Origin of the sequence: Stutzerimonas tarimensis (genome assembly GCF_042648805.1) — a bacterium.
In the GTDB taxonomy this organism is placed as follows: domain Bacteria; phylum Pseudomonadota; class Gammaproteobacteria; order Pseudomonadales; family Pseudomonadaceae; genus Azomonas; species Azomonas tarimensis.
Genome location: NZ_JBHRXZ010000018.1, coordinates 43,059 through 98,540 on the forward strand (window position 1 = coordinate 43,059; position 55,482 = coordinate 98,540).

54 protein-coding genes (1 of these 54 cut by a window edge) are annotated in these 55,482 nt (G+C 64.8%); 26 read left to right on the forward strand and 28 right to left on the reverse strand.

Annotation, left to right across the window (positions count from 1 at the left end; all coding sequences use genetic code 11):
* Window positions 1–141: 141 nt before the first annotated feature.
* The 6 genes from ACFOMF_RS08610 to gatC all read right to left on the reverse strand — a co-directional run bounded on the left by ACFOMF_RS08610 (window position 142) and on the right by gatC (window position 6,126).
* Window positions 142–1,233, reverse strand: a complete 1,092-nt coding sequence (locus ACFOMF_RS08610; RefSeq protein WP_386363723.1) for a calcium/sodium antiporter — start codon at window positions 1,231–1,233, stop codon at window positions 142–144.
* 42 nt (window positions 1,234–1,275) lie between these two features.
* The gene (locus ACFOMF_RS08615) at window positions 1,276–2,358 is read right to left on the reverse strand and encodes a calcium/sodium antiporter (protein WP_386363726.1); all 1,083 of its coding nucleotides are present in this window, start codon (window positions 2,356–2,358) and stop codon (window positions 1,276–1,278) included.
* A 28-nt stretch (window positions 2,359–2,386) separates the two neighbouring features.
* Window positions 2,387–2,776, reverse strand: coding sequence for a septal ring lytic transglycosylase RlpA family protein (locus tag ACFOMF_RS08620; protein WP_386363729.1), 390 nt, complete (start codon window positions 2,774–2,776; stop codon window positions 2,387–2,389).
* Window positions 2,777–2,914: 138 nt separating this feature from the next.
* The gene (gene gatB / locus ACFOMF_RS08625; RefSeq protein WP_386363731.1) at window positions 2,915–4,360 is read right to left on the reverse strand and encodes an Asp-tRNA(Asn)/Glu-tRNA(Gln) amidotransferase subunit GatB; all 1,446 of its coding nucleotides are present in this window, start codon (window positions 4,358–4,360) and stop codon (window positions 2,915–2,917) included.
* 12 nt (window positions 4,361–4,372) lie between these two features.
* Window positions 4,373–5,824 (reverse strand): Asp-tRNA(Asn)/Glu-tRNA(Gln) amidotransferase subunit GatA, encoded by a 1,452-nt coding sequence (gatA, locus tag ACFOMF_RS08630; protein WP_386363980.1) that lies wholly within the window; start codon window positions 5,822–5,824, stop codon window positions 4,373–4,375.
* 14 nt (window positions 5,825–5,838) lie between these two features.
* Window positions 5,839–6,126 carry an Asp-tRNA(Asn)/Glu-tRNA(Gln) amidotransferase subunit GatC gene (gene gatC, locus ACFOMF_RS08635; protein ID WP_386363734.1) on the reverse strand — a complete coding sequence of 96 codons (288 nt, stop codon included), beginning with the start codon at window positions 6,124–6,126 and terminating at the stop codon, window positions 5,839–5,841.
* Between the two features lie 248 nt (window positions 6,127–6,374).
* On the opposite strand from gatC, the gene mreB reads away from it, so the two are divergent.
* From mreB to tldD, 8 genes are all read left to right on the forward strand, one after another.
* On the forward strand, window positions 6,375–7,412 hold the full coding sequence (gene mreB, locus ACFOMF_RS08640) for a rod shape-determining protein MreB (RefSeq protein WP_386363737.1): 1,038 nt from the start codon (window positions 6,375–6,377) through the stop codon (window positions 7,410–7,412).
* Between the two features lie 108 nt (window positions 7,413–7,520).
* Window positions 7,521–8,444: a rod shape-determining protein MreC gene (gene mreC / locus ACFOMF_RS08645; protein WP_386363983.1), complete on the forward strand. Its 924-nt coding sequence runs from the start codon at window positions 7,521–7,523 to the stop codon at window positions 8,442–8,444.
* Window positions 8,444–8,935, forward strand: coding sequence for a rod shape-determining protein MreD (gene mreD / locus ACFOMF_RS08650; RefSeq protein ID WP_386363741.1), 492 nt, complete (start codon window positions 8,444–8,446; stop codon window positions 8,933–8,935). The genes mreC and mreD overlap by 1 nt, the downstream gene beginning before the upstream one ends.
* 23 nt (window positions 8,936–8,958) lie before the next feature.
* Entirely contained in the window at window positions 8,959–9,540 is a 582-nt protein-coding gene (locus tag ACFOMF_RS08655) for a Maf family protein (RefSeq protein ID WP_386363744.1), read from the forward strand.
* A gap of 56 nt (window positions 9,541–9,596) precedes the next feature.
* The gene (gene rng, locus ACFOMF_RS08660) at window positions 9,597–11,054 is read left to right on the forward strand and encodes a ribonuclease G (protein WP_386363746.1); all 1,458 of its coding nucleotides are present in this window, start codon (window positions 9,597–9,599) and stop codon (window positions 11,052–11,054) included.
* 87 nt (window positions 11,055–11,141) lie between these two features.
* On the forward strand, window positions 11,142–14,918 hold the full coding sequence (locus ACFOMF_RS08665; RefSeq protein ID WP_386363749.1) for a YhdP family protein: 3,777 nt from the start codon (window positions 11,142–11,144) through the stop codon (window positions 14,916–14,918).
* 61 nt (window positions 14,919–14,979) lie between these two features.
* Entirely contained in the window at window positions 14,980–15,828 is an 849-nt protein-coding gene (locus ACFOMF_RS08670; RefSeq protein WP_386363752.1) for a carbon-nitrogen hydrolase family protein, read from the forward strand.
* A 2-nt stretch (window positions 15,829–15,830) separates the two neighbouring features.
* Window positions 15,831–17,273 carry a metalloprotease TldD gene (gene tldD, locus ACFOMF_RS08675; RefSeq protein WP_386363755.1) on the forward strand — a complete coding sequence of 481 codons (1,443 nt, stop codon included), beginning with the start codon at window positions 15,831–15,833 and terminating at the stop codon, window positions 17,271–17,273.
* Window positions 17,274–17,369: 96 nt separating this feature from the next.
* On the opposite strand, the gene yjgA is transcribed toward tldD, so the two are convergent.
* Window positions 17,370–17,891, reverse strand: coding sequence for a ribosome biogenesis factor YjgA (gene yjgA / locus ACFOMF_RS08680; RefSeq protein ID WP_386363759.1), 522 nt, complete (start codon window positions 17,889–17,891; stop codon window positions 17,370–17,372).
* A 133-nt stretch (window positions 17,892–18,024) separates the two neighbouring features.
* Between yjgA and pmbA the strand changes: the two genes are divergently transcribed.
* Complete coding sequence (gene pmbA / locus ACFOMF_RS08685) at window positions 18,025–19,371, forward strand: metalloprotease PmbA (RefSeq protein WP_386363762.1); 1,347 nt, start codon at window positions 18,025–18,027, stop codon at window positions 19,369–19,371.
* 54 nt (window positions 19,372–19,425) lie between these two features.
* Here the strand turns inward: pmbA and ACFOMF_RS08690 are convergent, their stop codons facing one another.
* The 10 genes from ACFOMF_RS08690 to ACFOMF_RS08735 form a co-directional block, all read right to left on the reverse strand.
* Complete coding sequence (locus tag ACFOMF_RS08690; protein WP_386363765.1) at window positions 19,426–19,698, reverse strand: HPr family phosphocarrier protein; 273 nt, start codon at window positions 19,696–19,698, stop codon at window positions 19,426–19,428.
* Between the two features lie 54 nt (window positions 19,699–19,752).
* Window positions 19,753–20,613, reverse strand: a complete 861-nt coding sequence (rapZ, locus tag ACFOMF_RS08695; RefSeq protein WP_386363768.1) for an RNase adapter RapZ — start codon at window positions 20,611–20,613, stop codon at window positions 19,753–19,755.
* 5 nt (window positions 20,614–20,618) lie between these two features.
* A complete protein-coding gene (gene ptsN, locus ACFOMF_RS08700) occupies window positions 20,619–21,083 on the reverse strand; it encodes a PTS IIA-like nitrogen regulatory protein PtsN (RefSeq protein ID WP_386363771.1) in 465 nt (154 codons plus the stop codon).
* Window positions 21,084–21,095: 12 nt separating this feature from the next.
* Window positions 21,096–21,404 (reverse strand): ribosome hibernation-promoting factor, HPF/YfiA family, encoded by a 309-nt coding sequence (hpf, locus tag ACFOMF_RS08705; RefSeq protein ID WP_386363774.1) that lies wholly within the window; start codon window positions 21,402–21,404, stop codon window positions 21,096–21,098.
* 61 nt (window positions 21,405–21,465) lie between these two features.
* Window positions 21,466–22,974, reverse strand: a complete 1,509-nt coding sequence (locus ACFOMF_RS08710; RefSeq protein ID WP_386363777.1) for an RNA polymerase factor sigma-54 — start codon at window positions 22,972–22,974, stop codon at window positions 21,466–21,468.
* 125 nt (window positions 22,975–23,099) lie between these two features.
* On the reverse strand, window positions 23,100–23,825 hold the full coding sequence (lptB, locus tag ACFOMF_RS08715; RefSeq protein WP_386363780.1) for an LPS export ABC transporter ATP-binding protein: 726 nt from the start codon (window positions 23,823–23,825) through the stop codon (window positions 23,100–23,102).
* Window positions 23,825–24,358: a lipopolysaccharide transport periplasmic protein LptA gene (gene lptA, locus ACFOMF_RS08720; RefSeq protein ID WP_386363783.1), complete on the reverse strand. Its 534-nt coding sequence runs from the start codon at window positions 24,356–24,358 to the stop codon at window positions 23,825–23,827. Before lptA ends, lptB begins: the two co-directional genes overlap by 1 nt.
* Window positions 24,345–24,914: an LPS export ABC transporter periplasmic protein LptC gene (gene lptC / locus ACFOMF_RS08725; RefSeq protein ID WP_386363986.1), complete on the reverse strand. Its 570-nt coding sequence runs from the start codon at window positions 24,912–24,914 to the stop codon at window positions 24,345–24,347. Before lptC ends, lptA begins: the two co-directional genes overlap by 14 nt.
* Before the next feature lie 7 nt (window positions 24,915–24,921).
* Window positions 24,922–25,443, reverse strand: a complete 522-nt coding sequence (locus ACFOMF_RS08730) for a KdsC family phosphatase (protein WP_386363786.1) — start codon at window positions 25,441–25,443, stop codon at window positions 24,922–24,924.
* Window positions 25,443–26,417, reverse strand: a complete 975-nt coding sequence (locus tag ACFOMF_RS08735) for a KpsF/GutQ family sugar-phosphate isomerase (RefSeq protein WP_386363789.1) — start codon at window positions 26,415–26,417, stop codon at window positions 25,443–25,445. The genes ACFOMF_RS08730 and ACFOMF_RS08735 overlap by 1 nt, the downstream gene beginning before the upstream one ends.
* A 245-nt stretch (window positions 26,418–26,662) precedes the next feature.
* On the opposite strand from ACFOMF_RS08735, the gene ACFOMF_RS08740 reads away from it, so the two are divergent.
* The 10 genes from ACFOMF_RS08740 (at window position 26,663) to hisC (ending at window position 34,691) form a co-directional block, all read left to right on the forward strand.
* Window positions 26,663–27,472 carry an ATP-binding cassette domain-containing protein gene (locus tag ACFOMF_RS08740; protein ID WP_386363793.1) on the forward strand — a complete coding sequence of 270 codons (810 nt, stop codon included), beginning with the start codon at window positions 26,663–26,665 and terminating at the stop codon, window positions 27,470–27,472.
* Window positions 27,472–28,269, forward strand: coding sequence for a lipid asymmetry maintenance ABC transporter permease subunit MlaE (gene mlaE / locus ACFOMF_RS08745; protein WP_386363796.1), 798 nt, complete (start codon window positions 27,472–27,474; stop codon window positions 28,267–28,269). The genes ACFOMF_RS08740 and mlaE overlap by 1 nt, the downstream gene beginning before the upstream one ends.
* On the forward strand, window positions 28,269–28,736 hold the full coding sequence (gene mlaD / locus ACFOMF_RS08750; RefSeq protein WP_386363800.1) for an outer membrane lipid asymmetry maintenance protein MlaD: 468 nt from the start codon (window positions 28,269–28,271) through the stop codon (window positions 28,734–28,736). Before mlaE ends, mlaD begins: the two co-directional genes overlap by 1 nt.
* Window positions 28,737–28,747: 11 nt before the next feature.
* On the forward strand, window positions 28,748–29,395 hold the full coding sequence (locus ACFOMF_RS08755; RefSeq protein ID WP_386363804.1) for an MlaC/ttg2D family ABC transporter substrate-binding protein: 648 nt from the start codon (window positions 28,748–28,750) through the stop codon (window positions 29,393–29,395).
* Window positions 29,388–29,696, forward strand: a complete 309-nt coding sequence (locus ACFOMF_RS08760; RefSeq protein ID WP_386363806.1) for an STAS domain-containing protein — start codon at window positions 29,388–29,390, stop codon at window positions 29,694–29,696. The genes ACFOMF_RS08755 and ACFOMF_RS08760 overlap by 8 nt, the downstream gene beginning before the upstream one ends.
* A gap of 71 nt (window positions 29,697–29,767) precedes the next feature.
* Window positions 29,768–30,007: a BolA family protein gene (locus tag ACFOMF_RS08765; RefSeq protein ID WP_386363809.1), complete on the forward strand. Its 240-nt coding sequence runs from the start codon at window positions 29,768–29,770 to the stop codon at window positions 30,005–30,007.
* An 88-nt stretch (window positions 30,008–30,095) separates the two neighbouring features.
* On the forward strand, window positions 30,096–31,361 hold the full coding sequence (murA, locus tag ACFOMF_RS08770) for a UDP-N-acetylglucosamine 1-carboxyvinyltransferase (RefSeq protein ID WP_386363812.1): 1,266 nt from the start codon (window positions 30,096–30,098) through the stop codon (window positions 31,359–31,361).
* Window positions 31,362–31,411: 50 nt separating this feature from the next.
* Entirely contained in the window at window positions 31,412–32,047 is a 636-nt protein-coding gene (gene hisG, locus ACFOMF_RS08775) for an ATP phosphoribosyltransferase (protein ID WP_386363815.1), read from the forward strand.
* Between the two features lie 120 nt (window positions 32,048–32,167).
* The gene (hisD, locus tag ACFOMF_RS08780; RefSeq protein ID WP_386363818.1) at window positions 32,168–33,478 is read left to right on the forward strand and encodes a histidinol dehydrogenase; all 1,311 of its coding nucleotides are present in this window, start codon (window positions 32,168–32,170) and stop codon (window positions 33,476–33,478) included.
* 157 nt (window positions 33,479–33,635) lie between these two features.
* Window positions 33,636–34,691: a histidinol-phosphate transaminase gene (gene hisC / locus ACFOMF_RS08785; RefSeq protein WP_386363821.1), complete on the forward strand. Its 1,056-nt coding sequence runs from the start codon at window positions 33,636–33,638 to the stop codon at window positions 34,689–34,691.
* Window positions 34,692–34,720: 29 nt separating this feature from the next.
* Here hisC and algW read toward each other — a convergent pair whose 3' ends face one another.
* Window positions 34,721–35,875 carry a Do family serine endopeptidase AlgW gene (gene algW / locus ACFOMF_RS08790; RefSeq protein ID WP_386363989.1) on the reverse strand — a complete coding sequence of 385 codons (1,155 nt, stop codon included), beginning with the start codon at window positions 35,873–35,875 and terminating at the stop codon, window positions 34,721–34,723.
* 122 nt (window positions 35,876–35,997) lie between these two features.
* Here algW and ACFOMF_RS08795 point away from each other — a divergent pair, with 122 nt between their 5' ends.
* The 4 genes from ACFOMF_RS08795 to rutR all read left to right on the forward strand — a co-directional run bounded on the left by ACFOMF_RS08795 (window position 35,998) and on the right by rutR (window position 40,654).
* Window positions 35,998–36,756, forward strand: coding sequence for a Nif3-like dinuclear metal center hexameric protein (locus ACFOMF_RS08795; protein WP_386363824.1), 759 nt, complete (start codon window positions 35,998–36,000; stop codon window positions 36,754–36,756).
* Window positions 36,757–36,981: 225 nt separating this feature from the next.
* Complete coding sequence (gene cysD, locus ACFOMF_RS08800) at window positions 36,982–37,899, forward strand: sulfate adenylyltransferase subunit CysD (protein ID WP_386363827.1); 918 nt, start codon at window positions 36,982–36,984, stop codon at window positions 37,897–37,899.
* Window positions 37,900–37,911: 12 nt separating this feature from the next.
* Window positions 37,912–39,813: a sulfate adenylyltransferase subunit CysN gene (gene cysN / locus ACFOMF_RS08805; protein ID WP_386363830.1), complete on the forward strand. Its 1,902-nt coding sequence runs from the start codon at window positions 37,912–37,914 to the stop codon at window positions 39,811–39,813.
* Between the two features lie 142 nt (window positions 39,814–39,955).
* The gene (rutR, locus tag ACFOMF_RS08810) at window positions 39,956–40,654 is read left to right on the forward strand and encodes an HTH-type transcriptional regulator RutR (RefSeq protein WP_386363833.1); all 699 of its coding nucleotides are present in this window, start codon (window positions 39,956–39,958) and stop codon (window positions 40,652–40,654) included.
* 51 nt (window positions 40,655–40,705) lie between these two features.
* On the opposite strand, the gene ACFOMF_RS08815 is transcribed toward rutR, so the two are convergent.
* From ACFOMF_RS08815 to ACFOMF_RS08825, 3 genes are all read right to left on the reverse strand, one after another.
* A complete protein-coding gene (locus tag ACFOMF_RS08815) occupies window positions 40,706–42,199 on the reverse strand; it encodes an NCS1 family nucleobase:cation symporter-1 (protein WP_386363836.1) in 1,494 nt (497 codons plus the stop codon).
* A 409-nt stretch (window positions 42,200–42,608) separates the two neighbouring features.
* On the reverse strand, window positions 42,609–43,094 hold the full coding sequence (locus ACFOMF_RS08820) for an acyl-CoA thioesterase (RefSeq protein ID WP_386363839.1): 486 nt from the start codon (window positions 43,092–43,094) through the stop codon (window positions 42,609–42,611).
* Between the two features lie 226 nt (window positions 43,095–43,320).
* Complete coding sequence (locus tag ACFOMF_RS08825; protein WP_386363995.1) at window positions 43,321–43,464, reverse strand: hypothetical protein; 144 nt, start codon at window positions 43,462–43,464, stop codon at window positions 43,321–43,323.
* A 208-nt stretch (window positions 43,465–43,672) separates the two neighbouring features.
* Here ACFOMF_RS08825 and ACFOMF_RS08830 point away from each other — a divergent pair, with 208 nt between their 5' ends.
* A complete protein-coding gene (locus ACFOMF_RS08830; protein WP_386363842.1) occupies window positions 43,673–43,918 on the forward strand; it encodes a hypothetical protein in 246 nt (81 codons plus the stop codon).
* Here ACFOMF_RS08830 and ACFOMF_RS08835 read toward each other — a convergent pair.
* On the reverse strand, window positions 43,908–47,543 hold the full coding sequence (locus ACFOMF_RS08835; RefSeq protein ID WP_386363845.1) for an AAA family ATPase: 3,636 nt from the start codon (window positions 47,541–47,543) through the stop codon (window positions 43,908–43,910). The two genes, ACFOMF_RS08830 and ACFOMF_RS08835, sit on opposite strands and share 11 nt — an antisense overlap.
* Entirely contained in the window at window positions 47,540–48,763 is a 1,224-nt protein-coding gene (locus ACFOMF_RS08840) for an exonuclease SbcCD subunit D C-terminal domain-containing protein (RefSeq protein ID WP_386363847.1), read from the reverse strand. The genes ACFOMF_RS08835 and ACFOMF_RS08840 overlap by 4 nt, the downstream gene beginning before the upstream one ends.
* 231 nt (window positions 48,764–48,994) lie before the next feature.
* On the opposite strand from ACFOMF_RS08840, the gene ACFOMF_RS08845 reads away from it, so the two are divergent.
* Window positions 48,995–49,210 (forward strand): hypothetical protein, encoded by a 216-nt coding sequence (locus ACFOMF_RS08845; RefSeq protein ID WP_386363850.1) that lies wholly within the window; start codon window positions 48,995–48,997, stop codon window positions 49,208–49,210.
* A gap of 56 nt (window positions 49,211–49,266) precedes the next feature.
* The gene (locus ACFOMF_RS08850; RefSeq protein ID WP_386363853.1) at window positions 49,267–50,271 is read left to right on the forward strand and encodes an Lnb N-terminal periplasmic domain-containing protein; all 1,005 of its coding nucleotides are present in this window, start codon (window positions 49,267–49,269) and stop codon (window positions 50,269–50,271) included.
* Here ACFOMF_RS08850 and ACFOMF_RS08855 read toward each other — a convergent pair.
* The 5 genes in view from ACFOMF_RS08855 to ACFOMF_RS08875 are tightly spaced (at most 12 nt apart) and all read right to left on the reverse strand, a layout consistent with a single transcriptional unit that may run on beyond the window.
* Entirely contained in the window at window positions 50,268–51,926 is a 1,659-nt protein-coding gene (locus tag ACFOMF_RS08855) for a GMC family oxidoreductase (protein WP_386363856.1), read from the reverse strand. The genes ACFOMF_RS08850 and ACFOMF_RS08855 overlap by 4 nt on opposite strands.
* Window positions 51,916–52,557: a gluconate 2-dehydrogenase subunit 3 family protein gene (locus ACFOMF_RS08860; RefSeq protein WP_386363859.1), complete on the reverse strand. Its 642-nt coding sequence runs from the start codon at window positions 52,555–52,557 to the stop codon at window positions 51,916–51,918. Before ACFOMF_RS08860 ends, ACFOMF_RS08855 begins: the two co-directional genes overlap by 11 nt.
* Entirely contained in the window at window positions 52,554–53,528 is a 975-nt protein-coding gene (locus ACFOMF_RS08865) for a hypothetical protein (RefSeq protein WP_386363862.1), read from the reverse strand. Before ACFOMF_RS08865 ends, ACFOMF_RS08860 begins: the two co-directional genes overlap by 4 nt.
* Before the next feature lie 12 nt (window positions 53,529–53,540).
* On the reverse strand, window positions 53,541–54,647 hold the full coding sequence (locus tag ACFOMF_RS08870; protein ID WP_386363864.1) for an enolase C-terminal domain-like protein: 1,107 nt from the start codon (window positions 54,645–54,647) through the stop codon (window positions 53,541–53,543).
* Window positions 54,647–55,482, reverse strand: the 3' end of a protein-coding gene (locus ACFOMF_RS08875; protein WP_386363867.1) for a thiamine pyrophosphate-requiring protein. The gene runs 961 nt beyond the window's last position; only the last 836 of its 1,797 coding nucleotides appear in the window; its start codon lies beyond the right edge, outside the window — the gene reads right to left on this strand; its stop codon occupies window positions 54,647–54,649. Before ACFOMF_RS08875 ends, ACFOMF_RS08870 begins: the two co-directional genes overlap by 1 nt.

A 55,482-nucleotide genomic window follows, 5' to 3' on the forward strand; every position in this document is an offset into this window, starting at 1 on the left:
TCTCGGTGGTATCGATCAACGTCGGCATGATGATCCTGCAGGCGCTTGGCATCGCCTGAGAGGCGTGTTCAGCGCCGCGATCCCCGGGTGCGACGGCTGACCCTTCAGGCTATCAGCCGCTCGCGCCCGTCCCTGGGGCACTCAGCGCTGGAGGCGCCAGCTGCGCATGGTGATCACCAGCAGGGTAACCACGGTCAACGGCAGGGCATACCAGAGCACCGCATCACCGAAGACCTCGGCGAAGGGGCGGCCGGTGTTCGCCAGCACCAGGTACAGCGTGTAGGCCACGTAATAGGAGACGAACAGCAGGCCTTCCCAGCGATCGATGGCGTAGCCGCTGAAGAAGATCGGCAGGCAGGCCACGGCAACGGCGATCATCACCGGGAAGTCGAATGCCAGCGCCGCCGGCGATACGTTGATCGGCAGTGGCGATACCAGCGAGGCGAGGCCCAGCACGCAGAGCAGGTTGAACAGGTTGCTGCCGACGATGTTGCCCACCGCGATATCGCGTTCGCCACGAAAGGCGGCGAGCATGGAGGTGGCGAGTTCGGGCAGAGAGGTGCCGATGGCGATTACTGTGAGACCGATCACCAGTTCGGAAAGTCCGAGGGCTCGCGCCAGGGTCACCGCACCCTCGACCAGGAAATTCGATCCCAGTACCAGCAGGACCAGACCGCCCAGCAGCAGGCCGGCGTTGATTGATGCTGCGTACCGCTTGGGCGGTGCGTTCAGCCCGAACTCCTTGGCGAACTCGTCATCCGGGTCGCTTGCCCCGGCCTGCTCACGCCGACTCGAGACAATGAGGAAGACGGTGTAGGCCACCACCGCAGCAAACAGCAGGGCTCCATCGAGGCGGGTCAGGCGACCATCCCAGGCCAGCGCGTAGACCACCAGGCTGGCGCCGATCATCAAGGGCACGTCAAGACGGATCAACTGGCGGGACACGACCAGCGGGGCCACCAAGGCGGTCAGGCCGAGAATCAGCAGGACGTTGGCGATGTTGCTGCCGACCACGTTGCCGATCGCCAGATCGCCACTGCCGGCAAAGGCGGACTGGACGCTCACCGCGGTTTCCGGGGCGCTGGTACCAAAGGCGACCACTGTCAGCCCGATGACCAGCGGAGAGATACCAAATTGCGCAGCCAGTCTGGCAGCGCCACGCACCAGCACCTCGGCGCCAGCCACGAGTAACACCAGGCCGGCGATCAAATATACGAATGTCATCAGGGTCACGGATGGTTTCCTAGCGAGCAGGGAGCAGACGGGAGGGGAAGGTCAGGCCTGGTGAGGATGTTTCAGCGAGCGAAAGAAGATTACCGAGAGGGTGATGGCCGTCAAGGGCAGCGCGAACCAGCCCATGGCCTGGCGGAACAGCTCGAAGGCGGGCAGGCCGGTGGCGAACATCACCAAGTACAGGGTGTAGGCGCAATAGTAGGCGAAAAACAGCAGGCCCTCCCAGCGATTGATCCGGTAGCCGGAGACGAAGATCGGTAGGCAGGCGAAGAACACCGCCATCATGACCGGGAAATCGAATGCCAGCGCGTTGGGAGAGACCGATAGCCCGCCGCGGGCCACCAGCGAGGTGCTGCCGAGAACCAGCAACAGGTTGAAGATGCAGCTGCCGATGACGTTACCCACAGCGATGTCCCGCTGGCCCCGCAGGACTGCCAGAATGGAGGTGGCGAGCTCCGGCAGCGATGTGCCCACGGCCACCACGGTCAGGCCGATGACCAGTTCCGACAGTCCCAGCGACAGGGCCAGGGTGCGGGCGCCCTCGACCAGCAGGTTCGAGCCCGCCACCAGTAGAATCAGCCCGACGACGATGAGCATCAGGTCATACAGCCAGGCGAGTCGGTGGCGCTGCTCGCCGGGTTCGTAGGCAAAGTCATCCATTTGCCCGGCGCCGTTTCGCCGGCTGGAAATCACCAGGAAAAGGGTGTACGCGATGAGCGCCGCCATCAGCAGGGCGCCCTCGAGCCGGCTGATCAACTGGTTCCAGGCCAGCGCGTAGACCACGGCTCCGGCCGCGATCATCACCGGAACGTGCAGGCGGATCAGCTCGCGTGACACCACCAGCGGTGCGACAAGGGCCGAAAGCCCGAGAATCAGCAGGATATTGGCGATGTTGCTGCCGAGCACGTTGCCAACGCCGATATCGCCGCTGCCACTGCGCACCGCCTGGATGCCCACAGCGGTTTCCGGGGCACTGGTGCCGAAGGCCACCACGGTGAGGCCGATCACCAGGGGCGAGATGCCGAACAGCGTCGCCAGACGCGCCGCGCCTCGGACCAGGACCTCGGCGCCAATGACCAGGAGAATGAAACCGGCGATCAGGAAGGCGAAGGTCATCAGACCCATTCAACAGCTCCAACGGGCAGGGGTAGCTTCACTCGATCACCTCGATCTGCACCGGAACCACCCCGTCGTCGATGGAGTCGATCTGCCGGGCAGCTTCCTTGGACAGGTCGATGATGCGACCGGGCTTGAAGGGGCCACGATCATTGATGCGGACTTCGACCTTCTCATCGTTGTTGAGGTTCGTCACTTCCACCACGGTGTCGAAAGGCAGCTCCGGATGGGCGGCGACGAGCTCGTTCTGGTCGAAGGTTTCGCCGCTGGCGGTGGTCTTGCCATGAAAGCCAGGCCCGTAATAGGACGCCTTGCCTTCCTGCTGGAAGGCAGGCTCCTTTTCCTCACTGGAGAGCGCCTGGTTGTCACCGCAGCCCGTAAAGAGCAGCAGCAGGAGAGCGGCAATCAGCGGCTTGTGCAACAGCATGATAAGGCCTCCTCGGGGGATAAACGCCGGAAAGGAGGCCGAAGGCTGGAAGCTGAACCAAGCGGCAGGGAACCGAGCCCACCAACGCCGATCCTCCTCCGGCTTTGCAATCTCGAGCGCTTTCCGGGCTTTCGGGCTTTATCCTTCGAGCTTTTTCTTCAGCAGTTCGTTCACCTGGCCGGGGTTGGCCTTGCCCTTGGAAGCCTTCATCGCCTGGCCGACGAAGAAGCCGAACATCTTGCCGCGCTTGGCTTCGTCGCTGGCACGATACTGCTCGACCTGGGCGGCGTTGGCGGTCAGCACCTCGTCGAGCATCGCCTCGATCGCGCCCGAGTCGGTAACCTGCTTGAGGCCCTTGTTCGCGATGATCTCGTCCGCCGAGCCTTCGCCCGCCGCCATCGCCTCGAAGACCATCTTGGCGATCTTGCCGGAGATGGTGTTGTCCTTGATGCGCAGGATCATGCCGCCAAGATGCTCGGCGGAAACCGGCGACTGCTCGATCTCCAGGCCCTCCTTGTTCAGCAGGCTGGACAGCTCGCCCATTACCCAGTTGGCCGCCAGCTTGGCGTCGCCACAGGTGGCATTGACCTGTTCGAAGTAGTCGGCCATCTCGCGGCTGGCCGAAAGCACCGAGGCGTCGTAGGCGGAGAGGCCGAACTCGCGCTCGAAGCGCTCGCGCTTCTGCACCGGCAGCTCGGGAAGCTCGCTGCGCAGCCTTTCGAGGAAACTGGGCGCGATCACCACCGGCAGCAGGTCGGGGCAGGGGAAGTAGCGGTAGTCGTTCGCCTCTTCCTTGCTGCGCATCGAGCGGGTCTCGTCCTTGTTCGGGTCGTACAGGCGGGTTTCCTGTACCACCTTGCCGCCGTCCTCGATCAGCTCGATCTGGCGCTGGATCTCGTGGTTGATCGCCTTCTCGATGAAACGGAACGAGTTGACGTTCTTGATCTCGGCGCGGGTGCCGAACTCGGCCTGGCCCTTCGGGCGCACCGAGACGTTGCAGTCGCAGCGCAGCGAGCCTTCGGCCATATTGCCGTCGCAGATGCCCAGATAGCGCACCAGCGAGTGCATGGCCTTGACGTAGGCGACGGCTTCCTTGGCCGAGCGGATGTCCGGCTCGGAGACGATTTCGAGCAGCGGGGTGCCGGCGCGGTTCAGGTCGATGCCGCTCATGCCGTGGAAGTCTTCGTGCAGGCTCTTGCCGGCATCCTCTTCCAGGTGCGCGCGGGTGATGCCGATACGCTTGGCGGTACCGTCATCCAGGGTGATGTCCAGGTGCCCCTTGCCGACGATGGGGTGGTCCATCTGGCTGGTCTGGTAGCCCTTGGGCAGATCGGGGTAGAAGTAGTTCTTGCGCGCGAAGACGTTGCGCTCGGCAATGTGGGCGTCGATCGCCAGGCCGAACATGCAGGCCATGCGCACGGCGTTTTCATTGAGCACCGGCAGGGTGCCAGGCATCGCCAGGTCGATCAGGCTGGCCTGGGTGTTGGGCGCGGCACCAAAACTGGTGGCGCTGCCGGAAAAGATCTTCGATCGGGTGCTGAGCTGGGCGTGGATTTCCAGCCCGATCACGGTTTCCCATTGCATGTCGTGTCGTCCTCAGAATCCGCTCGGGGCCTGGTTGTGCCAGTCGGTAACCTGCTGGTAGCCATGCGCCACGTTGAGCAGGCGCGCCTCCTGGAAGTCGGGCGCCAGCAGTTGCACACCCACCGGCAGGCCGTCGACGAAGCCGGCGGGCATGGACAGGCCGGGGATACCGGCAAGGTTGGCGGTGATGGTGTAGATGTCTTCCAGATAGGCCGAGACCGGGTCGGCATTCTTCTCGCCGAGCTTCCAGGCCAGATTCGGCGTGGTCGGACCGAGGATCAGGTCGACGTCCTTGAACGCTTCAAGGAAGTCGTTGCGGATCAGCCGGCGGATCTTCTGCGCTTTCAGGTAATAGGCATCGTAGTAGCCGGCGGACAGGGCATAGGTGCCAACCATGATCCGCCGTTTGACCTCGGCGCCGAAGCCTTCGGCACGGGAGCGCTTGTAGAGATCCTGCAGGTCCTTCGGGGCTTCGCAGCGGTAGCCGTAGCGCACCCCGTCGAAACGCGAGAGGTTGGAGCTGGCTTCAGCCGGGGCGATCACGTAATAGGCGGGGATCGCGTGCTGCATGTTTGGCAGGCTGATCTCCATCACCGTGGCGCCGAGCCCCTTCAATTGCTCGACCACTTCCATCACCTTGTCGGCGATCTTCGCGTCCAGCCCGGCAGTGAAGTACTCCTTCGGCAGGCCGATGCGCAAGCCATTGAGCGGCTGGTTCAGGCCGGCGAGGTAGTCATCGAGCGGCTGGTCGACGGAGGTGGAATCCCTCGGGTCGAAGCCGGCCATGGCGCCAAGCAGCAGCGCGCAATCCTCGGCGCTGCGGGCCATGGGGCCGCCCTGGTCGAGGCTCGAGGCGTAGGCGATCATGCCCCAGCGCGAGACCCGGCCATAGGTGGGCTTGAGACCGGTGAGGCCGGTCAGTGCGGCGGGCTGGCGGATCGAACCGCCGGTGTCGGTGCCGGTGGCGGCCGGAATCAGCCGAGCGGCGATGGCGGCCGCCGAGCCGCCGCTTGATCCGCCTGGTACCCGGGTGAGGTCCCAGGGGTTCTTCACCGGGCCGTAGTGGCTGGATTCGTTGGCCGAGCCCATGGCGAACTCGTCCATGTTCAGCTTGCCGAGAGAGACGGCTCCGGCGCTGGCGAGCCTTTCCACCACGCTGGCGTCGTAGGGCGAGACGAAATTGTGCAGGATCCTGGAGGCGCAGGTGGTCAGCACGCCCTGGGTGCAGAACAGATCCTTGTGGGCGATGGGCGCGCCGAGCAGGGCGCCAGTCTCTCCGTTGGCGCGGCGGGTGTCGGCGGCGCGGGCCTGTTCCAGGGCCCGCTCCTCGGTCACGGTGATGAAGCTGTTGAGCTCAGGGTCGAGGGTCTTGATCCGCTCCAGCAGCGTGCGGGTCAGTTCTTCGGAGGAGAACTGCCTGTCGGCCAGAGCGCGGGCGATGTCGGCGAGGGTCAGCTGATGCATGGCGGCGTTCTTGTTCACTCGATCACCTTCGGCACGAGGTACAGCCCTTCCTCCACCGCTGGGGCGATGGTCTGGTAGCTGGCGTGGTGGTCGCTTTCGGTGACCTCGTCGGCGCGCAGGCGCTGAACGGTTTCCAGGGGGTGGGCCAGCGGCTCGACGCCCTCGGTGTCTACCGCCTGCATGCGGTCGATCAGGCCGAGGATGTTGTTCAGGGTTTCGGTGGTGCGGGGCAGGTCGGCTTCATCGAGGCCCAGCCGGGCCAGGTGAGCGATCTTCTCCACTTCGGAGCGTTCAAGCGCCATCGGGGTCTCCAGCGAAAAAAGCGAGTCGGTCGGACGCAGACAGCGCCTGCGCCCGCCAAAAGGACGGAATTTAACATGTACGGGCCAGTGCCCGGTAGCGCGTGAGCCGCCTCGCCAAAGCCGGCAGGGAGATGCGAAGCCGCGCAGATCCGCCAGAGGCGGCCACATGCCCGCCTTGCCCTGAGACAGTGCCGTTGTTAGAGTTTGCCGCAATTTTCCCCCACGCATTCGCCCCAGGCCCCATCCCCATGTTCAAGAAACTGCGTGGCATGTTTTCCAGCGATCTCTCGATCGACCTGGGCACTGCCAATACCCTTATTTACGTGCGTGAGCGTGGCATTGTCCTCGATGAGCCTTCGGTCGTTGCGATTCGCACCCATGGCAACCAGAAAAGCGTGGTCGCGGTCGGCACTGAAGCCAAGCGGATGCTTGGTCGTACCCCCGGTAACATCAATGCCATTCGCCCGATGAAGGATGGCGTGATCGCCGATTTCAGCGTGTGCGAAAAGATGTTGCAGTACTTCATCAATAAGGTTCACGAGAACAGCTTTCTCCAGCCCAGCCCGCGCGTGCTGATCTGCGTGCCCTGCAAGTCGACCCAGGTGGAGCGGCGTGCCATTCGCGAGTCAGCGCTTGGTGCCGGTGCCCGCGAGGTGTTTCTCATCGAAGAACCGATGGCCGCGGCAATAGGCGCGGGGCTGCCGGTGGACGAAGCGCGTGGTTCGATGGTGGTGGATATCGGTGGTGGCACCACGGAAATCGCCCTCATTTCGCTCAACGGCGTGGTTTATGCCGAGTCCGTCAGGGTCGGTGGCGACCGCTTCGATGAGGCCATCGTCACCTATGTACGGCGCAATTACGGTAGCCTGATCGGCGAGTCCACTGCCGAACGCATCAAGCAGGAAATCGGCGCGGCATTCCCCAGCTCGGAGCTGCGCGAGATCGATGTGCGCGGCCGTAACCTCGCCGAGGGTGTGCCGCGCAGCTTCACGCTCAATTCCGGCGAGGTGCTCGAAGCCTTGCAGGAGTCCCTGGCGACCATCGTCCAGGCCGTCAAGAGCGCCCTGGAGCAGTCCCCGCCCGAGCTCGCGTCCGATATCGCCGAGCGCGGTCTGGTGCTGACCGGCGGCGGTGCGCTGCTGCGTGACTTCGACAAACTGCTGGCGCAGGAGACCGGATTGCCGGTGATCGTTGCCGAAGACCCGCTGACCTGCGTCGCCCGCGGTGGCGGCAAGGCACTGGAAATGATGGATCGGCACACGATGGATCTGTTGTCGACCGAGTAAGCTGCAAGCCGCAAGCTACAGCTGCACAAGTCGGACCCCCTTTGCTCCGGCCTGCAGCGAACGGCTTGAAGCTTCTGGCTTTAAGCTTGCCGCTATGAGGTAACGGTCATCAAACTCCTATTCGCCAAAGGCCCCTCGCTTGGCGTTCGCCTGCTGGTGTTCGTCGTGCTGTCGGTTGCGCTCATGGTGGCCGACTCGCGTTTTGACACTCTTCGCCCGCTGCGCGCGCAGCTGGGCATGGTGCTCACGCCCTTCTACTGGGTCGCCGATCTGCCGGGGAGGATGCTGGAAGGCGCCTCCGAGCAGTTTTCCAGCCGCAGCGACCTGCTGGCCGAGAACGAGCGTCTCAAGGCCGAAGCCCTGGTGATGCAGCGGCGCCTGCAGAAGCTTGCCGCGCTCACCGAGCAGAACGTGCGCCTGCGCGAGCTGCTCAATTCCGCAGCGCTGGTGGACGATCAGGTGCTGGTGAGCGAGCTGATCGGTGTCGACCCCAATCCCTTCATTCACCGTATCCTCATCGACAAGGGTGAGAAGGATGGGGTCTTCCTTGGCCAACCGGTGCTCGATGCACGTGGTCTCATGGGGCAGGTGGTCGAGGTGATGCCCTTCACCGCCAGGGTGCTGCTGTTGACCGACTCGTCCCACAGCATTCCGGTGCAGGTCAATCGCAACGGGCTGCGCGCCATCGCCACCGGCACCGGCAACCCCGAGCGGCTGGAGCTGCGCCATGTCGCCGACACCGCGGACATCCGTGAGGGCGATCTGCTGGTCAGTTCCGGGCTGGGCCAGCGCTTTCCCTCGGGCTATCCGGTGGCCACCGTCACCGAGGTGATACACGACTCCGGTCAGCCCTTTGCCATCGTTCGCGCGGTGCCGACCGCGGCGCTCAATCGCAGTCGTTACCTGCTGTTGGTGTTTTCCGACCAGCGCAGTGCCGAGCAGCGCGCCGCCGAATCGGGCCTTGCCCAGGAGCAGGCCGACCTGGAATCGGGCGCGCGTGACGCAGTGGCGCCGCCTGCGGAGGGGCAGTGATGGACGGAACCCGTTACGGCGGCAGCTGGGTCATCTGGCTCAGCTTTATCGCCGGGCTGATCCTCAGCGTGATCCCCATGCCGGAATTTCTGGTGACCGGACGCCCGCTCTGGCTGGCCATGCTGCTCTGCTACTGGACCCTGTACCTGCCCCATCGCGTGGGCATGACCACGGCCTTTATGTTGGGGCTGGTGGCTGACGTGCTCTACGGCACCCCGCTGGGGCAGAACGCTCTGGTGCTCACGCTGGTCAGTTTCCTGGTGCAAGTGCTGCAACAGCGTCTGCGTATGTTTCCCACTTGGCAGCAAAGCCTGGTTGTCCTGATAGTGTTTGGTCTGGCCCAGCTGGTTCAGCTCTGGTTGCATGTGCTGGTGGGCAACCGGCCGCCGCCGATCGTGTCCTTTCTGCTTCCGGTGCTGGTCAGCGCGCTGCTCTGGCCATGGGTATTGGGCGCGTTGCGCGGCATCCGGCTGCGCCTGAGGGTCCATTGAAGTCCAACGGCGAGGAGGCACCCATGGTCCCTTTCTACCTGGCCTCGGCGTCACCACGCCGGGCCGAACTGCTGCGGCAGATCGGCGTAGCCTTCGAGACGATATCGGCACCGGTCGACGAGTCGGTCCGCGAAGGCGAGGCGCCCGCCCGCTACGTCGAGCGTTTGGCCAGGGCCAAGGCCGAAGCCGCGCTGGCGCTGCTGACGGCGCCCGCGGCCTGTGTGCTGGGCGCCGATACCGCCGTGGTGCTGGACGGGCGCATTCTTGGCAAGCCGCGTGACTGGCCTGATGCAAGGGAAACCCTGACGGCGCTGTCCGGGCGTGAGCACCAGGTGCTCACAGCCATAGCGGTTGCCGACAGGAACCGGATAGAAGCGCAGGTCGTCACCAGCCGGGTGACGTTCCGCTGTCTCGAAGACACGGAAATCGGCGCTTACTGGGAGACCGGCGAGCCCTGCGACAAGGCAGGTTCTTATGGAATACAGGGATTGGCGGCAGTGTTCGTCAGTCGAATGGAAGGGAGTTACTCGGGCGTGGTCGGCTTGCCATTGTGCGAAACGGCGCAATTGCTCCAGCGCTTCGGTGTCGCGCGCTGGCGCCTCTGAAACGCCAGCGGTTGCCAAGGGTCACGTCCGGGGCCGGAAAATAACGAGAATCAGCCATGAGCGAAGAAATCCTCATCAACATCACTCCCATGGAATCGCGGGTCGCCGTGGTGGAAAACGGGGTATTGCAGGAGGTGCACGTCGAGCGCACCCAGAAGCGCGGCATCGTCGGCAACGTCTACAAGGGCAAGGTGGTCCGGGTGTTGCCGGGAATGCAGGCCGCCTTTGTCGATATCGGCCTGGATCGTGCGGCTTTCATTCATGCTTCGGAAATATCCAGCCGTGAGGGCAACGCCGTCGAGCCGATCAGCACACTGGTGCATGAAGGCCAGAGCCTGGTGGTGCAGGTCACCAAGGACCCGATCAGCAAGAAAGGCGCGCGGCTCACCACCCAGCTTTCCATTCCGTCCCGTTACCTGGTCTACATGCCCGGCACCAGCCATGTCGGCATTTCGCTGAAGATCGAGACCGAGGCCGAGCGGGAGCGCCTCAAGCAGGTGGTGCTCGAGTGCATGGCCGCCGAAGGCATCGAAAAGGCCGGAGGCTTCATCCTGCGCACGGCCGCCGAAGGCGCCGGGCGCGAAGAGATCCTGGCCGACATTCGCTACCTGCGCCGCCTGTGGGAGCAACTGAGCAGCCAGAAACAGGCTGCCCGTGCCCCGACGGTGATCTACGAAGACCTGGTGCTGGCTCTGCGCACGCTGCGGGATCTGGTCAATCCGCGGATCGAGAAGATCCGCATCGACTCGCGCGAGACCTTTCAGAAGGTCGGGCAGTTCGTCAGTGAACTGATGCCGGAAATCGCCGACCGGGTCGAGCATTACCCAGGCGAACGGCCGATCTTCGACCTCTACGGCATTGAGGACGAAATCCAGAAAGCGCTCGATCGCAAGGTGCCGTTGAAGTCCGGTGGCTACCTGGTGGTGGATCCGGCCGAGGCGATGACCACCATCGACGTGAACACCGGGGCCTTCGTCGGACATCGCACTCTCGAAGAAACCATCTTCAAGACCAACCTGGAGGCCGCCACCTCGATCGCCCGCCAGCTGCGCCTGCGCAACATTGGCGGGATCATCATCATCGACTTCATCGACATGGAAGACGGGGAGCACCGCCGGCAGGTGCTGCGTACGCTGGAAAAGCAGCTCGAGCGGGATCACGCCAAGACCAACATCATCGGCATCACCGAGCTGGGCCTGGTGCAGATGACCCGCAAGCGCACCCGCGAGAGCCTGGAGCAGGTGCTCTGCGAGCCCTGTCCGAGTTGCCAGGGCCGGGCCAAGCTGAAGACACCCGAGACCGTCTGCTACGAGATCTTTCGCGAGATCCTGCGCGAGGCGCGTGCGTACCAGGCCGAGGGCTACCGCGTGCTGGCGAACCAGAAGGTGATCGACCGGCTGCTGGACGAGGAGTCCGGCAACGTGGCGGATCTCGAGAGCTTCATCGGTCGCTCGATCCGCTTCCAGGTCGAGATCAACTATTCCCAGGAACAGTACGACGTGGTGCTGCTGTGACCGGGAAATGTCGGTGATCCGGCTCGCCCGTTCACCGCGGATGCCGCCGTGGTAGGCGCACGGCTGGCGGCGCAGGTGTCCGCCAGGTTGTGTTGGGTCCTTGCCCTGGGTGTGATCCTGCTCGGCTGTTATGTCAGCCTCGGGCGGCAACTGGTGCCGCTGCTTGCCGAATACCGGCTCGAGATCCAGCAGCAGGCCGAGAGAGTCCTGCAGGTGCCGGTGCGCATCGGCCGGGTTGAAGGCCAGTGGTCGAGATTCTCGCCGCGGCTGGTGGTCCACGACCTGACGCTGGGCGAGGGCGGCGATGCGCTGCAACTGGAGCGGCTGACGGCGGTGGTTGATGTGGTTGAGACCCTGCGCAGCCGTCAGATCAGCCTCTATGCGCTGGAGCTTGAAGCGCCACGGTTGCTGCTCGAGGAGGACGCCGAGGGCAGTTGGCGACTGGAGGGCTGGGCAAAGGCAGAAAGTCCATCGCCAGCCGACCCGCAACCTGTTCTCGAGGGGCTGCAGCGCCTGCATCGGGTCAGTGTCCGTCACGGCCAGGTTACCCTGCAGCCGTTCGAGCAAAGCCCGCGCACCCTGAACTACGTGGACCTGCAGCTGACCAACAGCGGCCCAAGCATGCGCCTGGACGGTCGCGGGCTGTTGCCTGATGGCCAGCGGTTGAGTCTGTCCGGTGAGGCGCGTGTCGAGCCGGCGCGCTGGTGGGATGCGGAGCTGGAGGCGTTCATCGACTTGCCTTCAAGTGATTGGAGCGGCTGGTGGCCGCAGCGCTGGGGAGGTGAGTGGCCGGTGCAGAGGCTGCAAGCCGGTGGCCGGGCCTGGTTGGACTGGGACCCGCAGGGCCTGCGCCGGATGGTGCTGGACCTGCAAGGGCCGAGGCTTGAGGCCGGGCTCGGGGAGCAGCCAATGCTCCTGGAAGACGTGAGCCTCCGGCTGCATCTGCAGCGCAGGCCCGAGGGTTATGAGACCGTACTGTCGAACCTTGCCTTCAATCGCGACGGCCAGCGCTGGACGCTGGCGGACATCGGCATCCGTCAGGGGAGGCGGGAGGACGAGGCCGGTGTTACCTGGCAGCTGATGACCAAGCGGCTCGAGCTCGAACCCCTGCTGCCTCTGGTCGAGGCGCTGGCGCCCCTGCCGGACCCGCTCGGCGCTGTCCTGGCCGACCTCCAGCCCCAGGGGACGCTGCGTAACCTGACGCTGTCCTACGAGCCGCAGGCGCTGGCAGCGCAGCGCCTGCATTATCAGGCCAATCTCGAGCGGGTCGGCTTTAGCGCGCGCGAATGGATTCCGGGTGCCGACCGGCTAAGCGGCAGCATCCGGGGTGATCTGGGCGGTGGCGAGCTGCGACTGAACGCTACGGACGTGGGCTTTCACCTCGCGCAGCTGTTTCCCGAACCCTGGCGCTTCGAGCAGGCCGCCGGCCAACTGCGCTGGACACTGGACGAGGAGGCCATCACCCTGGCTTCGCCATGGGTGCAGGCGAGCGGGGAGGAAGGCCACTTCAGCGGGGACTTCCTGATCCGCCTCAATCGCGATCCGGCGCGGGAAGACTACATGGACCTGAGAATCGGGCTGCGTGACGGCGATGCCCGTTTCACCGAACGTTTTCTGCCGAGCCGCCTGACGGCGATGAACCCGGCGCTCGTCAGCTGGCTCCAGCAGGCAGTGCGCGGCGGCCGTGTCGAGCAAGGCTTCTTTACCTACCAGGGTGCGCTGAATCCGGGCTTCCCGCCCGAGGCGCGGCAGATCAGCCTGTACATGAAAACCTCCGGTGCAGAGCTCGCCTACCTGCCGGGCTGGCCCTCGCTGCAGGAAGCGAGCGGCGAAGTCTGGGTGGAGGGCAACAGGGCGCGAGTCCAGGTGGCGCAAGGGCGGATATTCGATACCCGCGTACATGACGTGACGGCCCGGATCGGGGCTGCCGAACCCGGTGCCCCGGTGCGCCTGCAGCTTGACGGCGAGTTGGACGGGTCCCTGACCGATGGTCTGCGGCTGCTGCATGAGGCCCCCCTCGGTCTGGCCGACGACTTCGCCGGCTGGCAGGCCGAGGGGCCCGCCAGCGGCCGGCTGGCGCTGGATATGCAGCTTGGCGGGGAAACACGCCCACAGGTGGTCGTCGACCTGGCCACGGCTGGCGCGCGCCTGTCGATCGCCGAGCCGGCGTTGCGCTTCGAGCAGCTGAGCGGCGAGTTTCGCTTCGACAGTCAGACAGGCCTGAGCGGTAGCAACTGGCAAGCGCAGAGCCTTGGGCATCGGGTCGTTGGTCGCGCGTTGGCCACGGGGACGCCGGCCCGGCCATCCAGCCGGATCGAGGCGAGCGGCGTCATGCGGTGGCCGGCGTTGCGTCAATGGCTCGGGGTCGAACAGGACCTGCCACTCCAGGGTGAGCTGCCCTACCAGTTGCGCCTGACCCTGGCCGGGAGTGACAGCGAACTGCAGGTCGACTCGTCGCTGATCGGCCTGGTGATCGAGCTACCGGCGCCGTTCGGCAAGGCCGCGGGGGTGCGGCGGGATTCAAGCCTGCGCATCAGCCTTGGCGGCGAAGAGCGGCTGTATGGCTTCCAGCACGCCCGGTTGGCGGCCGTGGCCTTTGCCTCCGCACCGGGGGACTGGCGCGGCGGGCGCGGAGAGCTGCGGCTGGGAGCGAGCAATGCCGATCTGCCGGTGCAGCCGGGTTGGCGGGTGCGCGGCCGGCTGGCCGAGTTCGACTGGAATGCCTGGCAGGCGATCGTCGGAGCGGGTTCGGCCGGCGACGCCGAGCCGCTGGGCGAGGCAGCGGATCTGCTGCGTGATCTGCAGATCGGCATCGGCCGTTTCGAGGGGTTTGGCGCGAGGGTCGAGGATCTGGCGGTTTCCCTCGCACGACAAGGTCCGGCCTGGAAGGCGGAATTGAGTAGCCAGGCGGTCGAGGGAAGCATCCTGCGCCCCGACGCGGCGGGCGAGCCGATGCAGGTCGAGCTGCGCCGCCTGCGGTTATCTCCGGCGGTCACGCCTGAACCCGGCTCGGTGCCAGCTAGCGACCCACTGGCTGACGTCGATCCGACGACGCTGCCAGCGCTGGATCTCAGTATCGAGAGCCTGTGGCGCGGCGATGACCCGCTGGGGTCGGTCGGGCTCGCGTTGCGTCCTGTCAGTGGCGGAGCGGAGTCCCAGCTCGACCTGAATCTAAAGGGCCTGCGCATCGGCGGTACGCTCACCTGGCGTAACGGCCGGAGCGCCTACCGCGGTCGTATCGAGGGCGATAACATCGCCGATGTCCTGGTCGCCTGGGGCTTCGCCCGCAGCGCCACCAGCGAGCGTTTCAATCTGGACGTGGACGGACACTGGCCGGGCTCGCCGGTGTGGTTCAGCTTCCTGCACTTCAGTGGCCGCCTGGACCCTGTGCTGCACAACGGCCAATTCGTCGAGCTGGAGGGTAGCGCCCAGGCGCTGCGGGTGTTCGGCCTGCTGAACTTCGATGCCATTGGTCGGCGCTTGCGCCTGGACTTTTCCGATGTGCTCGGCCGGGGACTGGCCTACGACCGGGTGACCGGGCAGCTGCAGGCCGAGCGGGGGCTCTACCGGACCGAAGTACCCCTGGTCCTGAAAGGGCCTTCCAGCGACCTCGAACTCAGGGGGACCCTCGATCTCGCGCAGGATCGCATCGACGCCAAATTACTGGTCACCTTGCCGCTGACCAATAACCTGCCGATTGCCGCGCTGCTGGCCGGCGCGCCCGCCATTGGCGGTGCCATCTGGATCGCAGACAAGCTGCTGGGCGATCGTATCGCCCGCTTCGCCAGTGTGCAGTATGACGTCCAGGGTCCCTGGCAGGCGCCCGCGATCACCTTCGACAGACCCTTCGAAAGCGCTCGGTAGCGGCTGGACGATTGCGCGGCTGTGGGTCAGGATGGACCTTTGTCGCCGTGCGAGAGGCTGCATGTCCCTAGCCGTGATCCAGATGACTACCCAGGCCGAGGTGCGTACCAACCTCGCCAGTGCCCGGCGCCTGCTCGAACGCGCCGCCGAGCAGGGTGCCCAGCTGGCCGTGTTGCCAGAGAATTTCGCTGCCATGGGTCATCCCGACCCGCGTGCGCTAGGCCGTGCAGAAGCGCTGGGCGAGGGGGCGATCCTGCCCTGGTTGGAGGCCACGGCACGCGAGCTTGGATTGTGGATCGTGGCTGGCACCCTGCCGCTGCCGCCCGATGGCCGGCCCGACGGCAAGCCACGCGCCTGTTCGCTGCTGTTTGACGCAGAGGGGCATCGCGTGGCCCGCTACGACAAGATTCACCTGTTCGATGTGGACGTCGCCGACAACCGCGGCAGCTATCGGGAGTCCGACGATTACGCCGCTGGCAGCGCGCTGGTGGTGGCCGATACCCCGGTGGGTCGTCTGGGGCTGAGTGTGTGCTACGACCTTCGCTTTCCGGAGCTTTACGGCGCTCTGCGCCAGGCCGGTGCAGAGCTCATCAGCGCGCCATCGGCCTTCACCCGGGTGACCGGGACCGCGCATTGGCAGGCCCTGATCCGCGCCCGGGCGATCGAAACCCAGTGCTATCTCCTGGCTGCCGCCCAGGGCGGCGAGCATCCTGGCGGCAGGCAAACCCATGGCCATTCGGCTATCGTCGACCCCTGGGGTCGGCTACTCTGCGAGCAGGCTCAGGGCGAGGGTATGCTCCTCGCCAGCCGCGATCGCGCCGAACAGTTGGCGATCCGGCAACGCATGCCGGTGTCGAACCACCGTCGTTTTACCGTGCCGTACCTCCTCGAGGTCGGCCTATCGGAGTGACTATGACTGATCTGCTGTTACCCGCCACCGAGCGACTGCTGAGCCCCGGCGGGCTCGGCCTTGACGACCTGCCCGGGCTGCTCGCCGAACTGGCCGGGCCGGGCATCGACGCGGCCGACCTGTATTTCCAGGACCAGATGAGCGAGTCCTGGGTGCTCGAGGATGGCATCGTCAAGGAAGGCGGTTTCCATCTGGAACAGGGCGTTGGGGTCAGGGCCCTGTCCGGGGAGAAGACCGGCTTCGCCTATAGCAATGCCATCACCTCCGAGGCCTTGCGCCAGGCCGCCCAGGCGGCACGCTCCATCGCGCGCAGCGGCCAGCAGGGACAGGTCGCGCTGCCCAGGCGCGCCGCGTTCAGCGAACTCTACGAACGCGGTAATCCGCTCGATGACCTGGATCGTGGGGCGAAGGTCGCACTGCTCAAGCGAGTGGATGAGGCGACCCGGGCGCTCGACCCGCGGATCAAGCAGGTTACCGTCAGCCTGGCGGGCGTCTGGGACCACGTTCTGGTGGCCGCGATGGACGGCAGCCTGGCGGCCGACATTCGTCCGCTGGTGCGCTTCAACGTGAGCGTCATCGTCGAGCAGAACGGCCGCCGCGAGCGAGGCGGGCAAGGTGGCGGAGGCCGCACCGGCTACCGTTACTTCCTCGAGGAGGACCGGGTCATGGGCTACGCCCGCGAAGCTGTACGCCAGGCGCTGGTCAATCTGGAAGCAGTGCCGGCGCCGGCAGGCAGCATGGAAGTCGTGCTCGGCCCGGGCTGGTCGGGTGTGCTGCTGCACGAAGCCGTGGGCCACGGGCTCGAGGGCGATTTCAACCGCAAGGGCAGTTCGGCCTACAGTGGCCGAGTAGGGCAGAAGGTGGCTTCGTCACTCTGCACCATCGTCGATGACGGCACTCTCGCCGACCGTCGCGGGTCGCTCAGCGTCGACGACGAGGGCACTCCGACTCAGTGCACCACGCTGATCGAGAACGGTGTCCTCAAGGGTTACATCCAGGACAAGCTCAACGCACGCTTGATGGGCGTCGCCGCCACTGGCAACGGCCGCCGCGAATCCTACGCGCATCTGCCGATGCCCCGAATGACCAACACCTACATGCTGGCCGGGCAGAGCGATCCCCAGGAGATCATCGGTTCGGTGAAGAAAGGCATCTATTGCGCCAGCCTCGGTGGTGGCCAGGTGGACATTACCAGCGGCAAATTCGTCTTTTCCACCAGCGAGGCCTACCTGATCGAGGACGGTCGTATCACCAGACCGGTCAAGGGCGCGACGCTGATCGGTAATGGGCCGGAAGTGATGAACCGGGTCTCGATGGTGGGCAATGACCTGGCTCTGGACAATGGCGTGGGCACCTGCGGCAAGGATGGTCAGTCGGTGCCGGTCGGGGTCGGGCAGCCGACGTTGAAGATCGATGCGATTACCGTCGGCGGCACCGGCGTCTAGTCATTGTCTTGGAATGCTGGCGGCCTGAGGCTGAACGACGATCGAGGCGCTTCTTCGTCGGGCGTCCAGCCTTCAGCGCTGCGCTGTTTCCCGGTTTTAACGCAACCCGCGCTTGGTTTCGTCGAGTTCGCGGATGTATTTGAAGACTTTACGACTGGCCGCTGGAGGTTTGTTGTGGGCTGCCTCGTGCTGGGCATGCCGGATGAGGCTGCGCAGGTGCTGACGGTCGGTCTCGGGGTACTCGCTGACGAAGGCATCCAGCGCTTCGTCGCCATTGCCTATGAGCCGGTCGCGCCAGCGCTCCAGTGAGTGGAAGCGCTCGTTGTACTGACGGCTGGAGGCATCCACTTGGTCCACCAGGGCCAGGATGGCGTCGATGTCCTGGTCACGCATCAGCTTGCCGATGTACTGGATATGGCGTTTGCGGGCGATGTGCGCCTTGTGCTTGGGGGCGTCTTCGATTGCCTTGCGCAGGGCGTCGGAGAGCGGCAGGCGGTCGAGCAGCTCTGGCTTGAGGGTGGTGAGTCGCTCGCCCAGCTCTTGCAGACCGTGCAGTTCACGCTTTATCTGCGATTTGCTTTTTTCGCCGGCGTCGTCGGCGTTGGAAAGATCAGACATGGGGATGGTCCAGAAGGAAACGCCGCCATGATAACAGCAGCAGGGGTACTCATTGGTTGCCCCTGGTTGCGCCGTGAGGCCGTGCCGCTCGAAGGCGCGGTGCCAAGGGTTCCGAACATGCTTGGGAGTGCTTATGAGTGAAGTAGCAGGGATCGGTCCGGCCGATCTGGAGGGGTTGCGCGACAAGGTCCAGCGCATCATCGACGAAGCGCGTCGCCAGGGCGCCAGCGCCAGTGAAGTCTCGGTGTCCATGGAGCAGGGCCTGTCCACCTCGGTTCGCCAGGGCGAGGTGGAGACCGTCGAGTTCAACCGGGACCAGGGCTTCGGTATCACTCTCTACGTTGGCCAGAGCAAGGGCTCGGCGAGCACCACCAACAGCGGCGACGAGGCCATCCGGGAAACTGTCGCTGCGGCGCTGGCAATCGCTCGGCACGCCTCCGAGGACCCCTTCGCCGGCCTCGCGGACGCATCGCTGATGGCCCGGGAGTTGCCCGATCTGGACCTCTTCCACCCCTGGGACATCCTCCCCGAGCAGGCCATCGAGCTGGCGCTGGAGTGTGAAAACGCGGCCTTTGCCTGCGATCCGCGCATACGCAACGCCGACGGCACCAGCGTCAATACCCACCAGGGCTGCCGCGCCTACGGCAACAGCAACGGTTTTCTGGGCGGGTACGCCAGTACGCGGCACAGTCTCAGCTGCGTCATGATCGCCGAAAGCGACGGGCAGATGCAGCGCGACTACTACTACGACGTCAGCCGGGTGGGCCCCGCCATGGCTTCGGCGGTTAGCATCGGGCAGCGCGCTGCCGAGCGGGCGGTACGCCGCCTGGGCGCCCGGCCGGTGCCGACCTGCGAGGTGCCCGTGCTGTTCGCTCCGGAAGTGGCAACCGGTCTGTTCGGGCACTTTCTCGGCGGGATCTCGGGCGGGAATCTGTACCGCAAGGCGTCCTTTCTCGAAGGGGCGATGGGCGAGATGATCTTTCCCGAATGGCTGACCCTCGACGAGCGGCCACACATTCCGCGCGGCCTCGGCAGTGCCAGCTATGACGGCGATGGGCTGGCGACCTACGCCAAGCCTTTCGTCGAGCAGGGGCGGCTGGTGTCCTATGTGCTGGGCACCTATTCGGGACGCAAGCTGGGAATGCCGAGCACCGCCAATGCAGGTGGCGCGCATAACCTGTTCGTGACCCATGGCGAGGACGATCAGGCCGCCCTGATCCGCCGGATGGGGCGCGGACTGCTGGTCACCGAACTGATGGGGCAGGGCTTGAACCTGGTCACCGGCGATTACTCTCGGGGTGCCGGGGGTTACTGGGTGGAGAATGGCGAAATCCAGTTTCCGGTTCAGGAAGTGACCATCGCCGGCAACCTGCGGGACATGTTCCGCCAGATCCTTGCCGTGGGAAGCGACGTGGAAACGCGAGGCAACCTGCGTACCGGTTCGGTGCTGATCGAGAAGATGATGGTGGCTGGAAGCTGACTGGGGGCCTTGCGCCTTGAGCGACCGAGGGCGTAGGAGCCCCCTTGGTCGCTGCTACTCGCCTTCTTCGAAGTAGTCTTCGATCAGGTCGACCAGTGCCTGCAGGGCTTCGTCGGCCTGCTCGCCGTCGGCGCCGACCAGGATGGGGGTTCCCTGGCTGGCGGCGAGCATCATCACTGCCATGATGTTCTTGCCATTGACCAGACTGTCGTTGCTTCGGCCGATCTGTATGTCGCAGGGAAATCGGCTGGCCACGCCAACGAACTTCGCCGCCGCGCGGGCATGCAGACCAAGCTTGTTGATGATGACGACTTCGCGGATCGGCATGTCAGGGCGCCTCCCCTGCGCTGTGCCGAGGGGCTCGAAGCCTTGCCAGGCGCGTCATGAACTGAGCTCCCGGTGGCGGATCTGCACGTTCTTCAGCGTGGCCTTGAGCGCCTTTCCTAGCCGCTCGGCCAGGTATACCGAGCGGTGCTGCCCGCCCGTGCAGCCAATCGCCACCGTCACATAGGCACGATTACTGGCAGCGAAGCGTGGTAGCCACTTCTGCAGATAGGCAAAGGTATCCTGGTAGAGTTCCTCCACTTCCGGCTGCGCCGCCAGGTATTCGCTGACGACCTGCTCGCTGCCGGTGTGTTCGCGCAGCTCGGCCTTCCAGTAGGGATTCGGGAGGCAGCGCACGTCGAAGACCAGATCCGCGTCTACCGGCATGCCGCGCTTGAAACCAAAGGATTCGACGAGAAAGGCGGTGCCGGCCTCCGGCTGGTCCACCAGGCGCAGCTTGAGGATGTCGCGTAACTGATACAGATTGAGCCTGGACGTGTCGATCTTGAGGTCCGCCAGATCGATGATGGGTGCCAGCAGCAGCTCTTCGTCCTCTATCGCCTCGGTCAGCGAGCGGCTCTCATTGGTCAGCGGATGACGGCGACGGGTTTCCGAGAAGCGTTTGAGCAGGGTGGCGTTGTCGGCGTCCAGATAGAGCACATCACACTGGATGTGGCTGGCGCGGACCTGGTTGAGCAGGTCGGGAAAACGTTTGATCTGGCTCGGCAGGTTGCGGGCGTCGATCGATACGGCAAGACGAGGGTGCAGCAATTCGGTATGCAGCAGGGCCCGCTCGGTGAGGTCGGGCAGCAGGGCGGCAGGCAGGTTGTCGATGCAGTAGAACCCGTTGTCTTCGAGCACATCCAGCGCTGTGCTCTTGCCTGAGCCGGAGCGCCCGCTGACAACGATCAGGCGCATGGCCGCTAGCGTCCGTTCTGCGCGTCGACCACCGCCTGATACAGGCTTTCGTGGGTCGCCGCCTGACGCAGGCGGGTACGCACATCTTCGCGATCGAGCATGCTGGCGATCTGCCGGAGCAATTCGAGATGCTCGTCAGTGGCAGCCTGGGGCACCAGCAGAACGAACACCAGGTCCACGGGCGCGCCGTCGATGGCATCGAAATCCACCGGCGTTTCCAGGCGCAATACCGCGCTGAGTGGCGTGCTGCACCCGGCAAGACGACAGTGGGGGATCGCGATTCCGTTGCCAAAGCCAGTGGAGCCCAGCTTTTCGCGGGCCACCAGACTCTCGAAAACGAGCTGGCCTTCGACATCCGGGAGGTCGGGAGCCACCAGCTTGGCTATCTGCTCAAGAACGCGCTTTTTGCTACCGCCGGGGACGTTCACCAGGGAGCGTCCGGGGGTAAGGATATCTTCGAGTCGGATCATGGTCGCAAGCGGTCAGCGGGCATCCGCGCCCTGCAGACGTTCGATTTGCTTTTCCTTGTGTTTGATCAGTTGACGGTCGAGCTTGTCGATCAGGGAGTCGATGGCGGCGTACATGTCCTGATGTTCCGCGTTGGCGACCACTTCGCGCCCCGCGACGTGCAGCGTCGCTTCGGCCTTCTGCTTGAGCTTTTCGACCTCGAGGATAACCTGGACATTGATGATGCGGTCGAAATGACGTGCCAGGCGTTCGAACTTCTCGTCGACGTATTCACGCAGTGCGTCAGTTACTTCGAGATGATGCCCGCTGATATTGACATGCATACTGCTTCTCCTTGTGTACCAGCAAATTGGTAGGCATGACGGCCTGCCGCTGCCAAAACTATCACATCAACCGCTTGCGCTCGCTGGACGGGGCGATGCCCAGCGACTCCCGGTATTTAGCCACCGTACGGCGTGCCACCTGGATGCCTTGTTCTTCCAGTAGACCAGCGATCTTGCTGTCGCTCAACGGCTTTTTTGCGTTTTCCGCAGCGACCAGCTTTTTGATGATCGCGCGGATTGCAGTGGAGGAGCATTCGCCGCCTTCGGCGGTGCTGACATGGCTCGAGAAGAAGTACTTGAGCTCGTAGATGCCGCGCGGGGTATGCATGTATTTCTGGGTCGTGACCCGCGAGATGGTCGACTCGTGCATGCCCACGGCTTCGGCGATGTCATGCAGGACCAGCGGCTTCATGGCCTCGTCGCCATAGTCGAGAAAGCCGCGCTGGTGCTCGACGATCTGGGTAGCCACCTTCATCAGCGTCTCGTTACGGCTCTGCAGGCTCTTGATGAACCAGCGCGCTTCCTGCAGCTGGTTGCGCATGAAGGTGTTGTCGGAACTGGAGTCGGCGCGTCGTACCAGGTTGGCGTAATGCGCATTGACGCGCAGACGTGGCATGGCTTCCTGGTTCAGTTCGACCTGCCAGCGGCCGTTGTTCTTGCGAACGATGACGTCCGGGACGACGTACTCCGGCTCGCTCGCCTCGATGTGCGAGCCCGGGCGCGGATTGAGCGTCTGGATCAGTTCGATGATATCCCGCAACTGCTCTTCCTTGAGTTTCATGCGGCGCATCAGCAGGCTGTAATCGCGGCTGCCCAGCGCTTCCAGGTGATTGCTCACCAGCAGTTGGGCCTCCTCCAGCCAGGGAATGCCGACGGGCAGCTGGCGCAGTTGCAGGAGCAGACACTCCCTGAGGTCGCGGGCGCCGATGCCGGCCGGCTCGAACTGCTGGATGCGGCGCAAGACCACTTCCACCTCGTCGAGCTCGATCTCCAGTTCGGGATCGAGCCCGGCGTGGATCTCTTCGAGGCTGTCGTCGAGATAGCCTTGGGCATTGATGCTGTCGATCAGCGTCATCGCGATCAGCCGATCGGTATCGCTCATCGGGGCCAGGTTGAGCTGCCACAGCAAGTGGCTTTGCAGGCTCTCACCCACCGAAGTGCGGCTGGTGAAGTCCCATTCATCGTCATCGTTGCTGGGCAGGTTGCTTGCGCTGCTCTGGTAGATGTCGTCCCAGACGGTATCGACCGGCAGTTCGTTGGGAATGCTCTCGTTCCAGTCTCCCTCGCCCAGTGTCGCTTCGGCAGGGTCTGCCGCCTCGTAGAGGCTTTCCTGCTCAGGTGCCGAGGATTCGCTACCGCCTCCGTCCTGTGCATCGGGCGCGCCGTCACCGCCGGTTCCCTCGTAATCGTCGCCGTCTTCCTGGCGTTCGAGCATGGGGTTGGCTTCCAGCGCTTCCTGGATTTCCTGTTGCAGGTCCAGGGTGGATAGCTGGAGTAAACGTATGGCCTGCTGCAGCTGCGGTGTCATCGTCAGCTGCTGGCCCATCTTCAGGACTAGCGATGGTTTCATGGTTGCAAACTTGCTGCCCGGTTCCCGGCGCGCGCGCCCGTTCGACTTCACCGGCGCGCTTGGCGCCGCTCAAAGCAAATTATATGCCTGATACAGCAGGCTTTGCCTAGACCCTAGTGCGTCGCTTAAAGCCTGAATTCATGCCCCAGATACACTTCTTTCACCAGCTGGTTGGAAAGGATGCTGGCGGAATCGCCTTCGGCGATCAGCTGGCCTTCGCTGACGATATAGGCCGTCTGGCAGATGTCCAGAGTTTCGCGGACGTTGTGGTCGGTGATCAGCACACCGATGCCGCGGTCACGCAGGTGATGGATGATCTGCTTGATGTCGCCGACCGAGATCGGGTCGACGCCGGCGAAGGGCTCGTCGAGCAGTATGAACTTGGGTGCGGTGGCCAGTGCCCGGGCGATTTCCACGCGGCGCCGTTCACCGCCGGAGAGGCTCATGCCGAGGCTGTCGCGGATGTGGGTGATGTGAAACTCTTGCAACAGGCCTTCGAGTGCGGCGAGGCGGCCGGCGCGATCCAGATCCCTGCGGGTTTCGAGGATGGCCATGATGTTCTGGGTAACGCTGAGCTTGCGGAAGATCGAGGCTTCCTGGGGCAGGTAACCGATGCCGGCGCGGGCGCGTCCGTGCATGGGCAGTCGCGTCACATCCTGCTGATCGATGAGTACGCGGCCCTGGTCGGCCCGGACAAGGCCGACGATCATGTAGAAGCAGGTTGTCTTGCCGGCTCCGTTGGGGCCGAGCAGGCCGACGATCTGGCCGCTCTCGATGGACAGGCTGACATCGCGAACCACCTGGCGGCCCTTGTACGCCTTGGCCAGGTGTTGCGCCTTGAGGATCGCCATCAGGGATTCTGCTCCGCAGGCCGGTTGCGCGGCTGGATGACCATGTCTATGCGCGGCCTCGGCGTGCTGACCTCGGTGCCGGCGCGGCCAGCGTTCACGATCTGCCGGCGGGTGTCGTAAACGATCTTCTCGCCCTCGAAGGTGTTGCCTTCCTGAACCACGCGAGCCTGGTCGATGAGCACCACGCGTTCATCGACGGCGAAGTACTGGATGGTCAGGCCGTAGGCCTGGACGATCGGGCGATCCACCGCTGGTTGCTGCTCGTAGTACGCAGGCTTGCCCACGGCGGTAAAGACATCGACGTCGCCGTTCTGGTCCTGGGTGATGGTCACGGTGTTGCCGGTGATTCTCAGCGTTCCCTGGGTGATCACCACGTCGCCGCGGTACACGGCCACGCCTTGGCGATCATCGAGTTCGGCGGTGTCGGCCTGAATGCGGATCGGCTGATTGCGATCTTCGGGCAAGGCCATGGCCGAGGCGCTGATGAACAAGGCGAGCAGGCCGGTCAGAATACGGGTTTTAGCGGAGCTCATGCTGCCCTCTTACGGTGGATAACAGTTCCATCCTGCCTTCATCCAGGTACGCATTCATACCGATGGCAGTGGTGACACCGTTGGCTGCTTCAATTCTAACGGCTTGTCGGGTCTGCGCATAATCCCTCTCGGGAAACACCGTCATGCTGCTGGTGGTGACGATGGTGGGGCGGCCACGCTGATCGGTGCGAGCGATACGAACCTGATCGATCAATTCCACCTCGGTACCGCCGGGGGCGACTTCGCCGCGCTCGCTGCGGACATGCCAGGGAATGTCACCGCCGCGATAGAGGTTGAGGTCGGGCAGGGTCAGCAGGCTGATGTCGCTGGAGCGCAGGTGCTCCAGGCGTTCGGCGGTGAGTACATAATGCAGGCTGCCGTCGGGCTGGAACTGCACGGTGCGCGAGCCTTCGACATAATAGTCGATGTCGGGCTGCTCGCCGACGATGGGCGTGGGCTGCATGAAAGTCTGCGGTCGGATGTTCCAGTAGCCGGCGGCGATCAGCATGGCTGCCACCACAGCGAGGAACAGTGGGACGCGTAGCCTGGCGACCATCTTCACCTCACAGATAGGCTGTCTGCGCGGCATCCAGATTGCCTTGGCCGCGCAGGATAAGTTCGCAGAATTCCCGCGCGGCGCCTTCGCCGCCTCGGGCCCGGGTCACGCCGTGGGCGTGCTGGCGGACAAAGGCGTCGGCACTGGCGACCGCCATCCCCAGGCCTACCCGGCGAATCACGGGCAAGTCGGGCAGGTCGTCGCCCAGATAGGCGACCTGGCGTGGTTCCAGGCCAAGCTGGGCGAGCAGTTCATCGAGCACCGCCAGCTTGTCTTCACGCCCCTGATAGATATGGTGGATGCCCAATCCCTGGGCGCGGCGCTCGACTACCGGCGTCTTGCGGCCGCTGATGATCGCGGTGCGCACGCCCGAATTGATGAGCATCTTGATGCCCTGGCCGTCCAGCGTGTTGAAGGTCTTGAACTCGCTGCCGTCGGTAAGAAAGTACAGCCTGCCGTCGGTGAGCACGCCGTCGACGTCGAAAATGGCCAGGCGAATATCCCGCGTGCGCGGCAGTAGCTCGTCCATTACATCACCCCCGCGCGAAGCAGATCATGCATGTTGAGGGCGCCGACCGGTTGGTCATCCTCGTCAACGACCACCAGTGCGCTGATCTTGTGATCCTCCATGATCTTCAGGGCCTCTGCAGCAAGCATTTCAGCGTGGGCCGTCTTGCCGTGGGGGGTCATCACCTGGTCGATGGCCACCTGGCGGACATCGACACCGCGATCCAGGGCACGGCGTAGGTCGCCGTCGGTGAAAATCCCCGCCAGGCGCCCATCAGATTCGACCACGGCGGTCATGCCAAGGCCCTTCTGGGTCATTTCCAGCAGGGCGTCGCGCAGCGAGGTGCCCCGCGCCACCAGCGGCAGGCGCTCGCCACTGTGCATCACGTGCTCGACCTTCAGCAGCAGGCGTCGACCCAGCGCACCGCCGGGGTGCGAGAAGGCGAAGTCCTCGGCGGTGAAACCGCGCGCCTCGAGCAGGGCGATGGCGAGGGCGTCGCCAAGCACCAGCGAGGCAGTGGTCGAAGAGGTGGGGGCCAGATTCAGCGGGCAGGCCTCAAGCTCGACCCGGGCATCAAGGTTGACAGCCGCCGCCCTCGCCAGTACCGAGTCGGGGTTGCCGGTCATGCTGATGAGGGTGATGCCGAGGCGCTTGATCAGTGGCAGCAGCGTCACGATCTCGTTGGTCGTCCCCGAGTTGGACAAGGCGAGGACGACGTCGGCCTGGGTGATCATGCCCATGTCGCCGTGGCTGGCCTCCGCCGGGTGCACGAAGAAGGCGGCGGTTCCGGTGCTGGCGAGGGTGGCGGCGATCTTGCTGCCGATGTGCCCGGACTTGCCCATGCCGACCACCACGACCCGGCCCTTGCAGGCGAGAATCAGCTCGCAGGCCCGGACGAAGGCGTCGTCGACACGGGTCTTGAGCTGTTCCACGGCTTCGATTTCAAGGCGAATGGTGCGCAGCGCAGATTCGATCAGTTGCTTGCTTTGGCTCATGGGCTTATGGCTGGTTAAAAGGCGGTGATTATACCGACAAAGCGAGATGGGCTCACGGGAATCCGCCGGTGGTGGCCGCTGGTGATGGTGGCCCTGGATGTAAGGGCGACGACAAATCCCCTTACCCTGTTCGCTATGGGGCCTTCGCCGGCAGTGCTATAGTGCGCCGCCTGTTTGAACCCCTGCGCGTATCTTTCGCGATGTAGCTGACGTCTATGGCAGCAGGCCGTACGCAAGGAGACCTGATGAGTTCTGCCAGCGATTTCGCCGTCGAGCTGAAGGGCGTGACCTTCGAGCGTAGCGGGCGAAATATTTTCGACAATATCGACATTTCCATTCCGCGCGGCAAAGTGACCGCGATCATGGGGCCTTCGGGGTGCGGCAAGACGACTCTGTTGCGGTTGATCGCTGCCGAGTTGCGCCCGGCGCGCGGCGAGGTCTGGGTCAATCAGCGCAACCTGCCGACGCTGTCGCGCAGCGATCTGTTCGACATGCGCAAACAGATGGGCGTGCTGTTCCAGAGCGGAGCGTTGTTCACCGATCTCGACGTGTTCGAGAATGTTGCTTTTCCGCTGCGAGTGCATACCAGCCTGCCGGAAGAAATGATCCGCGACATCGTCCTGATGAAGCTGCAGGCGGTCGGCTTGCGCGGTGCCATCGAGCTGATGCCCGATGAGCTGTCCGGCGGCATGAAGCGGCGCGTGGCGCTGGCCCGGGCCATCGCCCTGGATCCGCAGATTCTGCTGTATGACGAGCCGTTCGCCGGACAGGACCCGATCGCCATGGGTGTGCTTGTGCGCCTGATCCGGCTGCTCAACGATGCACTGGGAATCACCAGTATCGTGGTCTCCCATGATCTGGCCGAAACCGCGACCATCGCCGATTACATCTATGTGGTCGGCGATGCCCAGGTGCTGGGGCAGGGCAGTCCGGCCGAGCTGAGGGAGTCGGAGAACCCGCGTATCCGCCAGTTCATGAAAGGCCTGGCCGACGGCCCGGTGCCGTTTCACTATCCCGCGCCGGAACTGCGTCGCGATCTGTTGGGAGACGTCTGATGCGCAAGAGATCTCCTGTCGAACGGCTGCGCCTGATGGGGCGTTCCGGGCTCGACGTGGTGCAGGCGCTCGGGCGCTCGACGATATTTCTCAGCCGTGCGCTGGCGGGACGGCGCAGCGCCGGCGGCGGGATGCACCTGCTGGTCCGGCAGCTGTACTCGGTGGGCGTGCTTTCGTTGCCGATCATCATTGTGGCCGGCCTGTTCATTGGCATGGTGCTGGCGCTGCAGGGCTACAACATCCTGGTCGGCTTCGGCTCGGAGGAGGCGGTCGGGCAGATGGTCGCGCTGACCCTGCTGCGTGAACTCGGGCCGGTTGTCACCGCGCTGTTGTTTGCAGGGCGCGCCGGTTCCGCGCTCACGGCCGAGATCGGCAACATGAAGTCCACCGAGCAGCTGTCGAGCCTGGAGATGATTGGCGTCGACCCGCTCAAGTACATCGTGGCGCCGCGGCTCTGGGCCGGCTTCATCTCGCTGCCGCTGCTGGCGGCGATCTTCACTGTGGTGGGGATCTGGGGCGGGGCCATGGTGGCGGTGGACTGGCTTGGCGTGTATGACGGCTCCTACTGGGGCAACATGCAGCGCGCCGTCAGCTTCGACATCGACGTGCTCAATGGCGTGATCAAGAGCCTGGCCTTCGCTTTTGTGGTGACCTGGATCGCGGTGTTCCAGGGCTACGACTGCGAGCCCACTTCAGAAGGCATCAGCCGTGCCACCACCCGTACCGTCGTCTACGCCTCGCTGGCCGTGCTCGGTCTCGACTTTGTTCTGACTGCCCTGATGTTTGGAGATATCTGATGAAAACCCGGTCCCTGGAAATCGGTGTCGGCCTGTTCATCCTGGCCGGCCTGCTGGCCCTGCTGCTGCTCGCGCTGCGAGTCAGCGGCCTCAATGTCGGCGCGGCGCAGGACACTTATCGCGTCTACGCCTATTTCGACAACGCAGCGGGACTCAGTGCCCGCGCCCGGGTGACCATGGCCGGGGTGACCATAGGCCGCGTGGTAGCGGTGGATCTGGACCACGAGAGCTTCATGGGGCGTGCCACCCTTGAACTCGATTCGCGCCTCGACTACCTGCCGGTGGATTCCACTGCCTCGATCCTGACGGCCGGCCTGCTGGGCGAGAAATACATCGGTCTGAGTGTGGGAGGCGACGATGAAGTGCTGCGAGATGGTGGGGTCATCCGGGACACACAGTCCTCGCTGGTACTCGAAGACCTGATCGGCAAGTTCCTGCTCAATGCCGTAAACCGACCTGAACAATGAGGATTGCGCCTATGTTGACTGCCCTGCGCCGCGGCCTGCTGGTATTGCTGGCCATGCTTCCCCTGCTCGCCCAAGCGGCCAGCGAACCCCATCAGGTGATCCAGCGCACCACTGATGAATTGCTGGCTGACCTTGAACAGAACCGCGATCGCTACCGCCAGGATCCGGGAGCCTTCTATACGTCACTGGAGCAGATTCTGGGGCCGGTGGTGGATGCCGAAGGCATTTCTCGCAGCATCATGACCGTCAAGTATTCGCGTGCGGCCAGCCCCGAGCAGATGGCGCGTTTCCAGGAAAACTTCAAGCGCAGCCTGATGCAGTTCTACGGTAACGCGCTGCTGGAGTACAACAATCAGGAAATCCGCGTGCTGCCGCCGAGTGGCCGTCAGGACGCAGAGCGCACCAGCGTGGGCATGGAAGTGGTCGGCAATGGCGTCGTCTATCCGGTGTCCTACACCATGGTCAACCAGAACGGTCAGTGGCTCGTGCGCAACGTGATCATCAATGGCATCAATGTCGGGCTGCTCTTTCGCGACCAGTTCGACAGCACCATGCGGCAGAATCGTGGCGACCTCGACGCGACCATCGATGGCTGGGCGCGGGTAGTGGCAGAGACCAGCGAAACCACCACTGGCCAGCAGACAACCGGTAATGAGTGAGGCCAGTGTCAGGCTCGGCGAGGCGGGCGAACTGCGCCTCGCCGGCGTGCTCGACTACCGCACTGGCCCGGCCCTGCGCGAGGCGGGACGAAAGCTGATCGCGTCGGCTGGCGCGAGTGGTTTGCGTATCGATTGCGGCGAGGTCGAAAAGTCCAGCAGTGTCGGAATTTCCCTGCTGTTGGCTTTCTTGCGCGACGTCGGGGAGCAGGACGGCGAGGCACGGATCGCCAACCTGCCGCAGGATATGCGGGAGATAGCCCGGGTCACGGGCCTTCTCGACCTGCTCCCGCTGGAAGGCTGAGCGGCAGGCTTCGCAGCCTGCCTCCTTTTTTGTATGATGCCGGGCGTCCGGTTGCCCATCGAGGATTGAACATGCAGGCCGCAGAAGTGAAGAACTTCCTGGAAGAAAAGATCCCGGAAGCCCGTTTCGAGGTGGAAGGTGAAGGCTGCAATTTCCAGCTGAACGTGATCAGCGACGAGCTGGCCGGCATGAGCCCGGTCAAGCGCCAGCAGCAGATCTACGCACACCTGAATCCATGGATTCTCGATGGCAGCATCCATGCCGTGACCATGAAATTCTTCAGTCAGGGTGAGTGGCCGCAGCCGGCCTGACCATCACCGACGCTTTCCCCACCGCGCCCCCGCCCTGGCGGGAGGCGCGGTTTTGACGCTTACCGCGCGCGCGGGCAACGGAACACTCATGGACAAACTGATGATAACCGGCGGCGCTCGCCTCGATGGCGAGATCCGCATTTCCGGTGCGAAGAACTCTGCCCTGCCGATCCTGGCCGCCACGCTGTTGGCGGACACCCCGGTCACGGTATGCAATCTTCCCCATCTGCACGACATCACCACCATGATCGAGCTGTTCGGCCGCATGGGCGTACAGCCGGTGATCGACGAAAAGCTCAGCGTGGAGGTGGACGCCAGCGCCATCAAGACCCTGGTGGCACCCTACGAGCTGGTCAAGACCATGCGTGCCTCGATCCTGGTGCTCGGTCCCATGGTGGCGCGCTTCGGTGAAGCCGAGGTGGCCTTGCCTGGTGGCTGCGCCATCGGCTCGCGACCGGTTGACCTGCATATCCGTGGCCTCGAGGCCATGGGCGCGCAGATCGAAGTGGAAGGCGGCTACATCAAGGCCAAGACGCCGCCCGGTGGGCTGCGCGGTGCGCATTTCTTCTTCGATACGGTAAGTGTCACCGGTACCGAAAACGTGATGATGGCCGCCGCCCTGGCCAATGGCCGCAGCGTGCTCGAAAACGCCGCCCGCGAGCCTGAGGTCATCGACCTGGCGAACTTCCTCAATGCCATGGGTGCCAAGGTGTCTGGCGCAGGTACCGCGACCATCACCATCGACGGCGTCAAGCGCCTCGGTGGTGGTCGTTACAACGTCATGCCCGACCGGATCGAGACCGGCACCTATCTGGTGGCCGCAGCTGCGACCGGAGGCCGGGTCAAGCTCAAGGACACCGATCCTTCGATTCTCGAGGCGGTCCTGCTCAAGCTCGAGGAGGCCGGTGCCCATATCAGTACCGGCCCGAACTGGATCGAGCTGAACATGAAGGGCAACCGGCCGAAAGCCGTCAATGTGCGAACCGCACCTTACCCTGCGTTTCCGACCGATATGCAGGCCCAGTTCATCTCCCTGAACGCGGTGGCCGAAGGCACCGGCACGGTGATCGAGACGGTGTTCGAGAACCGCTTCATGCACGTCTACGAGATGAACCGCATGGGTGCGCATATCCAGGTCGAAGGCAATACCGCCATCGTCACCGGAGTCGACCACCTCAAGGGCGCACCCGTGATGGCGACCGACCTGCGGGCCTCGGCGAGCCTGGTGATCGCCGGTCTCGTGGCTGAAGGCGATACGCTGATCGATCGCATCTACCACATCGACCGTGGTTACGAATGCATCGAGGAGAAGCTGCAGCTGCTCGGCGCCAAGATACGCCGGATCCCGGGCTGACCAGCCGGCCGCCCGGCCAGGGCGCAATGTCTAGACCAAGGAATATCGCAATGCTCACCATCGCCTTGTCGAAAGGCCGCATCCTCGATGACACCCTGCCGTTGCTGGCCGAGGCGGGCATCGTGCCGACCGAGAACCCGGACAAGAGTCGCAAGCTGATCATCCCCACCACGCAGGAAGACGTGCGCCTGCTGATCGTGCGGGCCACCGACGTGCCCACTTATGTGGAAAACGGAGCGGCGGACCTGGGCGTGGCGGGCAAGGACGTGCTGATGGAGTTCGCCGGGCAGGGTCTCTACGAGCCGCTCGACCTGCAGATAGCCCGTTGCAAGCTGATGACCGCCGGCAAGGTGGGAGCTGCCTCCCCCAGGGGACGATTGCGGGTCGCCACCAAGTTCGTCAATGTCGCCAAGCGCTACTATGCCGAGCAGGGGCGCCAGGTCGACATCATCAAGCTTTACGGCTCGATGGAGCTGGCGCCACTGGTGGGCCTGGCCGACAAGATCATCGACGTGGTCGACACTGGCAACACCCTGCGCGCCAACGGCCTGGAACCCCAGGAGCTGATTGCCCACATCAGCTCCCGACTGGTGGTGAACAAGGCCTCCATGAAGATGCAGCATGCCCGCATCCAGGCGCTGATCGACACCCTTGGCCGCGCCGTCGAGTCCCGCCAGCACCCTTGACATCCCTGCGGCCAGCGCGCCGCAGGGCCTATCCATGTCATAGCGAAAATCTCGGGTGGCGACAGGGTAGGCTTGATAGAGTGGCTACCCGAGTCCATTGCCATTACACGAGGCTCTGCCATGACCACGCCCTTCGCCATTCGCCGACTCCACGCTGCCGACCCGGATTTCGCACGCCATCTGGATCATCTGCTGAGCTGGGAAAGCGTGTCCGACGACGCGGTGAACGGCCGGGTGCTGGAAATCATCAAGGCCGTGCGTGAGCGAGGCGATGAGGCGCTGGTGGAATTTACCCAGCGCTTCGATGGTGTGCAGGCCACGACCATGGCAGAGCTCATCCTGCCGCGAGAGCGCCTGGAGCTCGCCCTGACCCGGATTTCCAGCGAGCAGCGCGAGGCATTGGAAAAGGCTGCCGAGCGCGTGCGGATCTATCACGAGCGGCAAAAGCAGGACTCCTGGACCTACACCGAGGCAGACGGCACCGTGCTCGGCCAGCAGGTCACCCCGCTGGACCGCGCCGGGCTCTATGTGCCAGGCGGCAAGGCGGCTTATCCATCCTCGGTCTTGATGAATGCCATCCCAGCCAAGGTGGCCGGTGTGCCCGAAGTAGTGATGGTGGTGCCGACGCCCAAGGGCGAGCTCAACGAGCTGGTCCTCGCCGCCGCCTGTGTCGCCGGGGTGGATCGCGTGTTCACCATCGGCGGGGCGCAGGCGGTAGCAGCCCTGGCCTATGGTACTGAAAGCGTACCGCCGGTGGACAAGATCGTCGGCCCAGGCAACATCTATGTGGCGACTGCCAAGCGCCATGTGTTTGGCCAGGTGGGTATCGACATGATCGCCGGGCCGTCCGAAATCCTCGTGGTGTGCGATGGCGGGACCGATCCGGACTGGATAGCCATGGACCTGTTCTCCCAGGCCGAGCACGACGAAGATGCCCAGTCGATCCTGGTCAGCCCGGATGCCGCCTTCCTTGATCGCGTGGCCGAGAGCATTGAGCGCTTGCTGCCGACCATGGAACGTGCCGAGATCATCCGCACCTCCCTGCAGGCGCGCGGTGCTCTGATCCTGGTGGAGGACATGACGCAGGCCATGGCGGTGGCCAATCGCATCGCCCCGGAACACCTCGAACTGTCAGTCGCCGAGCCCGAGCGCTGGTTACCCGCGATCCGCCACGCCGGCGCGATCTTCATGGGGCGCTACACCGCCGAAGCCTTGGGTGACTACTGCGCCGGTCCTAACCACGTGCTGCCCACCTCCGGCACTGCGCGTTTCTCGTCGCCGCTCGGGGTGTACGACTTCCAGAAGCGCTCCTCGATCATTCACTGCTCGGCCGAGGGCGCCTCGGGGCTGGGCAAGGTGGCTTCGGTGTTGAGTCGCGGCGAATCGCTGACCGCCCACGCGCGCAGCGCCGAATACCGTATTAAGGCGTAAAAGCCGATAAAAGGCGCTGGAGGCTGAAGGCTGGAGGAGAAAGCGACGCAGGATCGCCTTTTCGTTCAGCCTTCAGCCTCCGGTGATCTACAGCCGATTCGCCTTCAGGCTACCGCGAGCGCCCGACAGGCATGTGTCGAAGATCCGAGGTTTTTCCATGAGTCGTTTTTGGAGCCCTTTCGTCAAGGACCTGGTGCCCTATGTGCCGGGCGAGCAGCCGAAGCTGACCCGCCTGGTCAAGTTGAACACCAACGAGAATCCCTACGGTCCTTCCCCCAAGGCCCTCGCCGCGATGCAGGCGGAGCTCAACGACAATCTGCGGTTGTATCCCGACCCCAACGGCGAGCGGCTCAAGCAGGCGGTTGCCGATTACTACGGGGTCAACGTCGCTCAGGTATTCGTGGGCAACGGCTCGGACGAGGTGCTGGCACATGCTTTCCACGGCCTGTTCCAGCACGGACGGCCGCTGCTGTTTCCGGACATCACCTACAGCTTCTACCCGGTCTATTGCGGACTCTATGGCATCGAGCCAGATATCGTGCCGTTGGATGAAACGTTCCAGATCCGTCCCGAAGACTACCGGCGGCCCAATGGCGGCATCATCTTTCCCAATCCCAACGCGCCGACTGGCTGCCTGCTGCCGCTGGAGTTGATCGAGCAGATCCTCCAGGCCAATCCCGACTCGGTGGTGCTGGTGGATGAGGCCTATGTGGATTTCGGCGGCGATACCGCCATCGCGCTGGTCGACCGCTACCCGAACCTGCTGGTCACCCAGACCCTGTCCAAGTCGCGTTCGCTGGCCGGGTTGCGGGTGGGCATCGCGGTCGGCCATCCCGATCTGATCGAGGCGCTGGAGCGGATCAAGAACAGCTTCAACTCCTACCCGCTGGATCGCGTGGCCATCGCTGGAGCCGCTGCTGCCTTCGAGGATCGCGAGTATTTCGCCGGGACCTGTCAGGCCGTGATTGACAGCCGCCGCCAACTGGTCTCCGAACTCGACGCCCTGGGCTTTACCACTCTGCCATCGACGGCCAACTTCATCTTTACCCGCCATCCGGGCCATGATGCCGCTCGGCTCGTTGCCGCATTGCGCGAGCAGGGCGTGATTGTCAGGCACTTCAAACTGCCGCGTATCGAGCAGTTCCTGCGCATCACCATCGGCACGCCGGAGCAGAATGCGGCGCTGGTGGCCGCACTCGGGGCGTTGGTTTGATCCGCTTCACTGGGGGCGATCTGCCGCCCCTAGCGTTCTTCCTTGAGGATCTGCGGGCGCATGCCGACTTCCGCCTTGAGCGTCAGCGGCTTGTTGTTGCGCATGATGCGAATGTCGATGATGTCGCCTGGCCGCGCCCGCGCCACCTGGTTCATCGAGGAGCGGCCGTCGCTGGCCTCGGCGCCGTCGATGCTCAGAATCACGTCCCCCGGCTGGAGCCCGGCGCGCGCTGCGGGCCCGTCAGCATAGGCCCCGGCGACCACGATACCCTGGCGGCCCTGCAGACCGTACGACTCGGCGAGCTCGGAGGTCAATGATTGCACTTCCACGCCGAGCCAGCCGCGGATCACCTGGCCATGCTCGATGATCGATTGCATGACCTCCAGGGCCAACTTGACCGGTATCGCGAAGCCGATGCCCTGCGAGCCACCGGACTCGGAGATGATCGCGGTATTGATACCGATCAGGTTGCCGCTGGCATCTACCAGCGCGCCCCCCGAATTGCCCCGGTTGATCGCTGCATCGGTCTGGATGAAGTCTTCGTAGGTATTGAGGCCGAGCTGATTGCGCCCGGTGGCGCTGATGATACCCATGGTCACCGTCTGACCGACGCCGAACGGGTTGCCGATGGCCAGCGCCACGTCGCCGGTACGGATGTCGTCCGAACGCCCGATGGTGATGGCCGGGAGCTCCTGCAGGTCGACCTGCAGCACCGCGAGGTCGGTTTCAGGATCGCTGCCGATGACCCGCGCCAGGGTTTCCCGGCCATCACGCAACGCCACCACAATCTGATCGGCGTTGGCGGTGACGTGGTTGTTGGTCAGCAGGTAGCCGTCCGGGCTCATGATCACCGCCGAGCCTAGGCTCGACTCGATGCGCCGTTGCCGCGGCGGATTGTCGGCGAAGAAGCGCTGGAAGGTGGGATCATTCTCCAGGTTCGGCCCGGCCGGGTTCGGTACCATCTTGGCCGTATAGAGGTTGGCGACCGCGGGCGCCGCGCTGCTGACAGCCTGGGCATAAGAGTAGGGCTGCGCCTGCTGCAGGCCGAGCGGCGGCGCCTGCTGCAGGCGATAGGCTGGCTGCTGTCCGAGACCCACCCAGTGGGGATAGCGCTGGATGATCAACAGGGCCACCAGGAGACCGGCCACCAGTGGCCAGCCGAAATAGCGCAGGGCGTTCACCATCGACTTCTTCATCCAGACAAGGTTGCGGGCGCGCCAGGCACCCCTTAACGTGGCGGGCATTATACGAGTTGCGTGACGGTTGCGAGGGGCATCCTTGCGCGCGCGCTTTTCCGGAGATGTCCATGCCCATCGCCCTGACCGAACTGGTCGCCGAGACCGATCGTTACCTCAATGCCTCGAAAATTGCCGACTACTGTCCCAACGGGCTGCAGGTCGAGGGGAGGGTGCAGGTGCGGCGCATCGTCAGCGGCGTCACTGCCAGCCAGGCGTTGCTCGACGCCGCCGTCGAACAGGGTGCCGATGTGGTGTTGGTCCACCACGGCTACTTCTGGAAGAACGAAGATCCGCGCGTGGTGGGCATGAAAGGGCGTCGTCTGAAGACCCTGCTGGTCCATGACATCAGCCTGTTGGCTTATCACCTGCCGCTGGACGTGCACCCCGAGGTCGGAAACAACGTTCAGCTGGCGCAATTGCTGGGACTGCAGGTCGATGGCTTGCTGGAGCCGGACGATCCGAAGTCGGTGGGTCTGGTGGGAAGCCTGCCGGCCAACATGATGCCCGCTGAGTTTGCCGAGCACCTCCAGCGGACACTGGGCCGCCAGCCGCTGACGATCGAGGGTGATCGCCCGATCCGTCGGGTCGCCTGGTGCACGGGCGGAGCCCAGGGCTACATCGAAAAGGCCGTGGCCATTGGCGCAGACGCCTACCTGACGGGCGAAGCCTCGGAACCCACCGTCCATGTCGCCCGGGAAACAGGTCTGAGCTTCTATGCCGCCGGCCATCACGCCACCGAACGCTACGGCGTCCACGCGTTGGGCGAGTGGATGGCCGAGCGGTTCGGAATCGAGCATCGATTCGTTGATATTGATAATCCGGTTTGATCGGGGAGTCGGGGAGCTGGAAGCCGGCGCCGGCAGGGTTTTCTGGGTGGGGCTTTCGCAGGAGGGGCCTTGACTCGGCGTTCCTGAATTTTTACTTCAGGCTTCAGGCATTCATATATCTATTCCGTTTACGTCTAAGCGCTCCCCCTGCTTAGAACCCGGCGCCATGGTAAAGTGTGCGTAATCTCGGCCTGCCGGCCGTCATCTGCCATTCGTGAGTAGCCCATGGTCGACAAACTGACGCATTTGAAGGAACTGGAGGCGGAAAGCATCCACATCATTCGTGAGGTGGCCGCCGAGTTCGACAATCCCGTGATGCTCTATTCCATCGGCAAGGATTCCGCTGTGATGCTGCATCTGGCGCGCAAGGCCTTCTTTCCAGGCAAGCTGCCGTTTCCGGTGCTCCACGTCGACACCCGCTGGAAGTTCCAGGAGATGTACCGCTTCCGCGAGAAGATGGTCAGCGAGATGGGGCTCGACCTGCTCACCCACATCAACCCCGACGGGGTCGCCCAAGACATGAATCCCTTCACCTACGGCAGTGCCAAGCACACCGACGTGATGAAGACCGAGGGGCTCAAGCAGGCGCTGGACAAGTACGGCTTCGACGCTGCCTTCGGCGGGGCCCGCCGTGACGAAGAGAAGTCCCGTGCCAAGGAGCGCGTCTACTCGTTCCGTGACAACAAGCACCGCTGGGACCCGAAGAACCAGCGTCCCGAGCTGTGGAACGTTTACAACGGCAAGGTGAAAAAGGGCGAGTCGATTCGCGTGTTCCCGCTGTCGAACTGGACCGAGCTGGACATCTGGCAATACATCTACCTGGAACAGATCCCGATCGTGCCGCTGTACTTCGCCGCCGAGCGCGAGGTCATCGAGAAGAACGGCACCCTGATCATGATCGACGACGAGCGCATCCTCGAGCACCTGACCGACGAGGAAAAGGCACGGATCACCAAGAAGATGGTCCGCTTCCGCACCCTCGGCTGCTACCCCCTGACCGGCGCGGTCGAGTCCGATGCCGCGACCTTGCCTGACATCATCCAGGAAATGCTGCTGACCAAGACGTCGGAGCGGCAGGGGCGGGTGATCGACCATGATCAGGCCGGCTCGATGGAAGAAAAGAAACGCCAGGGTTATTTCTGAGGATCACGCACAATGTCTCACCAGTCCGATCTGATCAGCGAGGACATCCTCGCCTACCTGGCCCAGCACGAGCGCAAGGAGCTGCTTCGCTTCCTGACCTGCGGCAACGTCGACGACGGCAAGAGCACCCTGATCGGCCGTCTGCTGCACGACTCCAAGATGATCTACGAGGATCACCTGGAAGCCATCACCCGCGACTCGAAGAAGGTCGGCACCACGGGTGAGGAGGTCGACCTGGCACTGCTGGTCGACGGGCTGCAGGCCGAGCGGGAGCAGGGCATCACCATCGATGTCGCCTACCGTTATTTCTCCACGGCCAAGCGCAAGTTCATCATCGCCGACACCCCCGGTCATGAGCAGTACACCCGCAACATGGCCACCGGTGCGTCCACTTGCGACCTGGCGATCATCCTTATCGACGCCCGCTACGGCGTGCAGACCCAGACCCGGCGGCACAGCTATATCGCGTCCCTGCTGGGCATCAAACATATCGTCGTCGCGATCAACAAGATGGACCTGATGGATTTCGATCAGGCCGTATTCGAAAAGATCAAGACCGACTACCTGGCGTTCGCCGACCGCATCGGCATGAAGCCGACCAGCCTGCACTTCGTGCCCATGTCTGCGCTCAAGGGCGACAACGTGGTCAACAAGAGCGAGCGAGCGCCCTGGTATGAAGGCCAGTCGCTGATGGAAATCCTCGAAACCGTCGAGGTCGCCGGTGATCGCAACTTCACCGACATGCGTTTCCCGGTGCAGTACGTCAATCGTCCGAACCTGAACTTCCGCGGCTTCGCCGGAACCCTGGCCAGCGGCATCGTGCACAAGGGTGACGAGGTCACCGTACTGCCGTCGGGCAAGAGCAGCAAGGTCAAGTCCATCGTCACCTTCGAAGGCGAGCTGGAGCAGGCCCAGCCCGGTCAGGCCGTTACCCTGACGCTGGAAGACGAGATCGACGTCTCCCGTGGCGACATGCTGGTGCATTCGGACAACCGTCCGCGGGTCACCGACAGCTTCGAGGCGATGCTCGTGTGGATGGCCGAGGAGCCGATGCTGCCGGGCAAGAAATACGACATCAAGCGCGCCACCAGCTATGTGCCGGGGTCGATCCCGAGCGTCGTCCACCGGGTCGACGTGAACACCCTGGAACAGGGCGCAGCCAGCGAGCTGAAGCTGAACGAGATCGCCAGGGTCAAGGTCGCGCTGGATGCGCCCATCGCCCTGGACGGCTACGAGTACAACCGCACCACCGGCGCCTTCATCGTCGTCGACCGCCTCACCAACGGCACCGTCGGCGCCGGCATGATCATCGCCGAGCCGCTGACCGGACAGAATGTCGACGGCCAGCACGGTGCCCTGGCCCACGTCACGCCCGAGGAGCGTGCCGGTCGCTTCGGCCAGCAGCCGGTCACGGTGCTCTTCAGCGGCCTGTCGGGTGCGGGCAAGAGCACCCTGGCCTATGCCGTGGAGCGCAAGCTGTTCGACGCCGGACGGGCCGTGTTCGTCCTCGACGGCCAGAACCTGCGCCATGACCTGAACAAGGGGCTGCCGCTGGATCGCGCTGGCCGTGCCGAGAACTGGCGCCGTGCCGCCCAGGTGGCGCGCCAGTTCAACGAGGCCGGGCTGCTTACCCTGGCCGCCTTTGTCGCCCCGGACGCCGAGGGGCGCGAACAGGCCAAGGTCTCCATCGGTGCCGAGCGGCTGATCACCGTGCACGTCCACGCCAGTGTGGAAAGCTGCCGCGCCAGGGACCCGCAGGGCCTGTATGCGGCCGGAGGCGACAACATCCCGGGCGAGTCCTTTGCCTACGATGCGCCGGGCGACGCGGATCTGGTGATCGACACCGATGCGCTGTCGGTGGAAGAGGGCGTCAAGCAGGTGCTCGCACTGTTGCGCGAGCGCAGCCTGATCTGATCAGCGAGGCAGGCCCGTCCCGCGAGGGCAGTGTTCTGACTGCCCCGGGACCGGTTGGCCGCGCGGCCCTTGCCCATGCGGCTGCCCCTGACTCTCTGCTTTGGTTACAGTACCGGGCTAGTCACAGCTACCCGGATGACCCGTGCCTGAAACTCCCCCTGCCAAGCCGGTAAAGAAGACCCGCACGCCGAGCGCCGCCTCGCTGCGCCGACGGGCGAAACTGACGGAAACCAAGCGCGCCCAGATCCTCGAGGCGGCGCTCGCCATGTTTTCCCGCTATGGCCTGCATGGCACCAGCCTCGATCAGGTGGCCAGCCGCGCGGACGTCTCCAAGACCAATCTGCTGTACTACTTTTCCAGCAAGGAAGAGCTCTATCTGGGTGTCCTGCGCCAGTTGCTCGATGTCTGGCTGTTGCCCCTCAAGGGATTTTCCGAGGAGCAGGACCCGGTCCAGGCAATTGGCGACTACCTGAGGGTCAAGCTGGAGTTGTCACGCGATCATCCGGACGAGTCACGGTTGTTCTGCATGGAGGTCATGCAGGGGGCACCGGTGTTGCTCACCGAACTGCAGCAGCCACTTCACGATCTGGTGGAAACCAAGGTGGCGGTGATCAACGCCTGGATAGCCGCTGGCAAGCTGGCGCCGATCGAGCCCCATCATCTGATCTTCTCGCTGTGGGCGACTACCCAGCACTACGCCGATTTCCGTGTTCAGGTGGAAGCCGTGGCGGGGCGGACGCTGGAGGATCCGGCCTTCTTTAGCGAGACCCTGGAAAACCTCCAGCGATTGTTTCTCGATGGCCTGCGGCCCAGGGCCGAGCCGGGTGCATCGCCGTCTTGACCCTCGCGCAGCCTTCTGGCCGAGAGGGTCGAGGCGGCTGTCCGGCCGGCGTCAGGCGACAGGCTTGGCCGCCAGTGCCGGGGTACTGCGGGTAAGGCCCGAGCAGGCATAATACAGGGCGCCGCCGAGTAGCGAGCCGGTGAACCAGCCGTAGCTGTAGAACCAGCTCAGCCAGCCGGTGGTCAGCGCGATGAGGGTCAGTGTCACCGGCACGCCGAAGGCAATGAAGCCGGCCCAGTTCACCGCCGGGTAGCTGCCGCCGTCGCGATACAGGTCGGGCAGCTCCAGCCGCTGCCGGCGGACCAGGAAGTAGTCCACCACCATGATCCCGGCAATCGGGCCGAGCAGGCTGGAGTAGCCCAGCAGCCAGTTGGAGTAGACGCTTTCCAGGCTCACGTCGGAAACGATCAAGCCAGCCTTCTTGAGGAGCTCATGGCTCATCAGCCCCAGCCCGATCAGGCCGGTGAGCAACACGGCCTTGGTCCGACCGATCAGTTTGGGGGCAATGTTCTGGAAGTCGTTGGTGGGTGAGACGATGTTCGCCGCGGTATTGGTCGATAGCGTTGCGATCACGATCAGCACCATCGCCACGCCGACCCAGAAGGGACTGTCGATGCGGCCGATCAGGGTTACCGGGTCGGAGATGGTTTCACCGACCAGCGAGGCGGACGCAGCCGTCATCACCACACCCAGGGAGGCGAACAGGAACATGGTCAGGGGAAGGCCAACGACCTGGCCAATGATCTGATCCTTTTGCGAGCGGGCATAGCGGCTGAAATCAGGGATGTTAAGCGAAAGCGTGGCCCAGAAGCCCACCATGGCGGTCAGGCCAGCCATGAAATAGGGCGCTACGCCGTCGCCTTCGGGGCGGTTGGCCGGCTGCGCCAGCAACTCGCCAACCGACATGTGCGGCATGGCCCAGGCCAGCAGGCCGATCGCGACCGCCAACAGCAGCGGGGCGGCGAGCGTCTCCAGCCACTTGATCGACTCGGCCCCACGCAGCACCACCCAGAGGTTGAGGGCCCAGAAGATCATGAAACCCAGCACTTCCCCCAGGCCGCCCAGGGCCCGCCAGCCTTCGAAAAGGGTACCCAGCAGTAGGGATATCGCCAGCCCGCCGAACAGCGTCTGGATGCCGAACCAGCCGCAGGCGACCACCGCCCGGATGAGGCAGGGCACATTGGAGCCGAGGATGCCGAACGAGGAACGCAGCACCACTGGAAAGGGGATGCCGTACTTGGTGCCGGGAAAGGCGTTCAGCGTCAGCGGGATCAGTACGATGACGTTGGCCAGCAGGATGGTGAGCAACGCCTCACCCACGGACAGGCCGAAGTAGGCAGTCAGCACTCCGCCAAGAGTGTAGGTCGGCACGCAGATCGCCATGCCGACCCAGAGCGCCGCGATGTGCAGGCTGCGCCAGGTCCGTTCGGCCGTACGGGTAGGGGCGATGTCGGTGTTGTAGCGCGGGCTGTCCAGGACTTCCGGTCCGGCATCCAGCTCATACAGGCCGTCGCGGTTGATTACCTGGGATCTCGTCTGTTGCATGCGGCTCTCCGAGCGGTCGGCTTTGGGCGCCCGGAGCGAACGCCGGGCAGGACAGCGCGAGAAGGAGTCAATAAGCGTGCCGAAAATGGCTTGAACTAGACCGATTGGTTTGTTCTAGCAAGCAACTTGCTGAAATAAAAGGAGAAATATTTCAGTGGCGGTCCTCCTGGAAGGGCGCAGGCGCCGCCCGGACGAGGCGCAGTCGGTGCGTTGTCCGGTCGCTCAGAATCATGCTGGTGCGTGAAGCGGCAGGCAGGAAGCGCCCAATTCAGCCCGCGCCATGGCGCAACGCTTTGATTCGCCGGCTTTAAGCTTGTGCCGGATGCGCATGGCGGGGCATGCCACAAGATGGTTCGCGGCTGCCCGAAAGGGGACAAGCGAGGCCGCAGCCCCTTTCAGCGCCTATGGTCTATTCGCTCGATTCGCGCAGCGCCTGGTAGCGCTCGTCCAGCTCGCGGCGAATCTGTCGGCGCTGTTGCGCATGGGCGTAGCGGCGGCGCTGCTCCACCGTTCGTGGTTGCAGGCTCGGCACCGGGACCGGCTTGCCCTCGTTGCCCATGGCGACCATGGTGAAGAAACAGCTGTTGGTATGGCGAACGGTGCGCTTGACGATGTCTTCGGTGACCACCTTGATGCCGATTTCCATCGAGGTGGTGCCGGTGTAGTTGACCGACGCGAGAAAGGTGACCAGCTCGCCCACATGAATGGGCTGGCGGAAGGTCACCTGGTCGACCGAAAGGGTCACCACATAGCTGCCTGCGTAGCGGCTGGCACAGGCGTAGGCGACTTCGTCCAGGTATTTCAACAGTGTCCCGCCATGGACATTTCCGGAGAAATTGGCCTTGTCCGGGGTCATGAGGACCGTCATGGTCAGCTGCGCGTTTTCACATTCCATGGGGGTGTCTGGGTAGCTCTGTCGGGTGGTGGCGAAGGCGCTACTTTAGTCTAATGCCGGTGGGTTGTGTGGAGATATTTCCCATCGCTGTAACCCGCGCCCTTGCCGGGTTTCCGAGGTTTGCTGGGTCGAATGGAAACGTCTTCGAATCGGCAAGGAACAGGTGCTGATATGCGGTCTATTGTCGCATCCCGGCGGGCCGGACCACCGGGCGGCTTTTTTTCCATCAGGCGTGGCCGAGATACCAACGCCAGCCCTGCTCGCCCACCTCGGCGGTGAACTGGCGGTGCTCCTCGCGCTTGATTGCCAAGCAGATGTGGTGAACTCGCTGCCCAGCGCTTCCTGTGCCCAGGGGGAAACGTGTACGCACGCCGTACGCCTGGGTCGAATCGGCCGTTGCGATAAACGTTCGAGAGGCCGACCGTTCGTCGAATATTGAAGAATGTTTCGCTTCGTATGGAACTTGGCTACCTCGTGAATATCGACATCGAGTGTGGCGATATGCCTGCTTGCCGGATGATCGCCTCCACCCCTTCAGCGATACCTGATGCCTGCCCGCCAGGCCAGAGGAATGGACTATGGAAAGTACTTTCGTTGCGCAAGAGGATTGCGGAGCTAAGGACCAGCAGGCTGACGCCTCAGCGGCCGCCAAGCTCAATATGGAGTGGGTGGTCTGTTACGGCCATGGCGGGGTCTTCAGTGTCTTCACCCGCGAGGCCGACGCGCATGCCGAAGCCGAGCTGTCCGGTGGTTACTGCTTCGCCATGCCGGTCATGCCGGTGAGGCCCGCAGTGCCACGTCTAGCGCCTTGCGTTATCCCTTGATCTCCAATCGGCTCTGGCCGTTGCCCTGCCGGCAGACGCGGACCTGTACCGGTATCCGCTCGTGCATTTCCGCCACGTGGGAGATCACCGCCACCTTTCGCCCCTGGGCCTGCAGGGCGTCGAGTGCATCCATCGCCACCTGCAGCGATTCAGGATCGAGACTGCCAAAGCCTTCATCAATGAACAGCGACTCGATTCGCAGCTTGCTCGAGGCCATCGATGCCAGGCCGAGTGCCAGCGCCAGGGAGACGAGAAAGGTCTCGCCACCTGACAACGAGTGCACCGAACGCAATTCGTCGCCCATCTCGGTATCCATCACCAGCAGCCCCAGCGGGCTGCCACCGCGCTTGAGGCGGTAGCGCCGGGCCAGTTGGCGCAGCTGCACATTGGTGTGCTGAACCAGCAGGTCGAGGTTGTAAGCCTGGGCGATCTTGCGGAAGGCATTGCCGTCCGCCGAGCCGATCAAACTGGCGATGCGCCCCCAGCGCTGGCTCTCGGCCTTTGCCGCGGCGATCTGCTGGTCGAGCGTCCGGCTCAGGCTGCGCCGCCGGTCGTCGTCGAGCAGCGCCGCTCGGGCCTCGCTGCAGTGCAGTTCGGCCTGCTGACAGGTCGCGAGGCGTTCGGCAAGGCGCTCGGCCAGCACCGCGCCGTCGATGGGTTGCGGTTGCAGCGCCTGGTGGGCGGCGAGACGCTGGGTGCGTTCCTGCAGACGCTCCCGGCAGCGCGCCAGGGCCTCGTTGTTCTGCGCCAAGCGCTCGCGGGCTTCATCGAGCAGCCTGTCGTCGAGCTGCAGCAGCTGCTCGAGGGTGGCATCGTCCAGCTCGGGATGGCCGGCGCGCCACCTGTTCAGCTCGGCCTCGATCTGCCCGCGTTCAGCGAGCAGTTCCTCGTGACGGACCTGGCAGGCGCCGCGCTCGCTCTCCAGTCGGCTCAATGTTACGCGCGCCTCGTTGAGTTGCTGGTCGACGGCGCTCCGGGCATCGCGCGCGACTTGCAGCGTCTGGTCGAGTTCGGCCTGCCAGCGCCTGCTGTCGGGCCTGGTGCCCAGCAAGGCCTGCAGAGCCTGACGACAGCTCCGCTCTCGGGCGACAAGTTCGGTCACGCGTGCATTACTGCTTGCCAGTCGTGTCCGGCGATGACCCTGTTCAAGCCGCTCACGCTCCAGTTCGGCCTGCCGCTGCAGCTGTTCTTCGGCCAGTCTGGCCTGGGCTTCGAGCTGGCGTTGGCGCTCGTCCACCTGGACTTCGAGCCTCATGAACGACTCGGCCGCAGCGGCGTGCCAGTGCTCCAGGCTGGCCGGGGGCAGGAGGGGTGCGAACTCGGCCAGGGTTTCGTCGGCCAACTGTCTATCTCTGGCGATGGCTTCGCGCTGCCGGTCGCGGAGTGAGGTGGCTTCGATGCAAGCCTCACGCGCGGTCTGCCAGTCGCGTTGCAAGGCCTCGGCCCGTTGCTGCAGCCTGAGCAGGGCCTGCTGGCCGGCAGCGGTCTCCTCGCGCTGCCGGCGCAGGCTGTCGAGGGTTTCGCTGAGCCAGGCATCACGCCGTTCGGCCGGTTGCGCCAGCAGGCTCGCATGCAGCGGCGAGGCCTGCAGCTGCGCCGCCAGGGGCTCCAGCTCGCGGACGATTTCTTCCTGCCGCTGGGTGCTGTCGCGCAACCTGGTATTGAGCGTGGTGAGCTGGTCACGCAGGGACTGCAGGGCTTCGTCCTGCGCCTTGAGCGACTGGCGGGCGCGCTCGGCCTCGGCTTCGTCGCGGCTGTCGAGCGCGGCGGCCAGGACGTCCGCGGCGTGCCAGGGATGATCGGCGCTGCCGCATACCAGGCAGGGCTCTCCAGGTTGCAGCGCCGCGCGCAGGGCCTGGACATCGGCGCTGCGGGCCAGGCGCTGGCGTTCAAGAAGCGCCAGCACCAGGGTCAGCGCCTGCTCCGCACGATCGCGCTCGGCGCGGGCCTGCCGGCCGGTTTCAGTCAGGGTTTCGCGTTGTTCGAGGAGATCCCGCTGCGTGGCGTGCAACTGTTGCTGACGCGCCAGCAGCATCCTGTGGCGGTTCCAGTATTCGCCCAGTGCTTGATGATCCCGTTCGCGCTCACGCAAGCTTTCCAGCCTCTCGCCGAGGGCGCCGAGCTGTCCCGCACCCTGGCCGTCGCCCAACTGGCGTTGCAGCTCGTCGAGAGCTCGGTGTGCCGTCTGCTGGGCGCTTTCGGCAAGCGCCGCGGCGCGTTCCAGGGCCGGCAGTTCGGCCGTGCCCTGGGCGAGCCGGGGAAGCAGCTGTACCAGATGCTGCAGCCGCGGACGATAGCCACTCCAGCTGGCGCATAGCGGTTGCAGGGCGGCGGAGGCGGCCAGCGGCTCGCTGAGCTGGGCCAGGCCGTGGGAAGCCTGCTGCAGGCGTTCGCCGAGGGCGGCCAGCGCCCCCTCGCCGGCAAGGTTGGCCTGTTCGGCCTCAGCCTGCTCCTGGCGTGCTCCGGCAAGCTCTTCGCCCAGTTGGGCCAGCCGGTCTTCCTCGCGGCGCGCCTGGGCCAGTGCCGGCGCGGCATCGCGGGTGTGCTGCTCGGCCGATTGCAAGGCCAGGCCGGCTTCTTCGCAGCGCTGCTGGAGCACGGCCCGGCGGGTCTCCAGCGACGCCTGCTCGGCCTGCCCGCGGCGTAGCGTCTGGCTGGCCTGCTCGATCAGCGGCCCTAGTTCGCGCTGGCGGACGAACCGGTGGCGCTGCGGCGCCAGCTGATCGGACAGCGTCAGGATGCGGCGCGCTTCGGCGAGCGATGCCCCTGCGGCCTCGGCTTCGCTCAGTTGGCCCGCGGCGGTCTCGCGTTCTGCGCTCAGCCGGGCCAGGCCATCGAGCCACTGGCGCTGGCTTTCGAGGCTGCGCAGCTCGTTCTGTTCGGCTTTCCAGGCGCCCTGCAGGGCCTCGTGGCGCGCTTCGAGCTCGGCTCGTGCCTCGGGTTCCAGCGGGCGGCTGCCACCCGCCTGCTGCTCGAGCTGGGCAAGGGTTTCGCGGGCGCTCCGGGCGCTTTCGAAGGCGGCCTGGCCAAGGCGACTGTAGAGGCCTGTATCGGTGAGCTTTTCCAGCAAGGTGCCGCGCTCGTTGTCGTCGGCCCGGAGAAAGGCGGCGAATTCGCTCTGCGCCAGCAGTACCGCGCGGGTGAACTGCGCCAGGGTGAGACCGAGACGCTCTTCGAGCTGCTGGCGGAACTCGCCCTTGGTGCGCGCCAGGGAAGTGCCGGTGTCCAGCTCGATCAGGCTCTGCTGACTGGCCTGCAGCTTGCCGCTCGCCTTGTCGCGAGCACGACGGGCCTCCCAGCGGGCCCGGTAGCGCCGCCCATCGATCCCGATGAAGTCCACCTCGGCGTAGCCGCTGCTGCAGCCGCGGCGCAGCAGGTTGCGCTCATCGCCGCTGCCGATCTCGTCCCCGGCGTCCGGCACCTTGCCACTGGTGCTGCCCTGCAGTCGCGGAGTGCTGCCGAACAGCGCCAGGCACAGGGCGTCCAGCAGGGTGCTCTTGCCTGCGCCAGTGGGGCCGGTGATGGCGAACAGGCCGGCGCTGGCCAGCGGCTCGGCGGTGAAATCCAGCAGCTGTTCGCCAGCCAGCGAGGCCAGGTTCTTCAGGCGAATGGCGAGGATCTTCACGGGCGATCCTCCTGCTCCACCTGCTGCAACAGACAGGCGAAGTCGTCCAGCGCCTGAGCGTCGGGCGGATCGCCGTATTGCGCTTCCCAGGCGCGGCTGAACAGCTCGGCCGGGCTGAGCTGATCGAGGCCGCAAAGCGCCTCGGTCTCGGCGCTGCCGGTACCGGCGTATTCGCTGGCGATGCGTACCAGCCGGCAGGCCTTGCCCGCCAGCGCCGTCTCGATACGCTGACGCAGGTCCGGCTGGGGTTCATCAAGGCGAACCCGAACCTCCAGCCAGGGCCGGTGGTCATCGAACAGCCCCAGCGGTGCCAGCGCCTCCAGCTCTGCCAGCACCGGAGCCAGCGAGTCGGGGCCGACGCGTAGCATGTCGACCGCGCGTGGCACGAGCAGAGACTCGACCTGACCAAGCTGCTCGCCGTCAAAGCTCACCAGCAGCACCTGATGCGGATAGCTCACTTCGGCGAACGACAGCGGCAGCGGCGAGCCGCTGTAGCGGATGCGCGTCTGCCCGGCGACCTTCTGTGGTTTGTGCAGATGGCCAAGGGCGACGTAGGCGACGCTCGGCGGGAACAGGCTGGCCGGCAGGGCCTCGGCGCTGCCGATGATCAGGTTGCGCTCGGAGTCCTCGGACACCGCACCACCGGCCATGTGGGCATGGCTGAGGGCGATCAGCGGTTGCCCCGGCTCGCGCGTGGCTTCGGCCGCAGCGATCAGGCGGCGATGCACCTCGTGGATGCCGGAAAGGTAGTCTTCGCTATCGGCCAGCCCGGTTACCTCGGCCGGGCGCAGGAAGGGCAGGGCGATGCACCAGCCGAGCACCTGCCCCTTCGCATCGGGGATCGGCAGCAGCAGCCGAGCGTGATCCAGTCCACCATCGGCCAGCCAGCCGATGCGCCCCACGGCATGCGCATTGAGACGCTTCATCAACGGCGCCGGCAATTCGATGCGCGCCCCTGAGTCGTGGTTGCCGGCAATCATCAGGATCTGTAGCGCCGGTCGCCGCTCATGGACGGCGACGATGAAGTCGTACAGCCGTTCCTGCGCCTTCAGCGGCGGGTTGACGGTATCGAAGATGTCGCCGGCAATGAGCAGCGCATCGACTGAATGCTGTACCACCTGTCCGAGCAGCCAGTCGAGAAAGGCGACGTGCTCGGCGTCGCGGTCCTGGCCGTGGAGGGCCTGGCCAAGGTGCCAGTCGGAGGTATGAATCAGGCGCATGGGAGTCAGGGAATCCGGGGCAGACAGAGGGATGACAGGACGCGGACGCTACCGGGACGGGTCCGGGCTTGCAAGGCGGTCAAGGCGATTGCCGAGTGTCGGCGACAGCTGTCGGGGGCACACCGCTTCGCTGTAAACCGACGAGTGGTCGGAATCCCCACGCAGGCACAGAGTCTTTGTGACATCAATAAAAAACCCATAATTTTTGACCTTGCTGCGTGAGTACTGTCGATGAAGACCCTTTCCAGACACCTTGCCGATAATTTCACCTCGCAATATCGGACCCGTGTCGAGCCGCAGGATGATGGCTATCTGCTGGTCCGCGTCGGTTACCCAATCAACGGCACCGAGACCACCCGGGTCATTGCCGGACAGCAGGTAAAGAATGAATTGCTGGTGGAAACCATCCTCGAAGACATCCGCAACGAGCTGGCCAAGCCGCACTGAGCGCCGCGGTGACCGAGCGGGTCAAAAGATCCGTTGATGCGCATTCTTCTCGTGACGTGACCGTTAGCCGGATCCTTCCACGCCTGGCAAAGGTACTGGTCTCCCTGGCGGGACTGCTGTTTACCACTTGGGGCGCGTTGGCCCTGCATTACCGCCTCGCCTGGCCGGCGCCACTGGTCCATGTCGCCGTCGCGCTCTGGTGTCTTTTGGGCCTTGCGCTGCTGGTACTGCTCTGGCGCCGGGCTGCCGGTTCGGCGCTGGCGGGGTTCCTGGTCGGCTTCGGTGTGCTGCTGCTCTGGTGGCAGGGCCTGGAGCCTGCCGCTGAGCTCGACTGGGCTCCCGAGGTCGCCGAGATGGCCAGCGGCAGTCTGGAAGGTAACCAGTTGCTGATGCGCAATGTGCGCAACTTCGACTGGCGCAGCGAGGACGACTTCACCGAGGCCTGGGAGACCCGCCGCTACGACCTTGACCGACTGGTGTCGGTGGACCTCTTCACCTCCTACCGGGGCCTGCCAGCGATTGCCCATGTCATCCTGTCCTTTGGCTTCGATAATGGCCGCTTCCTGGCGTTCTCGGTGGAAGCGCGCAGGGAATATGGCGAGGCCTGGTCCGAGATCGGCGGTTTCTTCAAGGAATACGAGCTGAGCATCATCGCCACCGACGAGCGCGACGCGATCCGCCTGCGTACCAACGTGCGCGGCGAGCAGGTCTATCTCTACCGTCTGAACATGGGCCACACCACCCTGCGCGCGCTGCTGCTTTCATACATGGAACAGGCCAATGCACTGCAGGATCGGCCGCGCTTCTATAACACCCTGACCGCCAACTACACGACCCTGGTATTCGACATGGCGCAACGGCTCATCGGGGGCCTGCCGCTCGATCCTCGCCTTGGGCTGTCTGGCTACCTGCCAGGCTACCTCGAACGGCTCGGCGCCCTGACCTCCGGATATTCGCTGGAAGAGTTGCGCACGCTCGGGCACGTCAACGTCCGCGCCTGGCAGGCGGGTCACGACGAGGCATTCTCGCTGCGCATCCGTCAGGGCGTACCGGCGCCCTAGAGTTCGTTGCGCCGGGCCAGCGCGCCGATCCGGTCGGCGGTGCGCAAGGCGATGGCCTGGATGGTTTCCGAGGGATTGACCCCGCCCGAAGTGGGGAACACCGAGCCGTCGCAAATCCACAGGTTGGGGATGTCCCAACTGCGGCAGTCGGCGTCGACCACGCTGCTCGCCGGGTCAGAGCCCATGCGCGCGGTGCCCAACAGGTGCGCGGTGCCTTCGGCTTCGCTCCAGATGTCCCGGGCATCGATGGCTTCCAGGCCCTGGCGCATGAACCCCAGGGCGTGTTCTACCAGGCGCCGGTCGTTGTCGCATTCGGACCAGGTTACGCGGGCGATGGGCAGGCCAAGCGGGTCGCATTCCTCGGCGAGGGTCACCCGGTTGCGCTCCTGAGGGAGGGTCTCGCCGACGATCTTCAGGCCCACCTGATGGTTGTAGTGGCTCATCTGCTCCATCAGCGCCTGGCCCCAGAGTCCGCGATTGCCGGTCTGTGTCGCCGCCCACGCGGCCGGCAACGGACCCTGGCTCATGATGGCGTAGCCGCCGAAGAAGTCCTTGCCACGATCCTCGTAGTTCCAGTGTTCGGTGATCGACAGCGAGGGTGGCCCCTTGTACCAGCGAACCTCTTCCTCGAGCCTGCCCCAGACCGCCTGGTTGGTGTGTACCATGAGATTCTTGCCTACCAGTCCCGAGCTGTTGGCCAGTCCGTGCGGGTAACGAGAGCTGGCCGAGTTGAGCAGGAGCCGGGGCGTCTCGATGGCATAGCCGGCAACTATCACGTGTCGGGCGCGTTGGAAACGCCACTCACCCTGGCGGTGGAAGTGCACCCCGCTGACCCGCCCGTCTGAACCCGTCTCGATGCGACCGACCATGGCCAGGTCGCGGATCTGCGCGCCGGCCTTCACCGCCCAGGGGATCCAGGTGATCAGCGCGCTCTGTTTGGCATTGGTGGAGCAACCGGTCACGCAGAAACCACGGTAGACGCAGGGTGGCGAGTCGCCGTGGGGTGCCGAGACGGTGGCCAGTGGGGTCGGCGCCCAGGCCACGTCCATGGCCTCGCAGGCCCGCGCCAGGGCGAGTCCGGAGGCATTCACCTCGTGTTGCCGATAGGGGTAGCGGCCGCGCTTGGGTCCCCAGGGATAGCGCACCGGGCCGGCGATCTTCAGGGCTTGTTCGACCTGACGGTAGTAGCCCCACATCTCCTGCCAGTCCAACGGCCAGTCGACCCCGTAGCCCAGCAGCGAGCGCGACTTGAACCACTCGGGCCGGAAGCGCAGCGAGACCATGGCGAAGTGCACGGTGCTGCCGCCGACCGCCTTGCCGCTGTTGTTGGTGCCGAGCTTGAGCGGGTTGTTTCCGTCGCAGAGGCGTTCGTCGGTCCAGAAGAGCTTTTCCTGGTGCGCTTCGTCGGAGGCGAACTCCTCCAGGGGACGCCACCAGGCGCCCGCGTCGAAGGCCACTACCGAAAAGCCCATCTCGGCCAGCCGGCAGGCCAGCGGAGCGCCGCCTGCGCCCGTACCGACGATGGCGAAATCGACCGGCTGCGAATCCGGATATTCCTGCATCGGCATCCAGCCGCCGCGCTGCAGGGGGTTTGGTGCGCGGCCGGCATGGCCGCGCGGCTGGCGCAGGGCGTCGTTGAGGTAATCAGCGGACATGTCGGTTCCTGTATTCGGCTTTTGCCTCCATGCCGGGCCGGGCTTCGACCGCCTCCCAGGGGTCGGCCGAGTCCGGGCCCAGGCGCACATAGCCACGCGGGTTGGCCGGGCCGCCAAAGCCGATGTCGTTCCAGGCGTCGGGATGGCCGTAGTAGGCTGAAGTCAGGTCGTGCAGCAGGCGCTGGCTGAAGAACAGGCCGCAAGGCATCGGGCCCCAGGCCGGGTGACTGAGCTCATCCTGCTGCATGGCGCGGAGCAGGGCATCCTGTGACTCGGCCGCCAGCCTGGCGAAACCTCGCCCATGTTTCGCCAGTGCCTCGGCGTCCAGCGCCGCCAGCCCCTGGTGCCAGGCCTGGCGCAGTGGCGGCAGGCGCGCGTCGCGATAGCCGTCGCCGCGATTATCGTGCAGCTTGTCGTCCACCAGCGCCGCCAGCGCAAACGCGGGGCGATACCCCGGCTGGGGCAGTATCCGCGCGCAGATCGCCTCGAGGATCGACCATTCGCCGGCATCGCAGAAGCGTGGCTGGCGGGGCAGGGCGAGTCGCTCCTCGATCACCGCACGGGTCGCTGGATCCCAGGAGGGCGTGTGGCGTTTGTCGAGTACGTTGTAACCGGGGTAGAGCTGTTTCATCCGTCCCACCATTTGTAGCGCTGCAAGGCCTGGCGCTCCTCGTCGAGCAGCCGCTGCGCGGCCAGGCCCGCCAGGGCGAGGCCGGTGAAGGCCGGGGGAGCGGGCAGGGGCGGGCCGGACTGCAGGTTCTGTCGCCAGTTGTGCCAGCCGCCGTGATTTCGCGCGACGCCCAGGGCGTGATAGAGGCTGCCGGCCAGCCCCATCAGGGCGGTGAAGCGCAGCGCCAGGCGCGACAGACGGCGCAGGCGCGGCCTGTCGCGCCTGGCCAGCGCACTGCCGGCCAGCAGCGCCGCTGACAACGGCGGGGCGCTGACGGGAAAGAACATCGCCGGGTTCTGGAAGGCACCGCGAAAATGCAGCAGTCCGGCTTCGGCCGAGGTGCCGATCAGGCCGGCCGCGGTCATCAGCGCCAGCGACTTGCCGGCCGGCAGGCCGATGACCTTCGGCACCCGGTCATGGGTCTCGCTGCGCAGGCGCTCGGCGTAATGCCCCAGCACGCCCGACAGCACCAGTGCGGCCGGTGCGCCCAGTGGCGCGGCGTAAAACAGGTTGGTCCAGCCGAAGCCGCCAGGCCGCTTGGCCACGTTCCACAGGTGGAATGCACTGCCGGCAGCTCCGGTCAGCACGGTGCCGATGTAGATGGCATTGCGTAGCCGTCCGGCATGGGGCGCGCGATCAGCCAGACCCTCGCTGCTGGCCAGCAGCGCCAGGCTCGAAGTGGCCAGCGGGGTGTACATCGCCCGGTTTTCGAACTCGCCCCGGTAATGCTCCAGCGCGCTGTCCAGCGCCACGGCGCCAGCCAGCACCCCGGCGCCGCGGTTGAGCCGGCGCGCGGCATGCACCAGGGTTGCATCGGCGGGCCTCGAGCCGCTGCGGCGGTACGCCTCGTGGCGATCCCAGGCGACCGCCAGTGCCCCCAGCGCACCGCTTGTGGCAAACGCCAGCCATTGCAGTCTTGCACGTGAAACCATCCCTGGACCTCGTCAGATGATGTGGCGCTGCGCGTCGGCGTGCCTGAACTGCAGGCCGTGACCGGGCGCGTCGAGATCGGGCGTGATGTGGCCCTGCTGCAGCCGGGGCGCGCCGTCGAACAGCAGGGCTTCGATCCGCGCGTGATCGTGAAACCATTCCTGGTGCAGCAGCCGGGGTGCCGCACAGGCCACCGGCAGGTGCAGCGCCGGTGCGCAGTGGGCCGAGAGCCCGACATGAAAGCTTTCGCAGAGCGCGGCGGCCTGCATGAAGCCGGTCACCCCGCCGCAGCGAGTCAGGTCGGCCTGCAGCACATCCACCGCGCCGGCCTGCAACAGGTGGCGAAAATCGTCCAGGGTGTAGGCATATTCCCCAGCCGCGACGTCCATCGGCGTGCCGGCGGCATCCAGGGCCGTGCGTACCCGGAGCAGCCCCTGGAGATCGTCGGAGCTGACCGGCTCCTCGAACCAGCCGATCTCCAGGTCAGCCATCTGCGTCGCCAGGGCGATGGCCTGGCGGCTGCTGTAGGCACCATTGGCATCGACGAAGAGCGTCGCCTCGCCGATGGCCTCCAGCACGTCTTCGATGCGCGCCAGCTCCCGGCTCGGCTCGCCGCCGATCTTCATTTTCACCCAGCGGCAGCCGTCCTGCTCGGCCCAGCCACCCAGTTGCTCGCGCAGTCGCCCGTCGTCGTAGGCGGTGAAGCCGCCGCTGCCGTAAACGGGCACCCGGTCGCGCAACGGGCCAAGCAGCGCTGCCAGGGACAGCCCCAGCACCCGCGCCTTGAGGTCCCAGAGTGCGGTGTCGATCGCCGAAATGGCACAGGCCGCGAGGCCGGAGCGGCCCAGGTTGCGTACCGCATGCCAGAGGCCTTCGCTGGTGCGCGAGGGGCTCATGACATCCCCTCCCTCGATCACACCCCGCAGGGTGCGGTCGATCAACGGCAGCAGGGCGGCGTCGGCATAGGTATAGCCCAAGCCGGTATGTCCTCCGGCGTCCACCTCGACCACCACCAGGGTGGTCGCGTTCCAGGCCAGGGTGCCATCGGCCTCGGGCTGGTCGGTGGGTATCCGGTAGGCCGAAGCGCGAACGGCGGTGACAGGGATATCGAGCCTGGCCATTACTTGTCCTTGTCTCTACCCGGCACCACGCTGCCCAGCACTTGTTTTGCGGTCTGCTTGATGATGCCAGCCTGGTCGGGATCGCCATGGAGCAAGGTGGTGGCGAACTTCTTGGCCTGGGCGAACTTGACGTGTGGCGGTAGCGGCGGCACGTTCGGGTCGGTCTTGAATTCGATCAGTACTGGCCGATCGGCGGCCAGGGCTTCTTTCCAGGCATCCGCGACGGCATCCTCGCGGTCGACATAGATCCCCTTCAGCCCGATGGACTCGGCGAAGCGGTGATAGGGCACGTTGGGGATGTTCTGCGAGGCTTCGAACTTGGGATCGCCGGCCATTACCCGCTGCTCCCAGGTCACCTGGTTGAGGTCTTCGTTGTTGAACACGCAGCAGATCCAGGTGGGGTTCTGCCATTCCTTCCAGTACTTGGCGACGGTGATCAGCTCGGCCATGTTGTTCATCTGCATGGCGCCGTCACCGACCAGCGCCACCACCGGACGCTCCGGGTAGGCGAACTTGGCGGCGATGGCGTAGGGCACCCCGGCGCCCATGGAAGCCAGGCCGCCCGACAGCGAGCACATCATGCCGCGGCGGATCTTGATATCGCGGGCGAACCAGTTGGCGCAGGATCCCGAATCGCTGGTGATAATCGACAGGTCAGGCAGCAGCGGTGACAGCTCGTAGGCGACCCGCTGCGGATTGACCGGATCGGATTTGGCCATGGCGCGCTCGGTCAGGGTTTTCTCCCAGTCTTCGCGGGATTTCTCGATCTTCTTGCGCCAGCTGCGATCGGTCTTTTCTTCCAGCAGCGGCAGCAGGGCGCGCAGGGTTTCCGCCG

Excerpts from the sequence above, each read along its gene's own strand:
- mlaD (WP_386363800.1), top strand. The coding sequence starts at position 28,269 with ATGAAAACCCGGTCCCTGGAAATCGGTGTCGGCCTGTTCATCCTGGCC.
- ACFOMF_RS08710 (WP_386363777.1), bottom strand. The coding sequence starts at position 22,974 with ATGAAACCATCGCTAGTCCTGAAGATGGGCCAGCAGCTGACGATGACA.
- pmbA (WP_386363762.1), top strand. The coding sequence starts at position 18,025 with ATGAGTGAAGTAGCAGGGATCGGTCCGGCCGATCTGGAGGGGTTGCGC.
- ACFOMF_RS08615 (WP_386363726.1), bottom strand. The coding sequence starts at position 2,358 with ATGGGTCTGATGACCTTCGCCTTCCTGATCGCCGGTTTCATTCTCCTG.
- ACFOMF_RS08760 (WP_386363806.1), top strand. The coding sequence starts at position 29,388 with ATGAGTGAGGCCAGTGTCAGGCTCGGCGAGGCGGGCGAACTGCGCCTC.
- ACFOMF_RS08865 (WP_386363862.1), bottom strand. The coding sequence starts at position 53,528 with ATGGTTTCACGTGCAAGACTGCAATGGCTGGCGTTTGCCACAAGCGGT.
- ACFOMF_RS08735 (WP_386363789.1), bottom strand. The coding sequence starts at position 26,417 with ATGAGCCAAAGCAAGCAACTGATCGAATCTGCGCTGCGCACCATTCGC.
- yjgA (WP_386363759.1), bottom strand. The coding sequence starts at position 17,891 with ATGTCTGATCTTTCCAACGCCGACGACGCCGGCGAAAAAAGCAAATCG.
- lptA (WP_386363783.1), bottom strand. The coding sequence starts at position 24,358 with ATGAGCTCCGCTAAAACCCGTATTCTGACCGGCCTGCTCGCCTTGTTC.
- gatC (WP_386363734.1), bottom strand. The coding sequence starts at position 6,126 with ATGGCGCTTGAACGCTCCGAAGTGGAGAAGATCGCTCACCTGGCCCGG.
- ACFOMF_RS08655 (WP_386363744.1), top strand. The coding sequence starts at position 8,959 with ATGGTCCCTTTCTACCTGGCCTCGGCGTCACCACGCCGGGCCGAACTG.
- mlaE (WP_386363796.1), top strand. The coding sequence starts at position 27,472 with ATGCGCAAGAGATCTCCTGTCGAACGGCTGCGCCTGATGGGGCGTTCC.
- tldD (WP_386363755.1), top strand. The coding sequence starts at position 15,831 with ATGACTGATCTGCTGTTACCCGCCACCGAGCGACTGCTGAGCCCCGGC.
- algW (WP_386363989.1), bottom strand. The coding sequence starts at position 35,875 with ATGGTGAACGCCCTGCGCTATTTCGGCTGGCCACTGGTGGCCGGTCTC.
- ACFOMF_RS08670 (WP_386363752.1), top strand. The coding sequence starts at position 14,980 with ATGTCCCTAGCCGTGATCCAGATGACTACCCAGGCCGAGGTGCGTACC.
- rapZ (WP_386363768.1), bottom strand. The coding sequence starts at position 20,613 with ATGCGCCTGATCGTTGTCAGCGGGCGCTCCGGCTCAGGCAAGAGCACA.
- ACFOMF_RS08730 (WP_386363786.1), bottom strand. The coding sequence starts at position 25,443 with ATGGACGAGCTACTGCCGCGCACGCGGGATATTCGCCTGGCCATTTTC.
- mreD (WP_386363741.1), top strand. The coding sequence starts at position 8,444 with ATGGACGGAACCCGTTACGGCGGCAGCTGGGTCATCTGGCTCAGCTTT.
- lptC (WP_386363986.1), bottom strand. The coding sequence starts at position 24,914 with ATGGTCGCCAGGCTACGCGTCCCACTGTTCCTCGCTGTGGTGGCAGCC.
- hisG (WP_386363815.1), top strand. The coding sequence starts at position 31,412 with ATGCTCACCATCGCCTTGTCGAAAGGCCGCATCCTCGATGACACCCTG.
- ACFOMF_RS08840 (WP_386363847.1), bottom strand. The coding sequence starts at position 48,763 with ATGCGCCTGATTCATACCTCCGACTGGCACCTTGGCCAGGCCCTCCAC.
- gatA (WP_386363980.1), bottom strand. The coding sequence starts at position 5,824 with ATGCATCAGCTGACCCTCGCCGACATCGCCCGCGCTCTGGCCGACAGG.
- hpf (WP_386363774.1), bottom strand. The coding sequence starts at position 21,404 with ATGCATGTCAATATCAGCGGGCATCATCTCGAAGTAACTGACGCACTG.
- hisC (WP_386363821.1), top strand. The coding sequence starts at position 33,636 with ATGAGTCGTTTTTGGAGCCCTTTCGTCAAGGACCTGGTGCCCTATGTG.
- ACFOMF_RS08845 (WP_386363850.1), top strand. The coding sequence starts at position 48,995 with ATGAAGACCCTTTCCAGACACCTTGCCGATAATTTCACCTCGCAATAT.
- mreB (WP_386363737.1), top strand. The coding sequence starts at position 6,375 with ATGTTCAAGAAACTGCGTGGCATGTTTTCCAGCGATCTCTCGATCGAC.
- ACFOMF_RS08740 (WP_386363793.1), top strand. The coding sequence starts at position 26,663 with ATGAGTTCTGCCAGCGATTTCGCCGTCGAGCTGAAGGGCGTGACCTTC.
- ACFOMF_RS08815 (WP_386363836.1), bottom strand. The coding sequence starts at position 42,199 with ATGCAACAGACGAGATCCCAGGTAATCAACCGCGACGGCCTGTATGAG.
- ACFOMF_RS08755 (WP_386363804.1), top strand. The coding sequence starts at position 28,748 with ATGTTGACTGCCCTGCGCCGCGGCCTGCTGGTATTGCTGGCCATGCTT.
- hisD (WP_386363818.1), top strand. The coding sequence starts at position 32,168 with ATGACCACGCCCTTCGCCATTCGCCGACTCCACGCTGCCGACCCGGAT.
- ACFOMF_RS08620 (WP_386363729.1), bottom strand. The coding sequence starts at position 2,776 with ATGCTGTTGCACAAGCCGCTGATTGCCGCTCTCCTGCTGCTGCTCTTT.
- ACFOMF_RS08690 (WP_386363765.1), bottom strand. The coding sequence starts at position 19,698 with ATGCCGATCCGCGAAGTCGTCATCATCAACAAGCTTGGTCTGCATGCC.
- ptsN (WP_386363771.1), bottom strand. The coding sequence starts at position 21,083 with ATGATCCGACTCGAAGATATCCTTACCCCCGGACGCTCCCTGGTGAAC.
- murA (WP_386363812.1), top strand. The coding sequence starts at position 30,096 with ATGGACAAACTGATGATAACCGGCGGCGCTCGCCTCGATGGCGAGATC.
- gatB (WP_386363731.1), bottom strand. The coding sequence starts at position 4,360 with ATGCAATGGGAAACCGTGATCGGGCTGGAAATCCACGCCCAGCTCAGC.
- cysD (WP_386363827.1), top strand. The coding sequence starts at position 36,982 with ATGGTCGACAAACTGACGCATTTGAAGGAACTGGAGGCGGAAAGCATC.
- ACFOMF_RS08765 (WP_386363809.1), top strand. The coding sequence starts at position 29,768 with ATGCAGGCCGCAGAAGTGAAGAACTTCCTGGAAGAAAAGATCCCGGAA.
- ACFOMF_RS08830 (WP_386363842.1), top strand. The coding sequence starts at position 43,673 with ATGGAAAGTACTTTCGTTGCGCAAGAGGATTGCGGAGCTAAGGACCAG.
- cysN (WP_386363830.1), top strand. The coding sequence starts at position 37,912 with ATGTCTCACCAGTCCGATCTGATCAGCGAGGACATCCTCGCCTACCTG.
- lptB (WP_386363780.1), bottom strand. The coding sequence starts at position 23,825 with ATGGCGATCCTCAAGGCGCAACACCTGGCCAAGGCGTACAAGGGCCGC.
- ACFOMF_RS08820 (WP_386363839.1), bottom strand. The coding sequence starts at position 43,094 with ATGGAATGTGAAAACGCGCAGCTGACCATGACGGTCCTCATGACCCCG.
- rng (WP_386363746.1), top strand. The coding sequence starts at position 9,597 with ATGAGCGAAGAAATCCTCATCAACATCACTCCCATGGAATCGCGGGTC.
- ACFOMF_RS08795 (WP_386363824.1), top strand. The coding sequence starts at position 35,998 with ATGCCCATCGCCCTGACCGAACTGGTCGCCGAGACCGATCGTTACCTC.
- ACFOMF_RS08870 (WP_386363864.1), bottom strand. The coding sequence starts at position 54,647 with ATGGCCAGGCTCGATATCCCTGTCACCGCCGTTCGCGCTTCGGCCTAC.
- ACFOMF_RS08855 (WP_386363856.1), bottom strand. The coding sequence starts at position 51,926 with ATGTCCGCTGATTACCTCAACGACGCCCTGCGCCAGCCGCGCGGCCAT.
- ACFOMF_RS08860 (WP_386363859.1), bottom strand. The coding sequence starts at position 52,557 with ATGAAACAGCTCTACCCCGGTTACAACGTACTCGACAAACGCCACACG.